This is a genomic window from Microbacterium sp. DWRC1-3 (assembly GCF_049896645.1).
In the GTDB taxonomy this organism is placed as follows: Bacteria; Actinomycetota; Actinomycetes; order Actinomycetales; family Microbacteriaceae; genus Microbacterium; species Microbacterium maritypicum.
The window spans coordinates 1,193,439-1,251,109 of record NZ_JAFCUS010000001.1; the positions used below are offsets into that span (position 1 = coordinate 1,193,439).

At 69.4% G+C, this 57,671-nt stretch carries 49 protein-coding genes and 1 riboswitch (2 of these 50 cut by a window edge); of the genes, 24 read left to right on the plus strand and 25 right to left on the minus strand.

Going from position 1 to position 57,671, the window contains the following annotated elements; translation table 11 throughout:
• The 11 genes from ACP699_RS05715 to ACP699_RS05765 all read right to left on the minus strand — a co-directional run.
• Positions 1-612, minus strand: partial view of a DedA family protein gene (locus tag ACP699_RS05715; protein ID WP_426169883.1) — the 5' portion only. It extends 54 nt beyond the left edge of the window; 612 of the gene's 666 nt are visible here — the first part of the coding sequence; the start codon lies at positions 610-612; its stop codon lies off the left edge, out of view.
• A gap of 6 nt (positions 613-618) precedes the next feature.
• Entirely contained in the window at positions 619-1,545 is a 927-nt protein-coding gene (locus ACP699_RS05720; protein ID WP_426169886.1) for a cation-transporting ATPase, read from the minus strand.
• A 291-nt stretch (positions 1,546-1,836) separates the two neighbouring features.
• Complete coding sequence (locus ACP699_RS05725) at positions 1,837-3,327, minus strand: NAD(P)/FAD-dependent oxidoreductase (RefSeq protein ID WP_036322989.1); 1,491 nt, start codon at positions 3,325-3,327, stop codon at positions 1,837-1,839.
• A gap of 25 nt (positions 3,328-3,352) precedes the next feature.
• Complete coding sequence (locus ACP699_RS05730) at positions 3,353-4,660, minus strand: S8 family peptidase (protein ID WP_055873442.1); 1,308 nt, start codon at positions 4,658-4,660, stop codon at positions 3,353-3,355.
• Positions 4,657-5,199 (minus strand): DUF501 domain-containing protein, encoded by a 543-nt coding sequence (locus tag ACP699_RS05735; protein ID WP_426169891.1) that lies wholly within the window; start codon positions 5,197-5,199, stop codon positions 4,657-4,659. The genes ACP699_RS05730 and ACP699_RS05735 overlap by 4 nt, the downstream gene beginning before the upstream one ends.
• A 46-nt stretch (positions 5,200-5,245) precedes the next feature.
• On the minus strand, positions 5,246-5,824 hold the full coding sequence (locus tag ACP699_RS05740; protein ID WP_200935145.1) for an FtsB family cell division protein: 579 nt from the start codon (positions 5,822-5,824) through the stop codon (positions 5,246-5,248).
• Positions 5,825-5,900: 76 nt separating this feature from the next.
• Complete coding sequence (gene eno, locus ACP699_RS05745; RefSeq protein ID WP_055864618.1) at positions 5,901-7,181, minus strand: phosphopyruvate hydratase; 1,281 nt, start codon at positions 7,179-7,181, stop codon at positions 5,901-5,903.
• 132 nt (positions 7,182-7,313) lie between these two features.
• Complete coding sequence (locus ACP699_RS05750; RefSeq protein WP_426169896.1) at positions 7,314-7,973, minus strand: O-methyltransferase; 660 nt, start codon at positions 7,971-7,973, stop codon at positions 7,314-7,316.
• A 31-nt stretch (positions 7,974-8,004) separates the two neighbouring features.
• A complete protein-coding gene (locus ACP699_RS05755; RefSeq protein ID WP_127482654.1) occupies positions 8,005-8,955 on the minus strand; it encodes a CPBP family intramembrane glutamic endopeptidase in 951 nt (316 codons plus the stop codon).
• Complete coding sequence (locus ACP699_RS05760; protein WP_426169900.1) at positions 8,952-10,022, minus strand: DUF1648 domain-containing protein; 1,071 nt, start codon at positions 10,020-10,022, stop codon at positions 8,952-8,954. The genes ACP699_RS05755 and ACP699_RS05760 overlap by 4 nt, the downstream gene beginning before the upstream one ends.
• Positions 10,019-10,417 carry a GntR family transcriptional regulator gene (locus ACP699_RS05765; RefSeq protein ID WP_055864631.1) on the minus strand — a complete coding sequence of 133 codons (399 nt, stop codon included), beginning with the start codon at positions 10,415-10,417 and terminating at the stop codon, positions 10,019-10,021. The genes ACP699_RS05760 and ACP699_RS05765 overlap by 4 nt, the downstream gene beginning before the upstream one ends.
• A gap of 108 nt (positions 10,418-10,525) precedes the next feature.
• Here ACP699_RS05765 and ACP699_RS05770 point away from each other — a divergent pair, with 108 nt between their 5' ends.
• Positions 10,526-10,996 (plus strand): PaaI family thioesterase, encoded by a 471-nt coding sequence (locus ACP699_RS05770; protein WP_055875935.1) that lies wholly within the window; start codon positions 10,526-10,528, stop codon positions 10,994-10,996.
• Here the strand turns inward: ACP699_RS05770 and ACP699_RS05775 are convergent.
• Positions 10,977-11,975 carry a LacI family DNA-binding transcriptional regulator gene (locus ACP699_RS05775; protein WP_426169905.1) on the minus strand — a complete coding sequence of 333 codons (999 nt, stop codon included), beginning with the start codon at positions 11,973-11,975 and terminating at the stop codon, positions 10,977-10,979. The genes ACP699_RS05770 and ACP699_RS05775 overlap by 20 nt on opposite strands.
• Positions 11,976-12,078: 103 nt before the next feature.
• Between ACP699_RS05775 and ACP699_RS05780 the strand changes: the two genes are divergently transcribed.
• From ACP699_RS05780 to ACP699_RS05800, 5 genes are read left to right on the plus strand one after another with little or no spacing between them, the layout of a single operon-like run.
• The gene (locus tag ACP699_RS05780; RefSeq protein WP_426169908.1) at positions 12,079-13,089 is read left to right on the plus strand and encodes an alpha/beta hydrolase; all 1,011 of its coding nucleotides are present in this window, start codon (positions 12,079-12,081) and stop codon (positions 13,087-13,089) included.
• Entirely contained in the window at positions 13,086-14,102 is a 1,017-nt protein-coding gene (locus ACP699_RS05785; protein WP_426169911.1) for an alpha/beta hydrolase fold domain-containing protein, read from the plus strand. The genes ACP699_RS05780 and ACP699_RS05785 overlap by 4 nt, the downstream gene beginning before the upstream one ends.
• Positions 14,099-15,442: an MFS transporter gene (locus tag ACP699_RS05790; RefSeq protein ID WP_426169914.1), complete on the plus strand. Its 1,344-nt coding sequence runs from the start codon at positions 14,099-14,101 to the stop codon at positions 15,440-15,442. Before ACP699_RS05785 ends, ACP699_RS05790 begins: the two co-directional genes overlap by 4 nt.
• A complete protein-coding gene (locus tag ACP699_RS05795; RefSeq protein WP_426169917.1) occupies positions 15,439-17,124 on the plus strand; it encodes a CocE/NonD family hydrolase in 1,686 nt (561 codons plus the stop codon). The genes ACP699_RS05790 and ACP699_RS05795 overlap by 4 nt, the downstream gene beginning before the upstream one ends.
• A gap of 4 nt (positions 17,125-17,128) precedes the next feature.
• Positions 17,129-18,358 carry an APC family permease gene (locus ACP699_RS05800; protein WP_426169920.1) on the plus strand — a complete coding sequence of 410 codons (1,230 nt, stop codon included), beginning with the start codon at positions 17,129-17,131 and terminating at the stop codon, positions 18,356-18,358.
• 64 nt (positions 18,359-18,422) lie between these two features.
• Here ACP699_RS05800 and ACP699_RS05805 read toward each other — a convergent pair whose 3' ends face one another.
• The gene (locus tag ACP699_RS05805) at positions 18,423-19,217 is read right to left on the minus strand and encodes a helix-turn-helix domain-containing protein (protein WP_426169923.1); all 795 of its coding nucleotides are present in this window, start codon (positions 19,215-19,217) and stop codon (positions 18,423-18,425) included.
• 87 nt (positions 19,218-19,304) lie between these two features.
• Here ACP699_RS05805 and ACP699_RS05810 point away from each other — a divergent pair, with 87 nt between their 5' ends.
• The gene (locus tag ACP699_RS05810) at positions 19,305-19,850 is read left to right on the plus strand and encodes a VOC family protein (protein ID WP_426169926.1); all 546 of its coding nucleotides are present in this window, start codon (positions 19,305-19,307) and stop codon (positions 19,848-19,850) included.
• On the opposite strand, the gene ACP699_RS05815 is transcribed toward ACP699_RS05810, so the two are convergent.
• From ACP699_RS05815 to nhaA, 4 genes are all read right to left on the minus strand, one after another.
• A complete protein-coding gene (locus ACP699_RS05815) occupies positions 19,819-20,640 on the minus strand; it encodes an SGNH/GDSL hydrolase family protein (protein WP_426169929.1) in 822 nt (273 codons plus the stop codon). The genes ACP699_RS05810 and ACP699_RS05815 overlap by 32 nt on opposite strands.
• 186 nt (positions 20,641-20,826) lie before the next feature.
• Positions 20,827-22,077, minus strand: coding sequence for a histidine--tRNA ligase (gene hisS, locus ACP699_RS05820; protein ID WP_426171534.1), 1,251 nt, complete (start codon positions 22,075-22,077; stop codon positions 20,827-20,829).
• A gap of 68 nt (positions 22,078-22,145) precedes the next feature.
• Positions 22,146-22,820 (minus strand): MazG family protein, encoded by a 675-nt coding sequence (locus ACP699_RS05825; RefSeq protein ID WP_426171536.1) that lies wholly within the window; start codon positions 22,818-22,820, stop codon positions 22,146-22,148.
• Positions 22,821-22,856: 36 nt separating this feature from the next.
• Positions 22,857-24,026 carry a Na+/H+ antiporter NhaA gene (gene nhaA, locus ACP699_RS05830; protein ID WP_055864677.1) on the minus strand — a complete coding sequence of 390 codons (1,170 nt, stop codon included), beginning with the start codon at positions 24,024-24,026 and terminating at the stop codon, positions 22,857-22,859.
• Between the two features lie 111 nt (positions 24,027-24,137).
• On the opposite strand from nhaA, the gene ACP699_RS05835 reads away from it, so the two are divergent.
• Together ACP699_RS05835 and gdhA are read left to right on the plus strand one after the other, a co-directional pair.
• Positions 24,138-26,831, plus strand: a complete 2,694-nt coding sequence (locus tag ACP699_RS05835) for a phosphoenolpyruvate carboxylase (RefSeq protein ID WP_426169934.1) — start codon at positions 24,138-24,140, stop codon at positions 26,829-26,831.
• 132 nt (positions 26,832-26,963) lie between these two features.
• Positions 26,964-28,334: an NADP-specific glutamate dehydrogenase gene (gene gdhA, locus ACP699_RS05840; RefSeq protein WP_017828746.1), complete on the plus strand. Its 1,371-nt coding sequence runs from the start codon at positions 26,964-26,966 to the stop codon at positions 28,332-28,334.
• Positions 28,335-28,417: 83 nt separating this feature from the next.
• Here gdhA and ACP699_RS05845 read toward each other — a convergent pair whose 3' ends face one another.
• The 4 genes from ACP699_RS05845 to mfd all read right to left on the minus strand — a co-directional run bounded on the left by ACP699_RS05845 (position 28,418) and on the right by mfd (position 37,207).
• A complete protein-coding gene (locus ACP699_RS05845; protein ID WP_235562436.1) occupies positions 28,418-29,845 on the minus strand; it encodes an APC family permease in 1,428 nt (475 codons plus the stop codon).
• 159 nt (positions 29,846-30,004) lie between these two features.
• Positions 30,005-32,974: an aminotransferase gene (locus tag ACP699_RS05850; RefSeq protein ID WP_426169939.1), complete on the minus strand. Its 2,970-nt coding sequence runs from the start codon at positions 32,972-32,974 to the stop codon at positions 30,005-30,007.
• Positions 32,971-33,597 (minus strand): gamma carbonic anhydrase family protein, encoded by a 627-nt coding sequence (locus ACP699_RS05855; protein WP_017828749.1) that lies wholly within the window; start codon positions 33,595-33,597, stop codon positions 32,971-32,973. Before ACP699_RS05855 ends, ACP699_RS05850 begins: the two co-directional genes overlap by 4 nt.
• 34 nt (positions 33,598-33,631) lie before the next feature.
• Positions 33,632-37,207, minus strand: coding sequence for a transcription-repair coupling factor (gene mfd, locus ACP699_RS05860; protein WP_426169942.1), 3,576 nt, complete (start codon positions 37,205-37,207; stop codon positions 33,632-33,634).
• A 77-nt stretch (positions 37,208-37,284) separates the two neighbouring features.
• Here mfd and ACP699_RS05865 point away from each other — a divergent pair, with 77 nt between their 5' ends.
• The 7 genes from ACP699_RS05865 to ACP699_RS05895 all read left to right on the plus strand — a co-directional run bounded on the left by ACP699_RS05865 (position 37,285) and on the right by ACP699_RS05895 (position 42,893).
• Entirely contained in the window at positions 37,285-37,848 is a 564-nt protein-coding gene (locus ACP699_RS05865) for a GNAT family N-acetyltransferase (protein WP_288968823.1), read from the plus strand.
• Positions 37,849-37,929: 81 nt separating this feature from the next.
• Positions 37,930-38,793 (plus strand): Fpg/Nei family DNA glycosylase, encoded by an 864-nt coding sequence (locus tag ACP699_RS05870; RefSeq protein WP_270410677.1) that lies wholly within the window; start codon positions 37,930-37,932, stop codon positions 38,791-38,793.
• 77 nt (positions 38,794-38,870) lie between these two features.
• Positions 38,871-39,015: riboswitch (FMN riboswitch) on the plus strand.
• A gap of 63 nt (positions 39,016-39,078) precedes the next feature.
• Positions 39,079-40,122 carry a bifunctional diaminohydroxyphosphoribosylaminopyrimidine deaminase/5-amino-6-(5-phosphoribosylamino)uracil reductase RibD gene (gene ribD, locus ACP699_RS05875; protein WP_426169947.1) on the plus strand — a complete coding sequence of 348 codons (1,044 nt, stop codon included), beginning with the start codon at positions 39,079-39,081 and terminating at the stop codon, positions 40,120-40,122.
• Positions 40,122-40,751: a riboflavin synthase gene (locus tag ACP699_RS05880; protein WP_055864704.1), complete on the plus strand. Its 630-nt coding sequence runs from the start codon at positions 40,122-40,124 to the stop codon at positions 40,749-40,751. Before ribD ends, ACP699_RS05880 begins: the two co-directional genes overlap by 1 nt.
• Positions 40,748-42,016, plus strand: coding sequence for a bifunctional 3,4-dihydroxy-2-butanone-4-phosphate synthase/GTP cyclohydrolase II (locus tag ACP699_RS05885; protein WP_055864707.1), 1,269 nt, complete (start codon positions 40,748-40,750; stop codon positions 42,014-42,016). Before ACP699_RS05880 ends, ACP699_RS05885 begins: the two co-directional genes overlap by 4 nt.
• Entirely contained in the window at positions 42,013-42,486 is a 474-nt protein-coding gene (gene ribH / locus ACP699_RS05890) for a 6,7-dimethyl-8-ribityllumazine synthase (RefSeq protein WP_055864713.1), read from the plus strand. Before ACP699_RS05885 ends, ribH begins: the two co-directional genes overlap by 4 nt.
• A 53-nt stretch (positions 42,487-42,539) precedes the next feature.
• Positions 42,540-42,893 carry a hypothetical protein gene (locus ACP699_RS05895; RefSeq protein ID WP_017828757.1) on the plus strand — a complete coding sequence of 118 codons (354 nt, stop codon included), beginning with the start codon at positions 42,540-42,542 and terminating at the stop codon, positions 42,891-42,893.
• Between the two features lie 54 nt (positions 42,894-42,947).
• Here the strand turns inward: ACP699_RS05895 and ACP699_RS05900 are convergent, their stop codons facing one another.
• Complete coding sequence (locus tag ACP699_RS05900; protein WP_082524335.1) at positions 42,948-43,934, minus strand: LacI family DNA-binding transcriptional regulator; 987 nt, start codon at positions 43,932-43,934, stop codon at positions 42,948-42,950.
• Between the two features lie 159 nt (positions 43,935-44,093).
• Here ACP699_RS05900 and ACP699_RS05905 point away from each other — a divergent pair, with 159 nt between their 5' ends.
• The 5 genes from ACP699_RS05905 (at position 44,094) to ACP699_RS05925 (ending at position 50,758) form a co-directional block, all read left to right on the plus strand.
• Positions 44,094-45,011 carry a carbohydrate ABC transporter permease gene (locus ACP699_RS05905; protein ID WP_017828770.1) on the plus strand — a complete coding sequence of 306 codons (918 nt, stop codon included), beginning with the start codon at positions 44,094-44,096 and terminating at the stop codon, positions 45,009-45,011.
• A gap of 46 nt (positions 45,012-45,057) precedes the next feature.
• Positions 45,058-45,903, plus strand: coding sequence for a carbohydrate ABC transporter permease (locus ACP699_RS05910; RefSeq protein ID WP_017828771.1), 846 nt, complete (start codon positions 45,058-45,060; stop codon positions 45,901-45,903).
• A gap of 69 nt (positions 45,904-45,972) precedes the next feature.
• Positions 45,973-47,328: an ABC transporter substrate-binding protein gene (locus ACP699_RS05915; RefSeq protein WP_426169954.1), complete on the plus strand. Its 1,356-nt coding sequence runs from the start codon at positions 45,973-45,975 to the stop codon at positions 47,326-47,328.
• Between the two features lie 84 nt (positions 47,329-47,412).
• On the plus strand, positions 47,413-49,182 hold the full coding sequence (locus ACP699_RS05920; protein WP_426169957.1) for a glycoside hydrolase family 35 protein: 1,770 nt from the start codon (positions 47,413-47,415) through the stop codon (positions 49,180-49,182).
• A gap of 115 nt (positions 49,183-49,297) precedes the next feature.
• Positions 49,298-50,758, plus strand: coding sequence for an MFS transporter (locus ACP699_RS05925; protein WP_055864728.1), 1,461 nt, complete (start codon positions 49,298-49,300; stop codon positions 50,756-50,758).
• 100 nt (positions 50,759-50,858) lie between these two features.
• Here ACP699_RS05925 and ACP699_RS05930 read toward each other — a convergent pair whose 3' ends face one another.
• On the minus strand, positions 50,859-51,482 hold the full coding sequence (locus ACP699_RS05930; RefSeq protein ID WP_426169961.1) for an HAD-IA family hydrolase: 624 nt from the start codon (positions 51,480-51,482) through the stop codon (positions 50,859-50,861).
• Between the two features lie 74 nt (positions 51,483-51,556).
• On the opposite strand from ACP699_RS05930, the gene ACP699_RS05935 reads away from it, so the two are divergent.
• Together ACP699_RS05935 and ACP699_RS05940 are read left to right on the plus strand one after the other, a co-directional pair.
• Positions 51,557-51,763, plus strand: coding sequence for a transcriptional regulator (locus tag ACP699_RS05935; protein WP_082531360.1), 207 nt, complete (start codon positions 51,557-51,559; stop codon positions 51,761-51,763).
• A gap of 77 nt (positions 51,764-51,840) precedes the next feature.
• A complete protein-coding gene (locus tag ACP699_RS05940) occupies positions 51,841-53,727 on the plus strand; it encodes an ABC transporter ATP-binding protein (protein ID WP_055873538.1) in 1,887 nt (628 codons plus the stop codon).
• A gap of 143 nt (positions 53,728-53,870) precedes the next feature.
• Here ACP699_RS05940 and ACP699_RS05945 read toward each other — a convergent pair whose 3' ends face one another.
• Positions 53,871-55,733, minus strand: coding sequence for a phosphoenolpyruvate carboxykinase (GTP) (locus ACP699_RS05945; protein WP_426169966.1), 1,863 nt, complete (start codon positions 55,731-55,733; stop codon positions 53,871-53,873).
• A gap of 112 nt (positions 55,734-55,845) precedes the next feature.
• On the opposite strand from ACP699_RS05945, the gene ACP699_RS05950 reads away from it, so the two are divergent.
• Positions 55,846-57,288, plus strand: coding sequence for a helix-turn-helix transcriptional regulator (locus tag ACP699_RS05950; protein ID WP_017828778.1), 1,443 nt, complete (start codon positions 55,846-55,848; stop codon positions 57,286-57,288).
• A gap of 98 nt (positions 57,289-57,386) precedes the next feature.
• Here ACP699_RS05950 and ACP699_RS05955 read toward each other — a convergent pair whose 3' ends face one another.
• Positions 57,387-57,671, minus strand: the final stretch of a protein-coding gene (locus tag ACP699_RS05955) for a winged helix DNA-binding domain-containing protein (protein WP_055873540.1). It continues 762 nt past the right edge of the window; only the last 285 of its 1,047 coding nucleotides appear in the window; its start codon lies beyond the right edge, outside the window — the gene reads right to left on this strand; its stop codon occupies positions 57,387-57,389.

Sequence of the window (57,671 nt, forward strand, 5' to 3'; positions counted from 1 at the left end):
ACGCACGACCAGGACGACCAGTGCGATCGCGATGGCCGAGTACACGGCGTAGTCGAGGTACCCGAGGTACTGCTCCAGCTTCTCGTGCTGCGTGCCCAGCGCCGCTCCGACTCCGAGGAGAAGAGCATTCCAGAGCCCGCTGCCGATGATGGTGTAGAAGCTGAACGTCACGAGGTTCATGCGGGAGGCCCCGGCCGGAATCGAGATCAGGCTGCGCACGCCGGGTACCATCCGTCCCACCAGCACGGTCCAGCCGCCGCTGCGCACGAACCACTCCGATCCGCGTTCGAGATCGGAGCGGCTCACCAGCTTGGTGGCCGCGAGCATCCGCACCGCGCGATCCATCCCGATGGCCGCGCCGAGCCCGTACAGCAGCAACGCACCCAGCCAGGACGCGAGCGTGCTCCAGAGGATCAGCCACCCCAGGTTCAGAGAGCCGCTCTGGCTCAGGTACCCCGCGAAGGGAAGGATCACCTCGCTCGGGATCGGCGGCACCAGGACCTCGAGGAAGACCAGCACGCCCACGCCGATGTCTCCCAGCGCGGTGAGGACATCGGCCGCGAATCCGGTGAGTCCGGTGAAGCCGTGATCGGCAGCAGCAGTGAGAACCATCCGCGGTCAGCGCCCGAAGATGTCGCCGATACCGGGGATGCCCAGGTTGCCGAGCTGCTCGCCCCAGCCGCTCGCCGTCTCTCCCAGCCCCGACACCGTCTCGCCCGCGGAGCCCATCAGATCGCCCGCACCCCCGGCGAGGGACTCGACGTCGATACCGGCGGCGAGGGACTCGACATCGATGCCCTCTGCCAACGCGCCGAAGTCGACGCCGATGTTCGCGGCCTGCTCCAGAAGAGGACCCGCCACCGTGCTGAGCACCGCACCCCCGGCCACCACGCCGAGCAGTCCGACCGCCGCGCCACCAGCGACGACCGCAGCACCGCCGACACCCGCACCGCGCACGCGCGACAGCAGACCGCGCATCCGCCCCGGGTTCATGGCCTCGGCACGTCCGGCGGCGCGAGCGAGGTCATCCGGCGACGACGACCGCGGACGCTCGCCCGGCTCGAGCTCCTGTCGCATGCGGGCTTCGACGAGCGAGCGCTGCTCAGGGGTCAGGCGCGCGAACGCCTCGCGGTGGATCTGCTCGACGCGCTGCGGATCCGCCGTCTGCAGCAGGTAGTCGTAGCGGGCGATGGCCGCACGGTCCGCATCGGTCATGGCCTGCGGGGCCCGAGAGGCTCCGGGCACCGGCGGTGCGTAGGGGTCGGCGGCAGACGGTGCGGAGCTCGTGGAGCGGGGCCGCTCGCGTGACGCGGCGGGCGGCGTGTACGGGTCGGCCGCCACCGGACGGTTCTGGCTCGGCTGTCGCTCCGGGTCGCCCTGCCCTCGAACGGCGTCGACGGCGCCACGGAGCATGCCGCCCCAATCCGTCGACCGGGACCCGTCCTGCGCGCGTGATCCGTCAGCCGTGTGACCGTTGCGCGCCGAACCGGCGTTCTTCTCGAGCGCCTCGGATGCCATGCCGATCAGTCGGGAGAGCTTTCCCATGGGTGGTCCCTTTCGTGGTGCGGACCGCCCAGGATCCACCACGTCAGGACGACGGCAGGGTCTCTCGGCAGCCCGCGATGCGGGTGCCAAGGTCTCCTCCACCCTCACGGGCCGGCGGGCCGGAGCACGATCTCGTGCTCGTAATGACGACGTCGCCGCATTCGGGAGTACTCCCCTTGCCTGCGCGACGATACCGGCTGTACCTGTGCACCGCCTCGGAGACGCTCCGCAGAAACGACGATCGGCCCCGGCGCAGAGCGCACAGGGCCGATCGTCGTACTCGAGAGTCAGTTACTTGGCTGCAGCCTCGGCCGGCTCGGGAGCCTTCTCGGCGACAGGCTTCTTCGCGGCAGGCTTCTTCACCGCGGGCTTCTTCGCAGCCGGCTTCTTCGCAGCGGGCTTCTCCGATGCCTCGGCCGATGCCGCCGGAGCAGCGTCCGCCACGGGAGCGGCGGGAGCGGCCGGACGCGGGCGCGCGGCGAACTCCTCGAAGACGTAACGCGGGTTCTGCACGGTCTCGAGGTTCACCAGGTCGCGGCCGAGCCACAGGTTGTTCCACCAGCCCCAGATGACGCGGAACTTGCGCTCCCACGTCGGCATCGCGAGACCGTGGTAGCCGCGGTGCGCGACCCAGGCCACGAAGCCCTTGAGGGCGATCTTGCCGGACTGGAAGACACCGTTGTACAGGCCGAGACCTGCGACAGCGCCCAGGTTCTTGTGGAGGTACTCTTTGGGGTTCTCCCCACGCAGCACGGCGACGAGGTTCTTCGCGAGCAGCTTCGCCTGGCGAACCGCGTGCTGGGCGTTCGGCACGCAGAAACCGCCGACGCCACCGCCCGAGAGGTCGGGGACAGCGGACACGTCTCCGGCTGCCCACGCGCCCTCGACGAAGGCCTCGGGGGTTCCGACGCGCAGGTCGGCGCGGGTCTGGATGCGACCGCGCTCCTCGACGGGCAGGTCGCCGCCGCGCACGACGGTCGGGTTGGCCATGACACCGGCGGTCCACACGATGACGTCGGTCGGGATGACCTCGCCGGTGGAGAGCTCGACGTTGCCGTCGACCGCGCTCGTCAGCTGCGTGTCGAGGTGCACGTTGGCGCCGCGCTTGGCGAGGTCCTTGAGCACCCACTCGCTGGTCTGCAGCGAGACCTCGGGCATGATGCGGCCCATCGCCTCGATGAGGTGGAAGTGGGTGTCTTCGAAGCTGATCTGCGGGTACTTGCCCACCAGCGCGGACGCCAGGGAACGCAGCTCGGCGAACACCTCGATACCCGCGAAGCCACCACCGACGACGACGACGGTCAGCAGACGGTCGCGCTCGGGACCGGCGGGAAGCGAGGCGGCCTTGTCGAAGTTCGACATGACCTTGTCGCGGATCGCGACGGCCTCTTCGATCGTCTTCAGCCCGATCGCGTTGTCGGCGATCCCGGGGATCGGGAAGGTGCGCGAGACGGCACCGGCCGTGACGACGATCTGGTCGTACGCGAACTCGTACGGCTCGCCGACGGGCGGCGTGATCGTCGCGACCTTCTGTGCGTGGTTGATGTTCGTCACCTTGGCGGTGAGGACGTTGGTGCGCTTGAGGTGACGGCGGTGCGCGACCACCGAGTGCCTGGCTTCGATCGAGCCGGCGGCGACCTCGGGGAGGAACGGCTGGTACGTCATGTACGGCAGCGGGTCGACCATGGTGACGTCGGCCTCACCCTTGCGCAGGTGCTTCTCGAGCTTCCACGCGGTGTAGAAACCCGCGTACCCTCCGCCGACGATCAGGATCTTGGGCACAGTGCTGTTCTGAGGCACAGAAGAACTACTCCTCGGAGTCGGGGGTGTGGCGTACGGAAATGCGCGCCGATCGGATGCGCCGGGCAGCTGCGGTGACGCCAAGCGCTACCAGGATACCAGGGACCGTGAGCGCAATGAGCGGCAGGGTACCGTAGCGCAATGAATCCGCGCTGGGAAGCAACGGTGAACCGGCTTCGGTGGGCGCATCGGGCGCGGGGAGAGGCGGGACGGCGACGGGTGTCACCGTCGGAACCGGCTGCGGCTCCGTCTCCGCGCGACGGAACACGCGGATCCACTCGGCGAGGTCTCCCATGGGGTTCTCGCTCACCGCAGGGAGGTTCGCGGAGATCGCCGCTGCGGCATCCACCAGCCCGTATCCGTAGAGGGGATCCTGGGGTTTGACCGCATCAGGGACAGGGATCGCGGTCTTGATGATGCGGTTGATGACGTCGATCGCCTTGATGTCGGGGTGCGCCGAGCGGATCAGCGCTGCGACTCCCGCGACGATGGGCGCCGCACCACTGGTTCCGCGCCACGGCACGACCGTGCCGTCTGCGGAGACGCCGATGAGCCCCTCGCTGGGCGCGGAGATCCCGATCGTGATGCCCTGGGTCGACGCCTCGATGCTCGCCATGCCGGTCTGGTCGACGCCACCGACCGTGAGCACACCGGGAATGGTCGCCGGGGCGCCGATGATGTTCGTCCCACTCCCCCGGTTGCCGGCGGCGACGACGACCACCACATCATGCTCGAAGGCATACAGGAACGCGTCGTCCCAGCTCTTGTCCCAATCGAGCGTGTTCGTCGTGAACGAGAGGTTGATGATGTCGGCACCGTTGTCGACGGCCCAGCGCATGCCCTTCGCCACCTGCTCCGTGAACGGAACGGCGGCGGCCGCGCTGAACCCCACCGAGATCGAGAGCAGGTTGGCTTCCGGCGCCACGCCGATCATGCCGGTGCCGTCGGGCGCACCGCGACCGGCAGCCAGCGAAGCCACCCAGGAACCGTGATTGCCATCGACGGCGCCCAGGGGCGTGCGCCCGTCCGGAGTGCCTGACCCCGAGACATCGGTGCCACCCACCACAGCGTCGCCGAAGACCGAGGGCACCTTGCCGATGCCCGTGTCGATCACCGCGATGGTGACGCCCTTGCCACGAGTGGTCTGCCAGGCCTCACGGATCCGCGCCCCGTCGAGCCAGTACTCCGAAGCCCGCACCGGGTCGGCAGGGTCGTCGGGGATCGGGGCCGGAGTCGGCGCGACGCCGAGGAGCAACACCGTCGCCGCCACCACCACGATGGCGGCAGCGCTGCGCAGCGTCCGGCGTGCGGTCATACCGCGGAAGCCGCCTCATCGCGCAGGGCGGCGCCGGGGTCTTCACAACGGCAGACCGAAGGCGACCAGGAGGAGCGAGCGAGTGCGGCGTCGCCGATCGGGTTGACTCCCGGGCCTGCGGCCAGGGCATGCCCGGCCAGAGCATGCAGGCATTTGACGCGCGTGGGCATTCCCCCGGCGGAGATGCCGTCGATCTCGGAGACCTCGCCGAACTGCCTCCGGTCAGCGAGGTAGGCCTCGTGGGCTGCGAGATACGCCGACGCCACTGACTCGTCGTCGACGAGAAGCGCCGCGAGCTCCGGCATCACCTGGGTCGCCTCGAGCGTCGACATCGCCGCCGTCGCCGCGGGGTGAGTCAGGTAGTAGAACGTCGGGAACGGCGTACCGTCCGGCAGACGCGGTGTGGTGGCGACCACCGTCGGGTTGCCGCACGCGCAACGGGCCGCGATGCCCACCACACCTCGGGCGGAACGACCGAGCTGGGCCGATACGACGGCGAGCTCGGCGGGCGTGGGGGCAGGGAACGGCGGCGTGGTCACCTCACCAGCGTAGGGGAGCCGCCGGGGAAGTTGCTCGACGGGACGGTCAGGGAGCGACGGCGGCCGTATCGCTGAGGCCGGTCGAGACGATGGTGCGCAGCAACTGCGGCATCCAGTCCGTCGGCTTCTCGACGATCGTGTCGCTCACGGGCTCCTGCTCCCGCGGAAGGGCCGCGGGATCGAGGTCGTTGTCGATCAGATACACGACCTCTCCGGGCTTGACGTAGTAGAGGCGCTCGCGGGCCTGCGTCGTGATGTACACGGGGTCGTTCCAGCGCTCACGTTCGGCGACGAGGGAGGCGATCTCGTCTTCGCTCACCTTCACCGACGCTTCGAGGGCCGCGATCTTCTGACGTTGATCGATGAAGGTCCCAAGCGTGGGCACGAGCACCCAGGCACCCAGCACCACCAGCGAGAGCATGATGACAGAGAAGGCCGAGAGGCGGATGCCGGACGCCCACTCGCGGACGTCGACGCGAGGCGCCTCACCCCGGCTCCTGCTCGATGAGCGCGGTGCGGACGACGATGCGGCGGGCGTGGCCGTCTTCTTCGACTTCATCGTGCCGGCGGGTCGCGGCGTCTGCGGTCCCGGAGACGCCGAAGGAGGAGCCGGTCGTCGTGCCACGGCTCCTCCTTCGTCGTGCCGCTTCAGCGGCGGTGTTCACCGCCGAGACGGCGGCTTCTTCGGTGTATCGGTGCGCTCAGGCCTGGTAGCGCGGGAACGCGGAACGGCCGGCGAAGACCGCGGCGTCGCCGAGCTCTTCCTCGATGCGCAGCAGCTGGTTGTACTTCGCGACGCGCTCGCTGCGAGCAGGAGCACCTGCCTTGATCTGTCCGGCGTTGGTCGCGACGACCAGGTCGGCGATCGTGGTGTCTTCGGTCTCACCCGAACGGTGCGAGAGCATCGCCGTGTAACCGGAGCGCTGAGCGAGGCTGACCGCGTCGAACGTCTCGGTGAGCGTGCCGATCTGGTTGACCTTGACGAGCAGCGAGTTCGCGACGCCGCGCTTGATGCCGTCGGCGAGACGCTGCGGGTTGGTGACGAACAGGTCGTCGCCGACCAGCTGCACCTTGCTGCCGAGCGCGTCGGTGAGGTGCTTCCAGTTGTCCCAGTCGTCTTCGGCGAGAGCATCTTCGATCGTGACGATCGGGAAGTCGTTGACGAGTCCGACGTAGTACTCGGTGAGCGCCGCGGCGTCCCAGTCCTTGTTGTCGAGGCGGTAGACGCCGTCCTTGAAGAACTCGGTCGCGGCGACGTCGAGGCCGAGCGCGATGTCGGTGCCGGGCGTGAAGCCGGCCTTCTCGATCGCCTTCACCAGGAAGTCCAGTCCCTCGCGGTTGCTGGGCAGGTCGGGAGCGAAGCCGCCCTCGTCGCCGAGGCCGGTCGCGTAGCCGGCGGCCTTCAGCTCTGCACGCAGCACGTGGTAGGTCTCGACTCCCCAGCGGAGCGCCTCGGAGTAGGTCTCCGCACCGATCGGGGCGAGGAAGAACTCCTGCATGTCGATGCCGTTGTCGGCGTGCTCGCCACCGTTGATGACGTTGAACAGCGGAACGGGCAGCACGTGCGCGTTCGGGCCGCCCAGGTAGCGGAAGAGCGGGAGGTCGGCCGAGTCGGCCGCTGCCTTCGCGACGGCGAGGCTGACGCCGAGGATGGCGTTGGCTCCGACGCGCTTCTTGTTCTCGGTGCCGTCGACCTCGATCAGGATCTCGTCGACGATGCGCTGCTCGCTCGCCTCGACACCTTCGATCGCCGGTCCGAGCTCGTCGATGATGGCCTCGACGGCCTTGAGCACGCCCTTGCCGCCGTAACGGCTCTTGTCTCCGTCGCGGAGCTCGTACGCCTCGAACGCGCCCGTGGATGCGCCGGACGGCACGGCCGCCCGCTGCACGATGCCGTCGTCGAGGAGGACCTCCACCTCAACGGTCGGGTTTCCGCGCGAGTCGAGAATCTCGCGTGCGCCTACAGCCTCGATCAGTGCCACTGATGTGCTCCTTGCTCAGGGGGAAAACGTTGTGTGGAGCGTCGTCGATCCGCGCTCAGTCTAGCCCGGCCCTCCGACAGGGTCAGGGACCCGACCGACAGGTTCGCGCGCACGCTCCCGACGCCGTCGATATCAGACGACCACGGCGATGGCGAAGCCGTCCCAGCCCTTCGCGCCGACGGTCTGCAGGGCCGTGGCGTCGAATCGCGGGTCCTCCCCCAGCATCCGCAGTCCCTCACGGGTGCCGACGACCTTGAGGTCGGTGCTGTCATCGCGGACGATCTCGCCCTCACGCCCGATGTTGTCGAGCACGACCACGGTGCCGGGGTGGCCGAGCTTCGCCGCCCAATCGAGGTAGATCGTGTTCGACTCCTTGTCGGCGTCGATGAACACCAGGTCGAACCCGCCGACCAGGGTGGGGAGCACGTCCACTCCCCTACCCACGCGGATGTCGACACGATCACCGACGCCCGCGGCATCGATGCTGGCGCGGGCGATCGCCGCGTTGTCCGACTCCGCCTCGATCGTCACGACGCGCCCTCCGGGGCCGACGGCCCGCGCGAGCCAGATCGTGGAATAGCCGCCGAGCGTGCCGACCTCCAGCACCCGCCGTGCTCCGCTGATGCGGACGAGGAGGTTCAGCAGCTTGCCGGCGACAGGAGCCACCTCGATCTCGGGCAGGCCCGCCTCGCGCTGCGCGCTGAGCGCCGACTCCAGATCCGCATCGGGTCCGACCAGCAGATCGGAGAGGAAGGCGTCGGCTTCGGACCAGGCGGTGGGGGTGGATTCCATGGCCTCAGCCAACCCCCGCCGCTGCCGTCCGTCAAGACCGCGGTGCGGAGAGCAGGCGCCCCGGAGCATCGGCGAGCTCGGGCTGAGCGCGGAACTGCCCGGTCAGCACCAGCACGACCGTGAGGAGGGCGAGGACGATCCAGGTCGCCACACCGAGCGGTCCGGCCAGGGCCATGTCGGGCTGCGTCGCGGCGACGATGAGGACGAGCCCCGCCGCGGCGTTCAGCGAGCCGTGCGCGATGACCGCCGGCCACACCGATGCCGAACGCAGGCGCAGCCAACCGAGCAGAATGCCCCAGGCCACGCATCCGCCGATCATGAGCAGCACGCCGGTGAGGTCGGTGCGCCCGAAGTTGTAGCCGAGAAGGATGACCGGGCTGTGCCATGCACCCCAGATCACCCCGCTGAGGATCAGGGCCGGCCAGGTGCCGAGCGGGCGCAGCGCCGGAAGCAGCCAGCCGCGCCAGCCGAGCTCCTCGCCGAAAGCGAAGAGGCTGTTGAACAGCCCGCCGACGGGGATCATCGCGAGCTGTGCGAACACGATGACCTGGACAGGAGGCAGCGGCGTGCCGGCCGGGACGGCCTTCTCGAGTTCGGCGGCGAACGCCGCGAACGTCAGATCGAGCTGCACGAAGCCGAGCGCGGCGGAAAGCAGGATACCCAGACCCACCAGCAGCGGCGGAACGAGCCAGCCGGCGACCATGAGCCAGATCACCCGCTTCGCCGGCCGCATCGGCCACAGTCCGAGGAACCGTGCACGCTGGCCGCGCGCGGGGACGCGCATCACGAACGTCACGACGAGGGCTGCCACCGCGGGTGTGAACATCATCACCGGCAGCAGGAGGACCGAGATCGGCTCAGCGAGACCGTCGCCCAGCCACAACGGCAACGCCACCAGCCAGGCGAGGGCGAAGGAGACCGCCACGAAGGCGATCACCGCGGTCCACGGCACGCGGCGCGTGTGCAGGGCCTGATGGTTCATGAGGTCGCCTTTCCGGAGTCGGTCGAGGAGGTGCCGGGTGTTCGTGAGCGGTCGACATAGGCCTGCAGCAGCGCCGCGGCTTCTTCCGCGCCGTCGATCGTCACGATGAACGGCCGTCTGTCACGGCGGGCGACCTCGATCGCCGAACCGCGCCGCATGACGATGCCGGACCGTCCGTCGACGCTGATGCGCCACCCCCAGCCGCCGAACTCGGCGAACGGCGAGATCTCGACGGCGCGCACAGACTCGATCTCGTCGAGCGGGATGCGGATGCGCGGCCACCTCAGCAGGGCCCGCGCCGAGAAGCCCTGCGGCGTGACCTTGACGCGGAAGGAGGCTGTCGCCGCCAGCGCGAGGCCCACGACGAGCACCACCACGGCGACGATCCAGCCACCCTCGACACCGGTGCCGAGCATGAACGCACCGAGCGCGACCAGGCCGAGGAGCACGAAGAACAGGAACGCGAGCGCGCCGCGTGGCATGGTCGTCGTGGCGACCCACACGACGCGTTCTCCCTCCGCCACGTTCACGGCATACCGTGGCTCCAGCGTGCGCCCCCGTTCGGGGCGGACGCGGGGCTGCACGGCCCAGGCGATGCCGCCGACAGCCACGAGTCCGGCGAAGGCCAGTGCGAAGGTCTCGCCGATGCCCGGCACGTCGGAGACATCGGTGAGGTCGCGCTGGAGCGCGAGGGATCCGAGACTCAGGATCGCCGCCAGCGCGGCCATGCCCGCGGCGAGCGCGCCCATCAGGCGGGCAGTGCCGCCCCAGTGCGCACCGGCGGAAGCGAGCGTCGCGACCGCCATCAGCACCGGCAGCCCGAGCCCGAGCGCGATGAGGAGCCAGAGGTACGTGTACGGCGCCCCGAATCCGTCGGCACCGCTCGGGCCCCAATGGGTCGCGACCTGAGCCGGCAGCGTGGGCAACCAGGTGAGGAGGATCACGACGGCGACGGCGGTGATCACGGTCGGCACGATCACCGCGACGAGGAAGAAGGCCACTCGTGCGCGTCGCAGCAGTTGCGGCGCGGTACGGGTGAGGTCGTGGGTGGCGTCACGATGGGTCATGGCGAATCCTCCTCGTGGTTCTCGATCGGGTCCATGCCGGTGCGGGCGTCACGGTGCGCATGGACGATGCCGGCGAGCGTGTCGGCGGAGACGCCGAGTGCCGCGGCACGGCGCACCAGATCGTCGATGTCGTTGGCGAGTTCTGCGAGCGGCGCGGCCGAGGCCGCGATCACCGCTCCCCTGCCGCGACGCAGATCGACTAGGCCCTCGTCACGCAGTCGCTGGTAGGCGTGCAGCACGGTGTGCTGGTTGATGTCGAGCGCTTCGGCGACATCGCGTGCCGCGGGGAGGCGATCGCCCGGAGCGAGGACCCCTGTGAGGATGTCGGAGCGGATGGAGGCCGCGACCTGGTCGTACAGCGCGCGGGAGCTGTCGGGATCGACACGGATGAGCATCCGATCCTCCTCTCGTGGAATCGCTACTTATTCTATGCGAACTATAACAACTGTGACAACCCTCCAGACATCTTTGTCGCTCTCTGCTCGTTCCTCCACACTGGCGTGATGCGCATCACTCCCCGCCGTCTCGCGATCGGCATGAGCCTGTGGATCCCCAACCTCTTCAGCGGCATCCGCATCCGCCGCTTCAGTGAGGATTGGACCCATGCCACGGTCGAACTCCACGTGAACGTCTTCACCCGCAACTACGTCAAGACCGCGTTCGGTGGGTCGATGTCGGCGATGACCGACCCGTACTTCTTCATGCTCGTGATGCACCAGCTCGGACGCGATCACGTCGTGTGGGACACCCGCGGCGAGATCGAGTTCCTCAAGCCCGGCCGTGGCGTGCTCACTGCCGAGTTCGAGGTGTCGAAGGAGAAGGCCGAGGAGATCCGTGAGCGCGCACGCGGCGGAGCCAAGGTGCTCGAGTGGTTCGAGACCGTCATCACCGACAGGGAGGGCGACGTCGTCGCGAAGGTACGCCGCGAGGTCTACATCCGGGAGAAGAAGCGGGTCACGGCTTCCCAGGGCTGACCGCGAGCGTCGACGACCTCGCGATCAGAGTGGGGGCGAGCCGGAGGGTGCGGTGAGCGGTCGATGCCCCCGACACCAGACCGAGGACGAGTTCGAGAGCCGCGCGCCCGCTCTCCTCGAACGGCTGCCGCACGGTCGTGAGGTCGAGCGCTGCGGAGACCTCACCGTCGTCGTAGCCGACGACAGCGAGCGGGGCAGTGCCAGGATCCGCGCGTAGCGCCGACATCACCGCGGCGGCGAACTGGTCGTGGTTCGCGACGATCGCCGTCGCACCCGCGGCTCGGGCCGCAGCGATCACCCGGCCATCGACCGAGGAGGGGTCGGCGACGGCGAGATCGGTCATCGCCAGATGCTGGGTCAGCCCCTCGATACGGAGCATCCCCGCCGACACGTAGGCCGGCGAGCGCTGCGGCTCGTGCACGAAGAGGACGCGGCGATGCCCGAGCTCGGCGAGGTGGCGCCCGATCTGCGCACCACCGTCGCGATCGTCGACGAGGACGACCGGACCGTCCACGTCCGACCGCGTCGGCACCACGTCGACGTAGACGACCGGGATGCGCGCCGCCCTGCTCGCCCGACGTGCGGCCCCGCCCAGTGGAACCCCCATCACCACGAGCCCGGTGGCATCCGTGCGCGTGGGCAGGACGTCGAGCAGCGGCTCGTCGGCAGCCGCGGCGGAATCGAGGTCGTACGGGATGATGTCCACCGCCGCGTCCCTCGCCCGGCGGAGCATGCCGGACAGGCGGCGCAGATACGACGGGTAGGTCGTGAACGGGGCGGCGACCGCGATGCGCGCGGCTCCGACACGTCGCCCCTGTGTCATCCGGTAGCCGAGCGCTGTGGCCGCGGCGACGATGCGCTGGCGGGTCTCGGGGCGCACCCGATGCGGGGCGCTCACCGCCAGCGACACGGTGGAGATGCTCACTCCAGCGCGCTCCGCGACGTCGTAGATGGTGACCCGTCCCGGTCGTGCGCGCATGGTCGGACTTCCTTCTTCATCGAAGTTCTTCGATTGCCCAGACTAGGTCGGAACCCGCACGATCGGAACCCGTCGGTGCGGAACTCGTCGAAGGAGATGACCGATGCCGACACCCCGGTCCCGATTCCAGCGTCCGACGCTCGACAGCGCGGTCGCTGCGTGGGAGGAGCGAGTCGCCCCGCTGCTCGAAGACGAACCCGCAGACCCCGCAGGACGACGCCGAGTCGCTGCGCGCAACGACGACACCGTGAGCGCCGCGCTCGGGATCACGCCGCTCCCTACGGCCTCGGAAGAGCACACGGTTCCGGTCGACGGACATCCCGACGTGCGCATCCGCGTGTATTGGCCCGGCGAGGAGCGCGCGCCGGCGGGATCGGGCCTTCCCGTGCTGGTCTACTACTACGGCGGAGGATTCACGATCGCCGGGATCGACTGGGTCTCCTGGGACGCCCGCTTCCGTGTGAGAGCGCGGGATGCGGGGATCGTGATCGTCGCGGCCGACTACGCCCACGCACCAGAGCAGCGATTCCCCGCGCAACCGGAGCAGTGCTGGTCGGCCTTCGAATGGACCCGCGCCCACGCAGAGGAGCTGGGGGCGTCGCCGGAGCGGATGGCCGTGGGCGGAGCATCGTCGGGAGGCGACCTCGCCGCGGCCGTGACGCTCATGAACCGCGATCGCTCAGCGCATCCGATAGTCCTGCAGTTGCTGGAGAACCCTGCGCTGGATCTGACCATGGGGCACGCCGACATGCGCGGCATCGATGCGCGCATGCCGGGAGTGATCGTGCGCGCGGCCGGCCGCACCCTGGTGCGGCAGTACCTCGGAGAAGACTCCGCAGTCGCCCGCCTCCCCTACGCCTCACCGCTGCGGGCCACGTCGCACGAGCGGCTCCCCCCAGCACTCATCCTCACCTCCGAGCTCGATCCCCTGCGCGGTGACGGAGAGGCCTACGCCCGAGCGCTCTCCGCGGCAGGTGTTCCCGTGACCGCGACGCGCTTCATCGGGCAGACGCACGGCTCGCTCGGCTCGACCGGATACGTGCCCGCCGCAGACGTCGCGCACCGTCTCGTCGTCTCCGAGCTGCGCACGCTGCACGCGAGAGGGGCGGCATGAGCGACCACGAGTACCGCCGGCCGCCGTTGAGTGCCGAGATCCTGGAGTGGATCCAGCGCATCCGCGAGCTCTCCGCGACCCTTCCCGACCTCGAGTCCCCCGAGCCGGGAGCACGACGCCGGGCGCAGCGGGAGTTGAGCGACCTCCTGGCGGTGGAGTTCACCGAGGCGGTTCCCGCAGGCGTGCTGATCGACGACCTCGTGGTCGCCGGTGGGACGGGTCCGCTGCGTGCGCGTCGATTCCGACCAGGGTCCTCGACCGGTGCACTGCCGACGATGTTGTGGCTGCACGGCGGCGGCTGGAGCGGTGGCACGATCGACGAGCTTCTCAACGAGCGCCTGTGCGCTGATCGCTCCCTTCGTTCCGCGGTGCAGATCATCGCACTGGAGTACCGGCTGGCGCCCGAGCATCCCTTCCCGGCTCCGGTCGACGACGCCGTCGCCGCACTCGCTGACATCCGGGAGCGCGCAGACGAGCTGGCGGTCGACGCGCACCGACTCGGCGTCGGCGGCAACTCCGCCGGCGCGACGATAGCGGCCACGACGGCCCTGCGCATGCGCGACGCCGGAACGCCCCTGCACCACCAGACGCTCGAAGTTCTCCCCGCGGCGCTGCGAATCGTCGGGGACTCTATGCACCGCTACCTGCGCCCGGCCGACAGGCAAAGCGTCGAACAGCTCGCCGAGGTCTATCGCGCCGGAGCTCCCCTCGCAGAGTCCTCTCCGCTGGACGCGCCGGATCACCGGCGGCTCGCCCCCGCACTGATCCTCGCCGCCGAGTTCGATCCCCTGAGGGACGGGGCCACCGCATATGCCGATGCGCTGCGGAGGGCGGGAGTCCCCGTCAGACTGCGCATCGGACCCGGCCACGATCACGCCTCCCCAGGTCTCACCCGCCGCTGGGAGGGCGCACGGACCTGGCGCGACGTCGTGGTCGCCGAGCTCGCCGACGCCTACCGCACGAGCCCCCTCCCGATCGCCGATCCGGCGCTGACCACCGGTACGCACCCGTGACCACTCCACACCCCGACCCCGACCCCGACCCGGAGACGATGATGTCCACCCACGCAGTCGATCCTGTCTTCCCCGCGGACCCCGCTCCGCCGCTCACCGCCGATGCGATCCCGGGCCAGCGCCAGACGCGCTGGTTCTGGATCTCCTTCGTGCTCGCCTGGCTCGGATCCGGCATCGCCCAGGGCGTCGCCAGCGTCGCGATCCCCCAGCTCCTCAAGGAGTGGGATCCCGATCGGGCGACGGGCGACCTCAGCATCATCCTCACGCTCGGTGGGGCCGCCATCCTCATCACGACGCCGATCTTCGGCCGCCTCAGCGACCGCTCGATGTCGAGGCTCGGCATCCGTCGGCCCTGGATCCTCTCCGGCTCTCTGATCGCGCTGGCCGGCTACGCGGTGCAGGCCACGGCCCCGTCGCTCCTCGTGCTCGCGGTCGGCACGATCCTGGTGCTCGTGGGGTGGGGCGCCGTCTCGATGACCGTGCACACCCTCTTCGCCGACCAGATCCGCCGCAGCATCCGCGCCATCATGTCGGCCGTCACGGGTGCCGCCACCGCGATCGGGATCCTGGGCGGCGTCTCCCTCGCGGGTGCCGTCGCCCCGATCGGTCAGGTCGGCATGTTCCTGATCCCGGGTGGGCTCGCCGTCGTCCTGGCGATCACGCTGTTCTTCACCCTGAAGGACATCCGTCGTCTGGAACCCGCGGAGCCGATGGACTGGAGCGGCGTCCTGGACACCTTCTGGCTGAGCCCGCGCCGCTACCCCGACTTCGCCTGGGCATGGGTGTGTCGCTTCTTCATGACGGCATCGATCGTGTCGGTCACGAGCTACCTCTACCTGACGATCTCCGGACGCTTCGGGATCGACGACCCGACCGAGATCGCCGCCGTGCAGACGCAGGCCACCGCGGCCTTCACCCTGATGAACCTGGTGATGGCGTTCGTCTTCGGCGTGATCTCCGATCGGACAGGGCGCCGCAAGCCGAGCGTGATCATCGGCGCCCTCGCGAGCGCCGGCGGGCTGGTGCTGGCGATCTCGTTCGGCGACATCGCGTTCTTCCTCGTCGGCATCGCGATCGTCGGAGCCGGGCAGGGAGCGTACATCGCGGCAGACGTCGCCCTGATGACGGAGTGCCTCCCCTCCGTCGAGGACGCGGGCAAGGACCTCGGCATCGTGGCGCTCGCCTACCTGCTGCCGGGCATCCTCGTACCCGTTTTCGGATTCTTCGCCACCCGCATAGGCTCGCCGACAGGTGAGAACTTCGCGGCCCTCTACATCGGCGCGGTCGTGATGGCCGTGATCGCCGCGTTCGCGGTCACCCGAGTGAAGGGCGTGCGATGACCGATGCTCCCCGTCTCGGCGGCGCAGCCCGTCGCGAGTACCGGCGCCTGAACCGCGCCTCGGACATGCCTCCGCGGACGCACCACGAGGTCGTTCGGGCAGCCGACATCCCCGTCCCGGCGGACGACGGCGTCACTCTCCTCACCGACCATTGGCATGCAGAGGGGGCCGGCGGGCACACGGTGCTGATCCGCACTCCCTATGGGCGTGACGGCATCGCCGGGGTGGCGCTCTTCCTCGCCGAACGCGGGCACCATGTCGTGGTGCAGAGCTGCCGCGGCACGTTCGGTTCGGGCGGCGCGTTCGACCCGCTGCACGACGAGGTCGCCGACGGGCAGGCGACCATGCGCTGGTTGCGCGCGCAGACGTGGGCGACCGGCCGTGTGCACTCCTGGGGCGGAAGCTACTTCGGCGTGACGCAGTGGGCCTACTGCGACGGCGACGAGCGTCCCGACGCCCTGGGCATCGCGATCTCCGCGCGACGCTTCGACGACGCGATCCTCTACCCGGGCGGCGGATTCTCGATCGACACCCCTCTCACATGGGCCTACGCGCTGGACATCCAGGAGCGGTCGCTGCCGTCGAAGGCCTGGGCGCTGCTGCGCGCCCGCCGCGCTTTCCGTCGTGGGGCGCTCGCGATTCCCCCCTCGGAGGCGGTGCGCGTGGCGCGTGACGCGGACCCGCAGTTCTTCCGCGACTGGGTCGAGCACAGCGACCACGGCGACCCGTGGTGGGAGCCGATGCACTTCGCGCAGGATGTGGAGACCATCCCGCCCGTCACGCTCGTCGCCGGATGGCAGGACCTGTTCCTGGTCGGTCAGCTGGCGGACTACGCCGCCCTCCGCGACGCGGACCGCCCGGTGCGCCTCATCATCGGCGACTGGGTGCACGGCGCTCCGGAGATCACCGTCATCGGGGTCCGCGAGGCGCTGCGCTCCTTCACCGCGGACGCGGTCACGAACGGCGTGCGCCTCGACGTGACCGGAGGCGGTGGCCGGCGGGAGCTTCTGAGCTGGCCTCCGCCGCACATGGCGATGACCGTGACGCTCACCGCCGACGGGCAACTCGACCGGAGCGGTGCCGAGCACCCCGCCGCCGACCTGACGTACCGCTACGACCCTGCGGATCCGACCCCGGACGGCGGCGGACGCACGCTCAATCCGTTCTCCGCAGGACGACGCAGACAGGGCGTCCGCGAACGTCGGGACGATGTGCTCGTGTTCACCGGCGATCCGCTTCCGGAAGACCTGCTGGTCATCGGAGTGCCCGAGATCGCCCTGCCGTTCTCGTCGTCGAATCCCCGAGCCGACCTGTTCGTGCGTCTCTGCGAGGTCGACACCCGGGGCGTCTCGCGGGCGGTCACCGACGGGTACCGACGGCTCTCCCCCGACGATGCGGGGATCGAGGCGGGCACCGTGCGGCTCGAACTCGCGCCCCTCGCCCACCGCTTCGCCGCCGGGTCGCGTCTGCGCGTGCAGGTGTCGTCCGGTGCCCACCCTCTGCATCTGCGCAACCCCGGCACGGACGATCCGGTGCGCGATCACTCGCGCCTGCTCGCCAGCGAACAGACCGTGCGTGTGGGAGGGACCGATCCTGCCACCCTCACCCTGCCCGCCGAGGTGACGGTCCCGACTCACGCGGGAGCCTCGTCACCCGCCGTTCACCGTCGCGTGCCACGATGACGGGATGCCCCTCGCCCGTCGCCTGACTCTCGCGGATGCGGTCGCCATCGGCCTCGGCTCGATGATCGGCGCCGGCGTCTTCGCGGTGTGGGCTCCCGCGATCGGCGTCGCCGGGAGCGGCATCCTCATCGCCCTCGCGGTCGCCGCCGTCGTCGCATACTGCAACGCCACCTCGTCGGCGCAGCTCGCCGCAGCGCACCCCGTCGCCGGTGGCACGTACGCCTACGCCCGCGCGGAGATCGGTCCCTGGTGGGGCTTCATCGCGGGGTGGAGCTTCGTGATCGGCAAGATCGCCAGCTGCGCGGCCATGGCCATGACCTTCGCCGCATATGCGGCCCCGGCCGGATGGCAGGTGCCCGTCGCCGTCGCGGCGGTCGTGCTCCTCGCCGTCGTGAACTGCTTCGGTGTGACACGCACGGCCCTGGTCACCCGCATCCTCGTCGTGTGCTCGCTGCTCGGGCTCGCGGTCGCGGTCGGCTTCGGATTCGCGGCCACCCCGACCGCCTCTCCCACCCCGCTGCCCGATGCCACGGTCTACGGGGTGCTCCAGGGCGCCGGGCTGCTGTTCTTCGCGTTCGCCGGCTACGCCCGCATCGCGACGATGGGCGAAGAGGTCGTCGATCCCGCGCGCACGATCCCCCGCGCCATCGTGTTCGCCCTGGGGGGCGCGGTCGTCGTTTATGCACTGGTCGGTGCGGTCGTCGTGCTCGTTCTCGGCGCCGATGTGATCGGTTCGACGGCGCCGCTGGTCGACCTGCTCACCGCCGCCGGCGCATCGGCGTGGACTCCGGTTCTTCGCGTGGCAGCGGCGGCCGCCTCGCTCGGCGCTCTCCTGGCGCTGCTGACCGGAATCGGCCGCACGACTCTGGCTATGGCTCGCGAGGGCGATGTTCCTCGATTCCTCGCGAAGATCGACCGGCGCCATCAGGTTCCGCAGCGCGCCGAGATCGCCATCGCCCTCATCGTGATCGCCATCGTGCTCGTCGCCGATCTGCGCGGCGCCATCGGTTTCTCGTCCTTCGGCGTGCTCCTCTACTACCTGATCGCGAATGCAGCCGCCTTCCGGCAGACGGGGCGCGCACGACGCTATCCGCGAGCCCTGCAGGTGCTCGGAGCCCTCGGATGCCTGGTCCTGGTGAACACCCTGCCCGTGTTCGCGTCGCTGGTCGGAACCGCCGTCGTGCTCCTCGGTGTGGGATACCGGATGCTGCGGCTGCGGTTCACTCGGGTGTGAGAACCGTGCGGGGCCTAGGCTCACCGCTCGGATGTCAGCCGCTCTGAGGTCAGCCGCTCTGAGGTCAGCCGCTCGCCTCGGAGCGGTACGCCCGTGGGGCGATCCCGAGCACGGTCTGGAAGTCGCGCGTGAGGTGCGCATGATCCGCGTAGCCGAGCTCGGCGGCGATCGAGGCAAGATCGGCTCCCGGCTCCTCGCGCACACGCTGCGCCGCCTCCTGCAACCGCCGACGCCGGATCATCGCTGCGGGTGAGAGGCCGACGTAGCGGTGCGTCATCCGCTGCAGGGTGCGCACCGAGACGGCGAGCCTGGTCGCCGCCTCCTCGGGGGTGAACGCCGGGTCATCGCCCATCAGCACGTCCATCACCGCGTTGGCCTGGCGTGCAGGATCGCCGACCGGTGACGCGCGCTCCTCGAGCCAGCGGGAGAAGGCCTCGACTGCACGCTCTCTGTGCCTTTCGTCCGAGCCCATCGCCGAGACGACGGCATCGCGAAGCGCGGCGACATCGCCGGCCTCGTGGTCGAGCACCCGCTCGCCGTCGACCAGGGATGACGGATCCTCGATCAGCGCAGCGACCGCCGCCGGTCGCAGAAGTGCACCGACGGCCCATCCGCTCCCCCGCAGGTCGCGGTGCGACGCGCGGGTCGTCGCGCCCGACAGCGTCACGGCTTCCGCATCGACGACGAGGTTGAGGGCCGGATAGGCGACGATCTCCTGCTGCGAGGAGCGCCCTGGTGCGATGTCCCACTCCGGGATCCAGAACCATGCGACCAGACCCGTCACTGCCGACGGTGCCGGCAGCCGGTGGAACTGCGGCAGGCGAGCGGGATACAGCACACCACGGGTCGGATTCACCATGCGCCCAGCGTAGGGTCCACCGCCGACGCCCGAAGGCTGTCGCGGATCTTCAAGCCGCCGGCACCTCGCCCGGCCTAGCGTGGCGGCATGAGCAACGACGACACCACGACCCACGACACCTCCACGACCGGCACGAGCGGTACCTACACGACGAACGGCCGCCCGAACAGCGCTACCTCGCTCACTCCCTTCCTGGCGATCCCGGATGCGAAGCAGGCCATCGAGTTCTACCGCGACGTCTTCGGCGCACGCGTCATCGATGTGACCGAGTTCGGCGGAGTCGTCGCCCACGCCGACCTCGACTTCGGTCTCGGCCTGCTCCAGCTCGGAGAGCCGAACGCCGAGTACCGCCTCGTGCGCTCCCCCGGGGGCGACGACGACTGCTACTCGATGGGGCTGTACGTCTCCGACGTCGATGCGGTCGTCGAGAAGGCCGTCGCCGCGGGAGCGACCGTGCGCGAAGCCCCGGCACCCTTCGTCTCGGGCGACCGATTCGCCAGCATCCGCGACCCGTTCGGGGTGCGCTGGTCGGTCATGACCCGCGTGGAGGACATCTCCGACGAGGAGAGCAGCCGCCGGGTGGCGGAATGGGCGGCCTCGTTCAGCGCGGCACCGGCAGACGGCGCGAGCTGAGCGATGCCTCGGCCGCACGGCACACCGCGGGAAGCAGCGCCTCGGCCGTGCGGCGATAGCCCAGCGCGCTCGGGTGGAAGCGGTCGAGGCTGAACATCGCCTCGGGCTCGTCGAAGAACATCGCTCCCACCGCTCGACGCAGATCGACCGGTTCGGCGCCCGCCCGCCGTGCCGTCTCGTCCTGGATCTCGGCGAGACGGCGGGACAGGCTGGAGGCGAGGCGGCGGAGAGGTTGCGGCACCGCACGCAGCGCACCGAGGTCGGGGCAGGTGCCCACGACGACCTCGGCCCCTCTCTCACGCAGCCGGCGGATCGTGTCGTGCAGGTGCTGTGCAGACAGCGCCACGGGCAACCGGTGCGTCACGTCGTTCCCTCCGACGACGATCACGGCCACGTGCGGACGGTAATCCGTGGGCAGGGCATCGAGCTGGCCGGGGAGATCGGGCGACTCCGAGCCGACGACGGCGACCGTGCGCAGCCGCACCGGCCGATGCATCCGGCGTCCCGTCGCCTTCGCGAGCCGCCCGCCGAGGGTCTCCTTGCGATGCTCGGCCCCGAGGCCTGCGGCGACCGAGTCGCCGAGTACGAGCAGTTCGAGGGGCTCTCCGTCGAGACCTCGACGCCAGAGGCGATCCGCATCGAGCGCTTCCTCGCCCAGCGGCTTCCCGATCCGGCGTCGTGCGAGCGCCGCCTGCTGCCGGAGCACGAGACGGAAGCCGACCAGGAGCGCGACGAGTGCCACCCCGACCAGGACAGGCGGCACGACGACGAGGTTCCGAACGCGACTCACGCCCCGATTCCACCCCGACATCGTGAACGCGGCGTGAACGGGAGCAAGGACGCCCCGTCATTCCGGGTGCACCTGTCGGGACTTCGTGCGGATGTCGGGCAGAGCCACGGCGATTCCCCCGACATCCGTGCATCCGCCCGACAGATGTCCCGGCGCGGCGGACCGGACCGGACCGGGCCGGACCGGTCAGGACAGCGGCTTGAGCTCCAGCTCGCCGGTGCCGGCGGAGACGGTCGCGAAGGCGGTGTAGCCGTCGGCCGCCGAACGCTCGAGCAGCGCCTTGACGTTCTTGGTGCGTCGCTCGAGCCGCACCCTCGCGCCCCCTGCGATCAGCGCCGCCTTGTGCCGGACGAGCTCGTGCACCGGAACGTCGGCATCGTGGATGAGCACGACGGCATGTGCGGTCGCATCGGCCTCGTCGGCGATCAGGTCGACGAGGCGTTCGAAGCCGAGCGAGAAGCCCACGGCGGGAACCTGCTGTCCGAGGAAGCGGCCGATCATGCCGTCATAGCGACCGCCACCGCCGAGCGAGTAGCCGACCGAGGGGTGCGCGAGCTCGAAGATCGTGCCGGTGTAGTACCCCATGCCGCGCACGAGGAACGGATCGAAGACCAGGGGGATGTCGGACTGCCCCCGCCCCGCGGCCACCGCCTCGCCGATTCCGACCAGGTGCTCGACCAACTCGGTCGGGGCACCATCGGGGAGCGCCTTGCGGATCTGCCGCTCGCCGAACGGGTTGTACTCCATGGTCTGCGGACGACGCAGGAACGCATCGAACGCGTCGGCGGCTGCGGTGGAGGCGCTGCGCTCACGCAGCTCGGCCGCCACACCCTCGGGCCCGATCTTGTCGAGCTTGTCGATCGTGATGAGCACCCCGGGGCGCTCCTCGGCGGTGAACCCGAAACTGTCCAGCATCCAGTCCAGCACCCGACGGTCGTTGATCCGCACGGTGGCGCCGTCGAGACCCAGCGCGTCGACCGCGTCGAGCGAGGCGACCATCAGCTCGGCCTCGGCGCGCGACGAGTCATCTCCCATGATGTCGATGTCGCACTGCACGAACTGGCGGTAGCGCCCCTTCTGCGGGCGTTCGGCGCGCCAGACCGGACCGATCTGGATCGAGCGGAACACCGTGGGCAGCTGGCCGCGGTTGCTGGCGTAGAAGCGCGCGAGCGGCACGGTCAGGTCGTAGCGCAGGCCGAGGTCCGAGAGGGCGGCCGGGTCGTCGGCGGCAGCGCGGATCGCGTCGGCGTCGAGGCCGCGGCGCAGGATGTTGTACGACAGCTTCTCGTTGTCGCCGCCGATGCCGGCGTGCAGGCGATCGTAGTCCTCGACGACGGGCGTCTCGATCTCGTCGAATCCATGCGCACGGTAGCGCTCGCGGATGACGGAGAGCACGCGCTCACGGCGGGCCTTGTCGGCGGGGAGGATGTCGCGCATGCCGCGCGGCGGGTTCACGGTAGCCACGGTTCCATCTTCCCAGGTCTGTCGACGCCCCCGTGCCGGGATCAGGATGCGGCTTCGGCGGCCCGCACGTCGTCTTCCAGTACGCGCAACCGCTCGCGCAGCGCCCGCTCGGCATCCCAGCCCTGCGCACGCGCCGTCGCCACCAGTGCCAGGAGCGCCTCACCGAGCTCGTCCTCCGATGCCGGGGCGGCGGCGGACTCCACCGCGACGCCCACTCCCGCCGCGCGACCGGCGAGCTTCTGGGCGAGCGCGAGCGCCGGCATCCCCCGCGGCACACCATCGAGCACGCTGCGGCGGGTGCGCTTCTCCGCCGCCTTCGCGGCGTTCCAGTGCACCAGCACCTGCTCCGGCGTCTCGGCCACCTCGCCGGCGAACACATGCGGATGCCGACGCACCATCTTCTCGGTGAGCGTGCGTGCCACGTCGTCGATGTCGAAGGGATCGTCCGGGTCCTGTGCCGCGATCGCCGAATGGAACAGCACCTGCCAGAGCAGATCCCCCAGCTCCTCGCGGAGGTCGTCGCGGCTGCCGCTCTCGACGGCGTCGATCACCTCGTGCGACTCCTCGATCAGGTACGGCACGAGGTCACGGTGTGTGATCCGCTGCGACCACACGCAACGCTCCCGGACGGCGTGCATGGTCTCGGCTGCCTGACGCAGCGGATCGGCAGCGTCCGCCGTGGCCGGGGACTCAGAGCTCACGCTTCCTCCTTGCATCGACCCGGCCGGAAGCGGCGAGGGCCGGAACATTCCTCATGACGATGCGGACGCGACCCGACGGTACCAGCGCGCCCGCAGGGAGACGATGATCCCGGAGAACACCAGAGCGATCAACGACCCCACGAGCACACCGAGGATCGCCTGGTCCCTGATGCCGCCGTCGTCGGCGAAAGCGAGGTTCGCCAGCAGCAGCGAAACGGTGAAGCCGATGCCGCCGAGGGCACCGGCGGCGAGGATGTCGGCGAACGGCAGCGCAGGATCGGCGCCCTTCGGACGGATGCGCATCGCGAGCCAGCCGAACAGCGAGATGCCAATGATCTTGCCCACGGGCAACGCGACCACGATCGCCCAGAACGCCGGCGACAGCTCGGTGATCGAGACGGCGGGGATCACCACGAACGCCGCGACGAAGGCGAACAGCGGCAGGATGGCGCCGTTCACGGTCGGCTCGAGTGCGTGCCTGGTGCGCCCGGCGGGCACGGGCGACATCACGAGACCGAGCAGCACGCCGGCGATCGTGGCGTGGATGCCGGAGGAGGCGACCAGACCCCAGGTGATCACGCCGACCAGGGCCATGGCGACGGCGATCAGCGGGTGGCCCTTGGCGTGCAGCAGTCTGCTCAGCGCCCAGAAGACGGCAACGCCGACGATCGCGAGCCCGAACAGCAGCCACTGCACGTCATCGGCGAACAGCACGGCGATGAAGATGATGCCGATGATGTCGTCGAGGATCGCGAGGGCGAGCAGGAAGACGCGGACGCGCGAGGGCAGTCCCTTGCCGAACATCGCCAGCACGCCGAGGGCGAACGCGATATCGGTCGCCGTGGGGATGGGCCAGCCCGGAGCCGTCGTGCTGTCGCCGCCGGCGATCAGCAGGTACACCGCGATCGGGACCAGCACGCCGCCGGTCGCCGCGATGGCGGGCTGCACGGCCTTGCGCGGGGAGTCGAGCTCGCCGTGGGTCAGCTCGTGGCGCAGCTCGATGGCCACGACGAGGAAGAAGACGGCGAGAAGGCCGTCGGACACCCAGTGCGCGATCGACAGATCCAGGGCCGTGCCGGGGATCGCGATGTGGAGATCGAGGAAGGCGGCGAGCGCGTCGTGCGTCGGCAGGTTCGCGAGCAGGAGTCCGAGGCCGGCCGCGATGAGGAGGAGGACGGCAGGGAACTGCTGCCCGCGGAGGGGGTTCGCTGAGATGCGCATTCCCCCCATCGTAGGTCGCCGACAGGCCTCGGCGCCTCTCGTCATCGCCCGATCGCGAAGCAGATCGTCATGCGTGCAGGACACTCCTCTGACGAGGGATACTCTCGAAGTGTGACCCCCGCACACTCCTTCTCCGAGCCCACGAACACCGAGGCCATCCGCGTGATCGGCCGATTCGAAGCCGGCCGCGGCATCCCCGATGCCATGCGCACCGATGTCAGGATGCTCGGGCAGCTGCTCGGGCAGGTGCTGCGCGAAGCCGGCGGCGACGACCTCTTCGAAGACGTCGAACGGCTGCGTCTGGCGACGATCCAGGCCTATGACGAGGAGACCTCCGACGCCTTCGAGCGCGCGGCGGCGATCGCCGAGTCGTTCACGGTGGCTCGGGCCGACGAGGTCGCCCGCGCGTTCACCTGCTACTTCCACCTCGTGAACCTCGCCGAGGAGCACCAGCGCGTGCGCGTGCTGCGCGAGCGCGCCGGACAGCCGGGCCGGGAGGACGCCGCCGACACCGTCGCGACCGCGTACGCGCGGCTGCGCACCGAGGTCGGCGACGACGAGGCCTGCCGCCGACTGGAGGGGCTCCGCTTCCACCCGGTCTTCACGGCGCACCCCACCGAGGCCCGCCGACGCGCGGTGTCGTCGAGCATCCGCCGCCTGTCCGAGCTGCTCACGCAGCACGATGCCGCGAGCGAGGGCGGCTCGGAGGAGCACCGTGCCCGCCGCCGGATGCTGGAGGAGATCGACACCCTCTGGCGCACGGCCCCGCTGCGGTCGCAGAAGCCCTCCCCGACCGACGAGGTCCGCACCGTGATGGGGGTGTTCGACGAGACGCTCTTCACGACGGTGCCGCACGTGTACCGCCGCATCGACGATGCGCTCCGCGGAGAGGACTCCGGCGCCACCGCCCCGGTCGTTCCCGCCTTCGTGCGGATCGGCTCCTGGGTGGGCGGCGACCGCGACGGGAACCCCTTCGTGACGGCATCCGTGACCCGCGAGGCCTCCCAGATCGCGGCCGACCATGTGCTGCGCGGTCTCGAGCGCGCGCTCGATCGCATCGGCCGCACCCTCACTCTCGCCTCCGACGACACTCCGCCCAGCGTCGAGGTCACGGCGCTGTGGGAGCGGTTCGCCGCGGCGGAGCCGAACCTGGCGGCCGAACTCGCCACCCGCTCGCCCGACGAGCCGCACCGTCGCGTGCTGCTGGTGCTGGCGCGTCGCGTCGCCGCGACCCGTCACGGTGACAGCACTCAGGCGTACTCGCGTCCTGAGGAACTGCTCGCGGATCTGCGCGCGGTGCAGTCCTCGCTCGCGGACGCCGGAGCGAAGCGGCACGCGTTCGGCGGTGTGCAGCACCTGATCTGGCAGGTCGAGACCTACGGCTTCCACCTCACGGAGCTCGAGGTGCGCCAGCACTCCCAGGTGCACGCGAAGGCCCTGGCCGAGCTCGATGCCGGCGAGGCCATCAGCGCGCAGACCGAGGAGGTGCTGGAGGTGTTCCGCGCGATCGCGGACATCCAGAACGACCGTGGCCTGCGCGCCGCCGGGCGCTACGTCGTCTCCTTCACCCAGGCGGCTTCCGACCTCGCGAACGTGCACCGTCTCGCCCGCTACGCGCTGGGTGACGACGCCCCGGTGCTCGACGTGGTGCCCCTGTTCGAGACGTTCGCCGATCTGCAGGCGGCACCGGGCATCCTCGCGGAGGCCGTGACGTTCCCCGAGTTCCGCGAGCGCATGGCCGCCACCGGCAATCGGCTCGAAGTCATGCTCGGCTACTCGGACTCGTCGAAGGACGTCGGCCCCGTCGCCGCTAACCTCGCCCTGTACGAGGCGCAGGAGAAGATCGCACGGTGGGCGCAGGAATCCGACATCGAGCTGACCCTCTTCCACGGTCGCGGCGGTGCGCTCGGCCGCGGCGGCGGGCCCGCCAACTCCGCGATCCTCGCGCAGCCTCCGCACTCGGTCGACGGCCGGTTCAAGCTCACCGAGCAGGGCGAGGTCATCTTCGCCCGCTACGGCGAGCCCGCGATCGCCATGCGGCACATCGACCAGGTCGCGGCGGCGACGCTGCTGGCATCCTCCCCCACTGAGGAGGAGCGCACGAGCCGGGCGGCCGCCCGCTATGCCGAGGTCGCCTCGATCATGGACGCGGCCTCCCGGGAGCGCTTCTTCTCGCTCGTGAAGGCGGAGGGCTTCGCCCCCTGGTTCGCCACCGTGACCCCGATGGAGGAGATCGGGCTGCTGGCTCTCGGCTCCCGCCCCGCCCGCCGGGGGCTCTCGGTCGAATCGCTGGAAGACCTGCGGGCCATCCCGTGGGTGTTCGCCTGGACGCAGGCCCGCATCAACCTCGCCGGATGGTTCGGACTTGGCACCGCCCTGGACGCGGTCGGCGACGAAGAGCTGCTCGTGGAGGCGTACCGGGAGTGGCCGCTGCTTCGCACCATGATCGACAACGTCGCGATGAGTCTCGCCAAGACCGACGAGCGCATCGCCCGTCAGTACCTGGCCCTCGGCGACCGCGACGATCTGGCACAGCTCGTGCTCGACGAGCTCGCGACCACGCGGCGCTGGGTGATCCGTCTCACCGGGGGCGAGAGCCTGCTCGAGAACAAGCCCGTGCTGCAGCGCGCCGTGCAGCTGCGCAGCCCCTACGTCGACGCGCTCTCGCTGCTGCAGCTGCGCGCGCTGCGGGCCCTCCGCTCGGCCGCAGAGGATCCGACCGGCTCCGGCGCCGACCCGGAACAGCAGCGGCTGCTGCTGCTGTCCGTCAGCGGTGTGGCCGCCGGCCTGCAGAACACCGGGTGACCGACGTCGCCACCGACCGAGCGGGAACCCTCGCTTTCGGTGCCCACTAGAGTGAAATCTCTGCCGGATCCGGCACAGCCTCACGCGACACGATCGCCTGCACCACCATCCCCCACCAGAAAGCTCTTCCGCGTGACCGCTACGTCTCCCGTCGACTTCCATCCGCTCGCCGCATCCGTGCAGCCCGTCTTCGACACGGTGCTCTCCCGCAGCCCCTACGAGCCGGAGTTCCACCAGGCCGTCCACGAGGTGCTGCACTCGATCGCACCTGTGCTGGAGCGCCACCCGGAATACGTCGACGGCGGCATCCTCGAGCGACTCGTCGAGCCCGAGCGCCAGATCCTCTTCCGCGTGCCGTGGATCGACGACGCCGGCAGGCTGCAGGTCAACCGCGGCTACCGCATCCAGTTCTCCTCCGTGCTCGGCCCATACAAGGGCGGACTGCGCTTCCACCCCTCGGTGAACCTGTCGATCATCAAGTTCCTCGGTTTCGAGCAGATCTTCAAGAACGCGCTCACCGGCCAGGGCATCGGCGGCGGCAAGGGCGGATCCGACTTCGACCCGCACGGAAAGTCCGACGCCGAGGTCATGCGCTTCTGCCAGTCGTTCATGAACGAGCTCTACCGTCACCTCGGCGAGCACACCGATGTGCCCGCGGGCGACATCGGCGTCGGCGGCCGCGAGATCGGCTACCTCTTCGGCCAGTACCGCAAGGTCACCAACCGCCACGAGTCCGGCATGTTCACCGGCAAGGGGACGGGGTGGGGCGGTGCAGAGGTGCGCACCGAGGCCACCGGGTACGGCGCGGTGTTCTTCGCGCAGGAGATGCTCGCCGTGCACAGCGACTCCCTCACCGGCAAGCGCGTGGGCATCTCGGGATCGGGCAACGTCGCGATCTACGCGATCCAGAAGGCCACCCAGCTCGGCGCCACCGCGGTGACGGCCTCGGACTCCTCCGGCTACGTCGTCGACGACGCCGGGATCGACCTCGACCTGCTGCGTCAGATCAAGGAGGTCGAGCGCGCCCGCATCGTCGAGTACGCCAACCGCCGCCCGAGCGCCCGCTTCGTCGAAGGCGGCAGCGTGTGGGAGGTCCCGGTCGACATCGCCGTCCCCTCCGCCACCCAGAACGAGGTCAGCCTCGCCGATGCCCAGGCCCTGATCGCGAACGGCGTGCGCGCCGTGTCCGAGGGCGCGAACATGCCGTGCGTGCCGGATGCGGTCGAGGCGTTCCAGAAGGCCGGTGTGCTGTTCGCCCCCGGAAAGGCCGCGAACGCCGGTGGCGTCGCCACCTCCGCGCTCGAGATGAGCCAGAACGCCTCGCGTCAGCGCTGGAGCTTCGGCGACAGCGAGAACAAGCTGCGCGAGATCATGGCCGACATCCACGATGCGGCCTTCGACGCCGCGGAGCGCCACGATGTCGCGGGCGACTACGTCGCCGGAGCCAACATCGCCGGCTTCGAGCGCGTCGCCGCGGCGATGCTCGCCCAGGGTGTCATCTGACCCCTTCCTCGACACAGGTTCCTCGAAACAGAAGAGCCGCCTCCCTTCCGGGGAGGCGGCTCTTCTCGTGTCGGGATGTCGGGTCAGCTCTCGTCGACCGGCACCTTGACGACCTTGTTGTATCCGGTCACCGCCTGGTTCTCGTCGAAGGCGACGACCTTCTTGCGGAAGCCCTTCGTGATGATGGCGAGGTAGACGACCCCGATCGCGGTCCACACCAGGCCACCGCGCAGGGCGTCTTCGTGCAGGTTCGCCCAGAGCAGACCCGTGAGCACCATGCCGATACCGGGCATCACGATGAAGCTGAAGATGTCGCCGGGAGTCTTGCGACGGCCCTTGCGGATCGCGAACCACGCGATCACCGAGATGTTCACGAAGGTGAAGGCGATCAGCGCGCCGAAGTTGATCCACGCGGCGATCAGCTCGAGGGTGAACGGGATGGCCAGCAGCGAGATGGCGCCGACCAGCACGATGTTGAAGGTCGGGGTGTGGGTGCGCGGATTGATGTAGCCGAACGCCCGCTGCGGCAGCACGTTGTTGCGGCCCATCACCAGCAGCATCCGCGACACCGAGGCGTGCGAAGCCAGGCCAGAGGCGAGGGTGGCGCAGAAGCCGGCCGCTGTCAGCACCGCCATGAGCACGGGGCCGCCGACCAGGTTGCCGATGACCGGCAGCGTGGAGTCCTCGACGAACTGCATGTCGCCGCCCGGCGCGAACTCGTTCCAGTCGGGGAAGCGCAGCTGCGTGAGGTAGCCGGAGATGAGGAAGATCGCGCCTCCCAGAAGCACCGTCAGCAGGATGGCCTTGGGCATGATCTTCGGGTCCTTGGCTTCTTCCGCGTACATCGTCACGGCGTCGAAGCCGATGAACGAGAAGCACACGATCGTGGCGCCCATCAGCACCGCACTCATCGTGGCGCCGTCGTGGAAGAACGGGGTCATCGAGGCCACGGTCGCGGCACCCTCGCCGCGCATCAGCTGTGCGATCACCATCACCACGAAGACGACCATCACGATGATCGAGAAGATGAGCAGGATCATGTTCAGGTTCGAGGTGCCGCGCATCGTGAGGTAGATGATGCTCGTCACGAGGATGCAGTACAGCACGACCCAGATCCACCCGGGGATCTCGGGGAAGAGCGCCTCGAGATAGCTGCGGATGATGAGGCAGTTCACCATCGGCAGCAGCACGTAGTCGATCAGCGACGTCCAACCGACCATGAAGCCGAGGTTCGGATGGATCGACTCGCGCACGTAGGTGTAGGCGGATCCGGCACTCGGGATCGCGCTGGAGATCTTGCCGTAGCTGATGGCGGTGAAGACCATCACGACCAGCGCGACCAGGTACGCCGCCGGAACGACGTTGTCGGTGTCACGGGCAACCATGCCGAAGGTGTCGAAGACGACCGTCGGTGTCATGTAGCCGAGCCCGAGCCCGACGATGGCCCACAACCCCAGATTTCGTCGGAGCGTCCCTCCGCCTTGCGCCAGCGGCTTCGTCTTCGTTGCCATGGGTACTCCTCGGGGAACAGCGCATGGGTCGGACTTCGGATCGTCCGACGCTGAGGAACAGTATGGACCGGAGGTAATCGCCAGCGCTACGACGAATTCGGTTCGAAATACGCTTTTAACAATCCAATGGACAGCGGGATTCGAAGATGAGGGCCCGAGTCACCACCCTTCGGTCAGCACCCTGTCCAGCATCGCGACGACATGATCGGCACTGTGCGCCGTGAGGCACAGCGGTGGTTTGATCTTCAGGACGTTGGACCGCTCGGATGTCGTCAGCACGATCACACCGAGTTCACGCATCCGCTCGCAGATCGCCGCGGCCTCGGCGGCCGCCGGTTCCATGGTGTCGCGGTCACGGACGAGTTCGACACCGAGATACAGCCCCTCGCCGTGGACGACGCCGATCAGCGGATGCCGGTCGGCGAGGCCCCGAAGGCCCTCGGCGAGGCGCGCGCCGATCACTGCCGCGTTGTGCTGCAGCCCCTCCTCGGCCATCGCATCGAGCACCGCGATGCCGACCCGGCAGCTGAGCGTGCTGCCGCCGGCGGAGGAGAAGAACTGGCCCTGCGTCGACAGCGCGTCCGCGATGCGCTTCGAGGTGATGACCCCGCCGATCGGGAATCCGTTGCCCATCGGCTTCGCGATCGTGATGATGTCGGGCACCACCTCTGCGAGCTCGAACCCCCAGAAGGCGGACCCCATCCGCCCGAAGCCGACCTGCACCTCATCGGCGATGCACACCCCGCCCGCCGCCCTGATCTGCGCGTAGGCCCCGGCGAGATAACCGTCGGGGAGCACCACGCCCCCCGCGTTGCCGAGGATCGACTCGCACAGGAACGCCGCGACCTCCCGTCCCTCCTCCCGCAGCCGATCGAGATCGGTCGCGAGGTCGGCGAGATAGGCGTCGGCGACGTCCGCACCCCGGTACGTGCCGCGGAAGCGGTTGGGCACATCGGCGATGTGCACCCAGTCCGGGCGCGTGGCGAGCGCGAAGGGGTTGTCATAGGCGCTGGTGGTCACCGCATCGCTCGCCATCGTCCAGCCGTGATAGGCCTCTCGCAGCGCGACGACCGTGCGACGACCGGTCGCCGCCTGCGCCAGACGGATGGCGAGATCGACCGCCTCCGAGCCGCTGTTGACCAGCAGCACCGTGTCGAGGTCGCTGCCTTCCGGCATCAGGGCGAGAAGTCGTTCGCTGTACTCCGCGAGGTCGCGGAACAGGAAGCGGGAGTTCGTGGCGAGAGTCCGCAGCTGGCGGTCCGCGGCGTCCGCGACCTTCGGATGGGCGTGGCCGAGACCTGCGACGTTGTTGACCATGTCGACGTACGTGCGCGCGGTGGTGTCGATCAGGTGGTGCTGCCAGCCGCGTTCGATCTGCGGGGGACGCTCGTAGTAGCGCTCCTGCGCCGCAGCGAAGATCCTCTCGCGACGGCCGAGCTCCGCCGCGGCATCGTCATGCTGCGTGAAGGAGGGTAGCCCGAGGACGGGTGCGGGGTCGGCGCTCAGCCGGCTCCACGCCGGGACGCGGTCGGGGGCGACCAGGGCTGCGCCGTCCGCCTGTTGCTCCGGAGCATCGTCTCGCCGGATGCCCACCGTCAGCCGCCGCGGTTCGAAAGCTGCGGCGAGCCACCCCACGGTCTCGCCGGCGCCCACAGGACGCTCACGGCGCTCCTCCGCATCGAGTCCCGTGATCTCGAGCACCCAGTCGTGGCCGCCGCCAGGACCGTCGAGGTCGAGGATGAGCCGAGCGGTCCCGCCCCGTTGCGTCACACGCCCACTCGCGGGCGCCGCCACCCGCGCCCGGGGCCCCGGAGGGAAGTGCAGTTCGCAGGCGGTCGCCCAGGTCTGCCCCGGCTCCGCGTCGTCGACGCGCGCTCGCGTCAGCCGGAACGCGCCGTACGGCATCACCGCCACGGCGACCCCGAGCTCGATCGCCTCGGCGATCAGCTCCTCCTCCGCGTCCTCCCGGAGCCAGCGCCCGCCGTCGAGGGCTGCGGACTCGACTCCGGGATCGATCACGGCGACGCGGCCGGTGAGATCCGGCAGCAGCGAGGCGAGAGGGGCGACCTCCGCCTCCGCCGCCAGATCCGCCGCATCGAAGCCGCCTTCGTCGATTCCGATCGCGACGAGCACGTGCTCGGTCATCTCGACCAGCGGCAGCAGGGTCGCGGCGTCGAAGATCGCCTGCTCGCCCGCGATCCGCTCCCGTGCGTAGTCGTTGTCGCCGTCGATCTCGAGCTGACGCCACCCGCTCGCCACCAGCAGCGCGGCGCGCAGCACCACGAGAGGCCAGACCGCTCTGGCCTCCGCCACGCTCAGCGGGGCATCCCGGTGGAAGGCGGCGATCGTCTCGATCACGCGCAGCGGCCGCTCAGGCTCGTGGTGCAGCATCGACGATGCGCACACCGCAAGCTCGGCCACGCGCCATCCGAGTCCGAGATCGCCCAGATCGAGGACCGTGTGCGGATGCAGGCGGGAATCGTCGCCCCGCGTGCCCATCACGTTGTCGTCGGTGAGGTCGCCGTGGATCGCCTGCACCGGAAGGCCCACGGCGAGCGGGGCGAGAGCGGCATCCGCCTTCGCCGCCGCACGCAGCACGCGCCCTCGCAGTGCGGCGTCGGCGATGGACGGTGCGAGTGCCGTGGTCTGCTCGTGCGCGACGCGCATGTCCCACATCTGCGGGCGATCGAGACCGGGATGACGGAGGGGCGCCAGCGCATTCACGGAAGCGGCGGCGAGCGCCCCGAACTCGGCGAGCACCACCGGGGCGAGATACCCCGCATCCACCAGCGGCTCACCCAGGGCGAACTCGCTGCGCCGCACGGCGAATCCGTTCCAGCGCTGGGTGAGCGCACCGTCGAGACCCGGGAGCACCGCCGGCACCCGGACCCCCGCGTCGCGGTAGGCGTCGAGGGCGGCATGCTGCGCGTCGCGCGCCGCATCGCCGAACACCGCGTTGTCGATACGCAGCACGCTCTTCGCGCCGTCCTCCGCCGTGAGGAGGAAGTTCCGGTCCTGATTGCTGCCGAGCTCCTGCGCGCTCGCCGTGATCCCATAGCAGTCCAGGGCGATGCGCGCGGCATCCGCCGTGCTCACGTCGGGGCGGACCAGGCCCACTCCGCCCGTCATGCGCGGTGCTGCCGGTGGTGCGCGCCGTCGATGCTCACGTCGTGCGCATGCCGTGCGAGCGACGTGCCGTAGCGCTCGGTCAGCTGCACCATCAGGTCGGGGGTGTCGCGGTCGACACCGAACACATGCCCAGGGAAGTCGAGATCGGGCTGCGCCGCCGCGATCTCGGCCTCACGATCCGGCGAGAACAACTGCGCGGGGTCGCCGACGGCCACCCAGCCGATCGGGACGACGGTGCCCTCCGGCAGCACGGCACGACGGAGCACGATCGCATTGACGCGCACCTCACAGCGCGGCCCGATCAGCGCACCGTTGAACAGTCGCGACCCCGAGGCGAGGAACGTCTCCTCTCCGACGGTCGCGCCCGCGATGCTGGACAGCGTGCCGATCAGGGTGTGCGACCCGATGTGCACGGCGTTCGCCGCCGTGGCGCGGATGAGCGCGTTCTCCATCACGATGACGTGCTCACCGAGGGTGATCGCTCCTCCCTCGGCGGTGATCACGGCGCCGTGCAGCACCTGGCAGCCCGGCCCGATCTCGACGTCGCCGGAGATCACGGCGGTGGGGGCGATGACGGCGGTGTCATGGACGCGGGGCCGAGCCCCGAGGTGCTCGTACAACATGCCGCCAGACTAGTCCCGCGGCCGCGGCGGCGCGCTACTCGGACGCAGTCGGCTCAGGGAAGATCGCAGTGAACAGCTGACCGACCCATTCGAGCAGCTGCGCGTCGGGAAGCGGCTCGAGCCCCACGCCGACGGCGGCGGGGACCGTGGGCATCGGCACGACCAGCGCCTCTCCCCCTGCCACGAGCTTCGCCTTCGGGTAGAGCCGCTGCAGCCGTACCTTGATCGAATCCTCGAGCCGGGCGGGCGCGATGCGCAGATTCGACCCCATCACCACGACGTCCGTCAGGCCCGCACGCGCGGCGCGCCGGCGCAGGCGCGATATCGCCAGCAGCCCCTCGACCTCTTCCGGCGGCGTTCCGTACCGGTCGACGAGCTCTTCGATGACCAGGTCGATCGCGTCGTCCTTGGCCGTCGCCGCCGAGGCGGCGGAGAGCTTCTGGTAGGCCTCCAGGCGCAGCCGCTCACTGTCGATGTAGTACTCGGGGATGCGCGCGTCGAGGGGAAGCTCGAGACGCAGTTCCTGCCCCGTCTCGACCTCGTCGCCGCGGAAGGTCGCCACCGCCTCGCCGATCATGCGCAGATACAGGTCGAACCCGACGCCCGCGATATGACCGGCCTGCTCGGCGCCGAGCAGGTTGCCCGCGCCGCGCAGCTCGAGGTCCTTCAGGGCGACCTGCATGCCGGAGCCCAGGTCGTTGTTGACCGCGATGGTCTGCAGCCGGTCGGCGGCGGTCTCGCTCAGCGGCTTCATCTCGTCGTACAGGAAGTACGCGTACGCGCGCTCGCGCCCTCGCCCGACGCGCCCGCGCAGCTGGTGCAGCTGGCTGAGTCCGTACTTGTCGGCGCGGTCGATGATGATCGTGTTCGCGTTCGCGATGTCGAGACCCGTCTCGATGATCGTCGTCGAGACGAGCACGTCGAACTTGCGCTCCCAGAAGTCGTCGACGACCTGTTCGAGCTGGTGCTCGCCCATCTGTCCGTGCGCGACGGCGATCCTGGCTTCGGGCACGAGTTCGGCGAGCTCGCTCGCGACGCGCTGAATCGACTGCACGCGGTTGTGCACGAAGAAGATCTGCCCCTCGCGGAGGATCTCGCGACGGATCGCCGCGGCCATCTGCTTGTCGCTGCGCGGACCGACGAAGGACAGGATCGGATGCCGGTCCTCGGGCGGAGTCGCCAGCGTCGACATCTCACGGATGCCGGTCACCGCCATCTCGAGCGTGCGCGGGATCGGGGTGGCGCTCATGGCGAGGATGTCGACGTTGGTCTTCATCTTCTTGAGCGCGTCCTTGTGCTCGACGCCGAAACGCTGCTCCTCGTCGATGATCATCAGACCGAGGTCTTTGAACATCACCTGGTCGGTGAGGATGCGGTGGGTGCCGATCACCATGTCGACGGACCCCTCCAGCAGACCCTGCAGAGTGAGCCGCGCCTCCTTGTCGGTCTGGAAGCGCGACAGCGGCCGCACCTTGACCGGGAAACCGGCGAAGCGCTCGGTGAACGTCTCGAGGTGCTGCTTCACGAGCAGCGTCGTCGGCACCAGCATCGCCACCTGTTTGCCGTCCTGGATCGCCTTGAAGGCGGCCCGGACGGCGACCTCGGTCTTGCCGAAGCCGACATCTCCCGAGAGCAGGCGGTCCATCGGGATGGGCCGTTCCATGTCGGCCTTGATCTCGTCGATCGTCTGCAACTGGTCCAGGGTCTCCGCGAACGGGAACGCCTCCTCCAGCTCGCGCTGCCATGGCGTGTCAGGGCCGAAGGCATGGCCCTTGGCGCTCATCCGCGCGGAATAGAGCTTCACGAGCTCGACCGCGATGTCGCGGACGGCCTTGCGGGCCTTGCCCTTGGCCTGCGACCAGTCGCTGCCGCCCATCTTCGACAGGGTCGGGGCCTCGCCGCCGACGTACTTCGAGAGCAGGTCGAGCTGATCCGTGGGCACGAACAGCTTGTCGCCCGGGTACCCGCGCTTGGACGGCGCGTATTCGAGCACGAGGTAGTCGCGGATCGACTTGGTGGCGTTGCGCCCGCCGGTAGACACCTCGCGCTGGGTCATCTCCACGAAGCGGCCGATGCCGTGGGTCGCGTGCACCACGAAGTCGCCCTGCTTGAGCTGCAGCGGGTCGACGACGTTCTTGCGCCGCGATGCGAGCTTCTTGACGACGCGCTGGTCGCCACCGATCGTGCGACCGTAGAACTCGTTGTCGGTGAGCACGGCGAGCTTCGCCTCGGCCACCTGGAAGCCGGCCTCGACGGATCCGGTGACCAGCGTGGCGACACCACCCTCCGGCGCCTCGGTGAGCGTCTCGACCACACGGGCCGCCAGTCCCCGGTCGGCGAGCACGTCGCGTGCGCGGTCGACCAGGCCGTGACCGGCGGCGATCACGACCACGCGCCAGCCGTCGGTGACCTTCGCCTCGACGAAGGAGATCGCGCCGTCGACGTTGCCGTGGAAGGAGGGGATGACGGCGGCGCCGAGGTTGGTGGCCTCCGCATCGCCTTCGCCGAGTCCGGCGCCGAACGGGCTGAGCCGCCACCACACGCCGCCCCGGTCGCGCACCACCTCGCGGAGGTCGGCGATCGTCAGGAAGTCGCCGGCGCCCAGATCGATGGGCGCGGAGGCGCCGGAGGTGGCCGCGCTCCAGGCAGCATCCAGGAACTCGCGGTTCGTGTCGCCCAGGGTGATCGCACGTGCGGTCGCGCGCTCGGGGTCGATGACCGCCGTGGCGCTTCCGGAGGGCAGATACTCGGCGAGCGACTTCAACGGGCCGGCGACGGCGGGCAGCAGCGACTCCATGCCCTCGACCGGGATGCCCTCGGCCATCTTCTCGAGCATTCCGGAGATCGCCGGGAAGCCGCCGACGAGCGCGCGGGCGCGCTCGCGGACCTCTGCCGTGAGCAGCAGTTCGCGGGTCGGAGGAAGGTCGACGCTCGCGACATCGCCCGGGAGCGAGCGCTGGTCGGCGACCGAGAACGCACGGATCTGGTCGATCTCGTCGCCGAAGAACTCGATGCGGTACGGGTGCTCGGAGGTGGGAGGGAAGACGTCGAGGATGCCGCCGCGCACCGCGAACTCGCCGCGCCGCGACACCATGTCTACGCGCGAGTAGGCGCGCTCGACCAGCTGCTCGACCACGCGGTCGAGTTCGTGTCCTCGGCTGCCGGCGGCGAGCTCGAGCGGGGCGATCTCGCCCAGGTTGCCCGCGATCGGCTGGAGAGCAGCCCGCACCGATGCCACGACGACGAGCGGGTGATCCCCCGACCACTCCGCGATCCGTCGCAGCGTCTGCAGGCGCTGCCCGACGGTGTCGGGGCTCGGGCTGAGGCGCTCGTGCGGCAGCGTCTCCCAGGCGGGGAAGGTGAGGATGTCGGCGTCGGGCAGATAGGCGTGCATCGCCAGCGCGAGGCTCTCGGCCCGCCTGCCCGTCGGCACGACGGCGAGGAGGGCGGCCGGGTGTCCTGCCGCCGTCCGCTTCTCGAGCAGGCCGGCGAGCGCCGGGGCGTCGAGCCCGTCGACCAGGCCGAGGTCGGCATCGGTGCGCGCCCAGCTGAGGGCGTCACGGTACAGAGACGCCTCTTCCAAGGCGCGCAGAATCCCCGGAACAGTCACCGGATAAGACTAGTCGCGCCCACGGACACTCCGGCCGCTGCCCCTGCCACGGGTGCGCACCTCAATAGGCTGTCGGGATGGATTCCGTCGCCCTCACCACCGAACGCCTCGTCCTGCGCCCCCCGACGGAGGGCGACATCGATGCGATCACCGCCGCCTGCCAGGACCCGGAGATCGGGCGCTGGACCACGGTGCCGAGCCCGTATGCACGCGAGGACGCCGAGGAGTTCGTGCGCCTCATCGCGGGGTGGTGGGCCGACGGCTCGGAGGTCGTCTGGGCGATGTACGCCGACGACCTGCTCGTGGGCATGATCGGTCTGCACAACATCGCCGACCACTTCACGGGCGCTGCCGCCGAGCTCGGCTATTGGGTGACGGCCGACGCCCGGGGCCGGGGGTATCTCACGGAGGCCGCCCGCGCGGTGCTCGACTGGGGCTTCGGCGAGCTCGGGCTCGTCCGCATCCGCTGGCAGGCCGTCGTCGGGAACATCCCCTCGGCCCGCGCCGCCCGCGCTCTCGGCTTCCGCTACGAGGGCCTCCAGCGGCAGGCGCTCACGAGCCCCCGCGGTCGCGACGACGGATGGATGGCCGCTCTGCTGCCGGACGACGACCGCACGCCGGTGGACTGGCCGGTGCTCTGAGGCGCGAGCGCACCGGGTACGAGCCCGAGGAGCGACAGGTCACCAGGTGACAGTGTCGGCGGCCGATGACAGGATGAACGCATGCCGGAGATGCCGGAGGTCCAGGGCCTGACCGCCTTTCTCGCCGAACGTGCCGTCGGGCGCACGATCACCCGCGCGACCGTCTCGGCGATCGCCGCGCTGAAGACCTACGATCCGCCGATCACCGCGCTGCAGCAGGCCACGATCACGGCGTCCGCTCGCCTCGGGAAGTTCGTGGTGCTCTCCTGCGGCGACGACCTGCACCTGGTGTTCCACCTCGCCAAGGCCGGGTGGCTGCGCTGGTACGAGACGCTCCCTGCGACGCTCATCAAACCCGGCAAGTCGCCCATCGCCCTGCGCATCGCGCTCGACGACGGCAGCGGCTTCGACCTCACCGAGGCGGGAACGAAGAAGTCGCTCGCGGTCTACGTGGTGCGCGATCCGCACGACGTGCCCGGCATCGCGCGACTCGGCCCCGACCCCCTCGACTCCTCCTTCACCCGCGACGCGTTCGCGGCCCTGCTCGAGGATCGGCGCATGCAGATCAAGGGGCTGCTGCGCGATCAGGCGGTGATCGCCGGCATCGGCAACGCCTACTCCGATGAGATCCTGCATGCCGCACGCATGTCGCCGTATGCGATCGCCGGAAAGCTCGACGATGCCGAGATCGACCGTCTGTTCACCGCCATGCGCGAGACGCTCGGCGAGGCGGTGGCCGCAGCCTCCGGCAAGCCCCCCGCCGACCTGAAAGACGCCAAGCGCCGAGGGATGCAGGTGCATGCACGCCGCGGCGAGGCCTGCCCGGTGTGCGCAGACACGGTGCGCAGCGTGTTCTTCGCCGACCGCTCTCTCGAGTACTGCCCCACGTGCCAGACCGGCGGCAAGGTGCTCGCCGACCGGCGTCTGTCCCGACTGCTCAAGTGACGGCGGGCGATCGGAGGGCGCCGATCCATGTCTTGGAATGAAATGCGCGCAGACACGTTGAGTACACTCAGAGCAACAACGTGCTCCGGGGTCGGTGGGAATCCGAACCGGCGGTGACAGTCCGCGAGCGTCTCGAGAGATCGGGATGCCGATCCGGTGGAATTCCGGGACCGACGGTGATGCGAGGGAGACCTCGCTAGTCCGGAAGGGAGGCAGCACGAGACGCATCCGTGCGTCCGTTCCGCCATCCCTGTCTGACCCCGGAGCCTCAGAGGAGGACGACGGATGGCAGTGAACGCGGCAGAGCGCAACGCGATGGATCGCGCGCTCCACCTCGCCGCCCGAGGACCGCGCGGGGCGAACCCGCAGGTCGGCGCGGTCATCCTCTCCCCCGACGGCACGGTCCTCGCCGAGGGCTGGCACCATGGCGCCGGCACCCCGCACGCCGAGGTCGACGCGCTCTCGAAGCTCGCCCCTGGCGAAGCCCGCGGCACCACCGCCGTCGTGACCCTGGAGCCGTGCAACCACACCGGCCGCACGGGGCCCTGTGCCGTGGCACTCATCGAAGCGGGGATCGCCCGGGTGGTCTACGCACTCGATGACCCCGGCGCCGTCTCGGGCGGCGGTGCGGAGCGTCTGCGGTCCGCGGGTGTCGACGTCGAAGCGGGCGAGCAGGCCGATGCCGCGCACGCCCTGATCGCCGGATGGCTCACGGCCCAGCGCCTCGGACGCCCGCAGATCACCGTCAAGTGGGCGCAGAGCCTCGACGGGCGCGCCGCCGCCGACGACGGCTCCAGCCAGTGGATCACGGGTCCCGCAGCCCGCGCCGACGTGCATCGCCGCCGCGCGGAAGCCGATGCCATCGCGGTCGGCACCGGAACCGTGCTCGCCGACGATCCGGCCCTCACCGCCCGCGACGGCGACGCCCTGCTGCCGCACCAGCCGATCCCGGTGGTCATCGGGTCGCGGCCCACCCCTGCCGACGCCGCGGTGCACCGGCATCCGCACTCCCCCCTGTTCTTCGACACGCACGATCTGCACACGGTCGTCGCCGACCTGCATGCCCGCGGGGTGCAGAACCTGTTCGTGGAGGGCGGTCCGACGCTCGCCAGCGCCTTCCTCCAGGCCGGGCTCGCCGACCGCCTGCTCGTCTACATCGCGCCGGTGCTGCTCGGCGGCGGCCGCCTGGCCCTCACCGACATCGGTGTCGCATCCATCGGCGAGGCACGCCGCCTGACCATCGACGAATGGGTCCCCCTCGGGAGCGACCTGCTCGCGATCGCGCACCCTGCGCACGACGCACACCCGCGGAACGAAGGAGCAGCCTGATGTTCACCGGAATCATCGAGGAGATGGGCGAGATCACCGCGATCGCGCCTGCGGGCGACGGCTGGCGCCTGACCGTGCGCGCACCCCGCGCGGCAGCGGACGCCGTACACGGCGAGTCGATCGCGGTCTCCGGCGTGTGCCTGACCGTCGTCGGCTCGACCGCGGACACCTTCGACACCGACGTGATGAAGCAGACGCTCGACGTCGCCGCGATCGGGTCGGCGACGGTGGGCACCCGCGTCAACATCGAGAAGGCCATGCCGGTGGGGGCGCGACTGGGCGGGCACATCGTGCAGGGCCACGTCGATGGGGTCGGCGACGTGCTCGAGGTTCGACCGGGCGCCCAGTGGAGTGTGCTGCGCATCAGCCTGCCCGCCGACCTCGCCCCGCTCGTCGTCGACAAGGGTTCGATCTCGGTCGACGGCACGTCGCTGACCGTGAGCGCGGTGAGCGCACCCGCAGACCCCTCCCCCTGGTTCGAGATCTCGCTGATCCCGGAGACCCTGGCCGCGACCACCCTCGGCATCCGCGCCGTCGGCGACCGCGTGAACCTGGAGACCGACATCCTCGCCCGGCACGTCGAGCGCCTGCTCGCGTTCCGCGCCGCACCGGAAGGAGGCTCGCGATGAGCCTTTCCACGATCGCCGAGGCCCTGGAGGCGCTGCGCGCCGGGCGCCCCGTTCTCGTCGCCGACGACGAGAACCGCGAGAACGAGGGCGACGTCATCCTGTCGGCAGAGCTCGCGACGCCGGAGTGGGTGGCCTGGACGGTGCGCTGGTCGTCGGGATTCATCTGCGCTCCGATGCCGGCCGACCTCGCCGACCATCTGAACCTTCCGCCGATGGTGGCCGCCAGCGAAGACGCCCGCTCGACCGCGTACACCGTGAGCGTCGATGCCGCCCAGGGCGTCACCACCGGCATCAGCGCCCACGATCGCGCGCACACGCTGAACGTGCTGTCGAACCCGGAGTCGACGTCGACGAGCATCATCCGCCCGGGGCACGTGCTGCCGCTGAGGGCTGTCGACGGCGGCGTGCGCGAACGCAGCGGCCACACCGAGGCCGCCGTCGAGCTCATGAAGCTCGCCGGACTCCGACCGGTCGGCGCGATCGCCGAGGTCGTCGCGGAGGACGGCAGCATGATGCGCCTTCCCGGGCTGATCGAACTCGGTGCCCGTGACGGCGTGCCGGTGATCACCATCGAGCAGCTCATCGCCCACCTCAACGAGATCGACCCGGACGGAGCGACCCCGAGCGCGCACCGGGGCCGCCGGGTGAGTCTGCGTGCCGACGCGACGGTTCCCACCACGCACGGCACCTTCCGCTTCCTGGCCTACAAGGACCGCGTCACCGGCACCGACCACATCGCGGTCGTCTCGGGCGAGCTCAGTGAGACCGCGCTGGTGCGCGTGCACTCGGAGTGCCTGACCGGCGAGGCGTTCGGCTCGCTGAAATGCGAGTGCGGCCCCCAGCTCGACTCCGCGCTCGACGCGATCGAGAAAGAGGGCGGGATCGTGATCTACATGCGCGGGCACGAGGGGCGCGGGATCGGCCTCATCAACAAGCTGCGCGCGTACAGCCTGCAGGAGGAGGGCCTCGACACGGTCGATGCCAACCTCGCGCTGGGGCTGCCCGCCGACGCCCGCGACTACGCCGCGGCCGCCGGCATCCTCTCCGACCTGGGCGTGTCGAAGGTGCGTCTGCTGACGAACAACACCGACAAGGTCGCGCAGCTGCGTGAGCTCGGCCTCGACGTGATCGAGCAGGTGCCGCTGATCGTCGGAGTGGGACCCAACAACCATCAGTACCTGGAGACCAAGCGTGACCGCATGGGTCACATCATCGGCGAAGCGGAACTCGCAGAGGCGCTCGCCCACGGAGAGGACGACGAATGAGCGGCGCAGGAGCACCCGAGACCGGCAACATCGACGGACGGGGACTGAACGTCGTCATCGTCGCCGGCACCTGGCACGAGACGATCTCCAACGGCCTGATCGCCGGCGCGGAGCGTGTGCTGGATGAGGCGAAGGCCACGCACCGACTGGTGCGCGTGCCCGGCTCGTTCGAGCTCGCGATCGCCGCGCAGGCCGCGTTCGCCGGCGGAGCGGATGCGGTCGTCGCGCTCGGCGTGATCATCCGCGGAGGCACTCCGCACTTCGAGTACGTCTCGGCGGCGACCACCGACGGCCTCACCCGCGTCGCCCTCGATGCCGGCAAGCCTGTCGGATTCGGTGTGCTCACCCTCGACGACGAGCAGCAGGGTCTCGACCGCGCCGGTCTCGAAGGCTCCAAGGAGGACAAGGGCGCCGAAGCCGCCGATGCCGCGTTGCGGACGGCCCTGGTCACCCGGGAGCTGCGCGGCTGAGGTCAGCCTGCCCTTGCTAGCGCGGAAGGGCGCCGCACTCGTACGGTGAGGGTATGGAGACCCTCCGCCACATCGTGCTGTTCGTCCACCTCATCGGATTCGCCGTGCTCTTCGGCGCCTGGGCCGCCCAGGCATTCGGAGGCAAGCGGGAGTTCACCCGGCTGATGAACATCGGCATGGCGATCGCCGCGGTCGCCGGCCTCGCTCTCGCCGCACCGTGGGGGCTCTCCTACGAGCTCAACTACGTCAAGGTCGGCGTCAAGCTCGTGATCCTGCTCGTCATCGGCGCCTTGCTCGGTATCGGCCTGGCTCGTCAGCGCCGCGGAGCAGCCATCCCGTCCGCGGTGTTCTGGCTGGTCGGCATCCTCACCGCGGCCAATGCCGCGATCGCCGCGATCTGGCGCTGACCGCAGGATCCCGCGGCCTGAGCGCTTCCGCGACAGCGCGCGGAGTGAGTCGACTCAGCGCTTCCGCGGTGCCGCCGTGCTCTCGCGCACGATGAGCTCGGTGGCCACCAGCGGGGTCTGCTGCCGTTCGACGCCGTCGAGTTCCGCGAGGAGCGCGTCCACCGCGAGCGCTCCCACACGCTCCGGATGCTGCTGCACCGTCGTCAGCGGCGGCCACAGCTGCGCGGCATCGGGCAGGCCGTCGAACCCGACGATGCTGACGTCTTCCGGAACGTCGCGCCCGACCTCACGGAAGGCGCGCAGCACTCCGATCGCCATCTGGTCGTTCGCCGCGAACACGGCGGTGACCCCGTCGATCTCGCGCAGTTCCACACCGGCCGCGTAGCCGGATGCAGCGGTCCAATCGCCCGACAGAGGAGCCGGGACATCACGTCCGTGCCCTTCGAGGGTCTGCTGCCATGCTTCACGCCGACGCTCCGCGGAGTACGAGCGCGCGGGGCCGGTGACATGCCACACCGTGTCGTGCCCGAGCCCGAGCAGGTGCTCGGTCGCCAGACGCGCACCCTGCGCCTGGTCGGTGTCCACGAACGGGTGGGTGTCTCCGCGGTTCGAGTCGACGAACACGACCGGAAGCGCGTCGGGGATCTCGATGTCGGCCTCGTCGAGCTGATGAGCCTCGATCACGATGATGATGCCGTCGACCGCGTGTTCCTCCAGCCGTCGGAATGCTCCGGCCACCGTCTCACCGGCACTGGATTCGACGGGGATGAGGGTGAGGGCGTAGCCGAGCTGGGCGGCGCGCACGGCGATCGCATCGAGCGTGCGCTGGTTGCCGTACGAGCTGAACGAGAACATCACGACACCGATGGTGCGGAATCGCCCTGATCGTAGCGCTCGAGCGGCACTGTTGGGTCGATAGCCGAGGCTGTTCATGGCCGCTTCGACGCGCTCGCGCGTGGCGGCGCCGACGTATCCCCTGGCATTCACGACGCGGGACACCGTCTGACCGGAGACACCGGCCTCCCTGGCGACGTCTTCCATCGAGGGCTCGCGTCTGCGCGTCGACGTCTCTGTCGGATGCTCTGGGGTCACGATCACCCATCCCCTCATATGTTGACGTTGACACACTACCAGTCCATCCAATATGTTGACGTTGACACACGGCGCACGGTGCGCCCGAAACGTAAGAAGGACTCGTCGATGACGACTGAAATCCCCGCAGCCCTGGGTGCCCCCGGCATCCGGCGCCGCGACAAGCGCGACTGGAAGGGATGGGCCTTCGTCGGCCCGTTCATGGTCGTGTTCGCCCTGGTGTTCCTGACACCCCTCGCCTATGCGCTCTACCTGAGCTTCTTCCAGGAGAAGCTCATCGGCGGCACCGCTTTCGTCGGGCTGGACAACTACGCACGCGCACTCTCCGATCCGCAATTCTGGGAGGCGTTCGGCCGCGTGCTGGTCTTCCTCGTCGTGCAGGTGCCGATCATGCTGATCCTCGCGCTCGGAGCCGCTCTCGCCCTCGACAGCGCCCGCCTGCGCGGAGCATCCTTCTTCCGCATCCTGATCTTCCTGCCCTACGCCGTCCCCGCGGTGGTGGCGGTACTGATGTGGGGCTACATCTACGGAGACCAGTTCGGTCTCACGAGCAACATCAACGACTTCCTCGGGGTCGACGCGATCACCCCGTTCGCGAAGGAATGGATGCTGCTCTCGATCGGCAACATCGTCACGTGGGAGTTCGTCGGCTACAACATGCTGATCTTCTACTCCTCGCTCAAGACGATCCCGACCGACATGTACGAGGCCGCTTCCCTCGACGGCGCCGGGGCCTGGCGCACGATCTTCTCGATCAAGATCCCCTCCGTGCGCGGGGCGCTCGTGATCGCGACGATCTTCTCGATCATCGGGAGCTTCCAGCTCTTCAACGAGCCCAACATCCTGCGTCCGCTGGCACCGAACGTGATCACCACGTTCTTCACCCCGAACATGTACGCGTACAACCTGTCGTTCGCCGGGCAGCAGTTCAACTACGCCGCGACGATCGCCATCATCATGGGCGTCATCACCGCGGTCATCGCCTACGTCGTGCAGCTGCGCGGCTCGAAGTCGGAGGTGCGCTGACATGGCACTCCCCCTCGCCCGTCCCTCTCGCAGACGCCATGACCCGATGAATCCGCGTAAGTCCAACACGCTGCTCATCGTCATGATCCTGTACGCGCTGTACACCCTCGTCCCGCTGGTCTGGCTGCTGTTCAGCTCGACCAAGACGCAGGCCGGACTCTTCAGCTCGTTCGGGCTGTGGTTCGCCGACGACTTCGCCTTCATCGACAACCTCGTCGCCACGTTCTCCTACCGCGACGGCATCTTCCTGCGCTGGTTGGGCAACACCCTGCTGTACGTGGTGGTGGGTGCGGGAGGAGCGACGCTGCTGGCCACCATGGCGGGTTACGGACTCGCGAAGTTCCGCTTCCCCGGGCGCCGTGCGGTGTTCGCCGTGGTCCTGGGCGCCGTGGCCGTGCCCGGCACCGCCCTCGCGGTCCCGACCTTCCTGCTGTTCAGCGAGCTCGGACTGACCAACACCCCGTGGGCGGTGATCATCCCGTCGCTGATCAGCCCGTTCGGTCTGTACCTGATCTGGGTGTTCGCGTCCGAGTCGGTGCCCACCGAGCTGCTCGAAGCGGCCCGTATCGACGGTGCCGGCGAGTTCCGCACGTTCTTCACGATCTCGATGCGACTGCTCGCACCCGGCATCGTGACGGTCGCGCTGTTCACGGTGGTCGCCACCTGGAACAACTACTTCCTGCCCCTGATCATGCTGTCCGACCCCGCGTGGTATCCGCTCACCGTCGGGTTGAACCAGTGGAGCGCCCAGGCCATCGGGGCCGGATCCCAGCCCATCTACAACCTCGTGATCATGGGCTCGCTGCTCACGATCATCCCGATCGTCATCGCCTTCCTGCTGCTGCAGCGTTTCTGGCAGTCAGGTCTCACCGCGGGAAGCGTCAAGCAGTAGCTCCCCGCACCTCCCCTGCATCACCTCGGCGATCCGACGCTGGATCGCCCCTCCCGAAAGGACACAGCAATGAAGCACCTTCCCTCCCCGACGCGGCGCACCCTCGCGGTGCTGGCCGCGGGAACCGTGGCAGCGCTGGCGCTGGCCGGTTGCAGCACCGGCGGCGACACCGGTGCCGGCGGCAACGCGGGCTCCGGCTCCTTCGACTCCATCGAGGCTGCACTCGAGAAGGGCGGCGAGATCACGTACTGGTCGTGGACGCCGTCTGCCGAGGCGCAGGTCGAGGCTTTCCAGAAGGAATACCCCAACGTCAAGGTCAAGCTGGTGAACGCCGGGACCAACAACGAGGAGTACACCAAGCTGCAGAACGCGATCAAGGCGGGCTCCGGCGCCCCGGATGTCGTGCAGATCGAGTACTACGCCTTCCCGCAGTTCGGCCTGACCGACGCCTTCACCGACCTGTCCCAGTACGGTTTCGCGGACTTCGAGGACGACTACACCGCCTCGACCTGGAACTCGGTGACCGACGGCGACGCGATCTACGGTCTGCCGCAGGACTCCGGCCCCATGGCGCTGTTCTACAACAAGACGGTGTTCGACGCCGCCGGCGTCGCCGTGCCCACCACCTGGGACGAGTACTACGAGGCCGCCAAGGCGATCCACGCGGCGAACCCCGACGCGTACATCACCAACGACACGGGAGATGCAGGCTTCGCGACCTCGATGATCTGGCAGGCCGGCGGAAAGCCGTTCGAGACCTCGGGCACCGACGTCACGATCGACCTGCAGGACGCCGGGTCCGTGAAGTGGACCGAGAACTGGAACCGCCTCGTCGAGGAGGACCTGCTCGCACCGTACGGCAGCTGGAGCGACGAGTGGTTCCGCGCCCTGGGCGACGGCAGCCTCGCCAGCCTCGTGATCGGCGCATGGATGCCCGCGAACCTCATCTCTGGTGCCCCCGACGGTGCCGGAGACTGGCGCGTCGCGCCGATGCCGACGTACGACGGCGCCCCGGCGAGCGCGGAGAACGGCGGTGGCGGCCAGGCCGTCACGAAGCAGAGCAAGAACCCGGAGCTGGCTGCCGGATTCCTGTGGTGGCTGAACAACTCGGAGGAGAGCATCTCGATCTTCCTCGAGACCGGCGGCTTCCCCTCGACCACCGCTGAGCTGTCGAGCAAGGAGTTCCTCGCCGAGGCCCCGGAGTACTTCGGCGGTCAGAAGATCAACGAGGTCCTCGCCGCTGCGGCCGATGACGTGGTCGAGGGCTGGAGCTACCTGCCCTACCAGGTCTACGCGAACAGCATCTTCGGCGACACCGTCGGCCAGTCGTACCAGGACGGCACCGACCTGAACAAGGGCCTCACCGCCTGGCAGGACGCGCTGGTCGAGTACGGCAACGCGCAGGGCTTCAGCGTCAACAAGTGATACCCGCGGGCTGAACCGGTTCCGGCCCCCATCCCCCACCCCACGGGACCGGTTCAGCCCGCCTCATCGAAAGCACCACGACACGTGACATCCTTCTCCCTCGGCGACACCGACTTCCTCCGCGACGGACAGCCGCATCAGGTGATCTCCGGCGCCATCCATTACTTCCGCGTACACCCCGACCAGTGGCAGGACCGCATCCGCAAGGCCCGGTTGATGGGGCTGAACACGATCGAGACCTACGTCGCCTGGAACGCGCACGAACCGCGACGCGGTGAGTGGGACGCGAGCGGATGGAACGACCTCGGACGCTTCCTCGACCTGGTCCACGCCGAGGGTCTCGATGCGATCGTGCGACCCGGCCCCTACATCTGTGCCGAGTGGCACAACGGGGGCCTTCCGGTGTGGCTGACGGGGAGCGTCGAGGGGCTGCGCTCCTCCGCTGCCGACTTCCTCGTCGAGGTGAGCGCCTACCTGCGCCGCGTGTACGACATCGTCGCTCCGCGGCAGATCGATCGGGGCGGCCCCGTCGTGCTGGTGCAGATCGAGAACGAGTACGGCGCCTACGGATCCGACCGGGCCTATCTCGAGGCTCTGGTCGCCGTCACCCGCGATGCCGGGATCACCGTTCCGCTGACGACCGTCGATCAGCCCGTCGATCAGATGCTGAGCGACGGCAGCCTCCCCGAGCTGCACAAGACCGGGTCGTTCGGCTCCCGCAGCGCGGAACGGCTGGCGACCCTGCGCCGGCACCAGAGCACCGGTCCGCTGATGTGCTCGGAGTTCTGGGACGGCTGGTTCGACTGGTGGGGCGGCGTGCATCACACCACCGATGTCGCCACGGCCGCCGCCGACCTCGACGAGCTGCTGGCGGCCGGTGCTTCGGTCAACATCTACATGTTCCACGGCGGCACCAACTTCGCGCTGACCAACGGCGCGAACCACAAGGGTCGCTATCTGCCGCTGGTGACCTCCTACGACTACGACGCCCCGCTCGACGAGGCCGGCAACCCCACGGAGAAGTTCTTCGCCTTCCGCGAGGTCATCGCCCGGTATGCGCCGGTGCCGGATGAGCTTCCGGCTGCGGCCGAGGCAGCGCCCGCGTTCGAAGTTCCGCTCACGCGCGCGGGCGCCTGGACGGACCTCGCGGGTCCTGCGTCGACGACCGCGCAGCCCGAGACCTTCGACGCGCTCGGCCACCTCAGCGCCCTCGTGCGCTACGACACCGAGCTGAGGGATGCACGCGGCGGATTGCTCGTCGTCGACGAGGTGCGCGATCTGGCGTGGGTGAGCGTCGACGACCGCGTGGTCGGCACGCTCTCGCGCACCCGGCACGACCGGGCGATCCGGATCCCGGACGGCCGGACCCTCAGCATCCTGGTCGAGGATCAGGGTCGGGTGAACTACGACCACCGCCTCGGCGAGGAGAAGGGTCTGATCGGCGAGATCACCCTCGACGGCGCGCCGGTGACGGGCTGGCGCTCGACGCCGTTGGATGTCGCAGCGATCGCCGCGGAGGTCGACGCCGAGATCGATACCGAGTTCGATGCCCCTGCCGGTGCCGACGCCGCCGATGTCCTCAAAACGGGCCCGGCCGCGTGGACCAGCTCGTTCACCCTGGATGCACCGACGGACCTCGTCCTCGACACCATGGCCTGGAGCAAGGGCTACGCGTTCGTGAACGGTTTCTTCCTCGGCCGCTATTGGCGCAACGGTCCGCAGCGCACGCTCTCCGTGCCCGCACCCGCCACGAGAGAGGGGGCGAACCGTCTGGTCGTGCTGGAACTCGAGAACGTCGTGGAGCCGCGCGCCGTCTTCGTCGGTGCCCCTTCGCTCGGCGACACGGAGGAATAGCACCGCGGAGGTGCCCGCCCGGATGACACGCGAAAAGCGCGCACAGCAAACACTCAGGAAGGCGTAAACTCGCCCGAGTCCCTTGGTATACCGGGGACTCGATCGGAGGAGTTCCATGAGTACTGCCACTGCGCCCGCGAATCCTCGCTCGCGCGTCATCACCGCGAGCCTGGTCGGCACCACGATCGAGTTCTACGACTTCTACGCGTATGCCACGGCTGCCGTACTCGTGTTCCCGGTGCTGTTCTTCCCCACCGGGAACGACACCACCTCGCTCCTGTCGTCGTTCGCGGTGTTCGGCGCCGCGATGGTCGCCCGCCCCATCGGCGCCGTGGTGTTCGGCCACTTCGGCGACAAGTTCGGGCGCAAAGCCACGCTGGTGGCCTCGCTGCTGACGATGGGCATCGCGACCTTCGTCATCGGCCTGCTGCCGACGTACCAGGACATCGGATGGTGGGCGGCACTCCTGCTGCTGATCCTCCGGCTCGCGCAGGGCTTCGCGCTCGGCGGCGAATGGTCGGGTGCGGCGCTGGTCGCCACCGAGAACGCCCCGAAGGGCAAGCGCGCCTGGTACGGCACCTTCCCGCAGCTGGGTGCACCGCTGGGCTTCATCATCGCGAACTTCCTCTTCCTCGCCATCAACTGGCTGCTGCCGCATGCCGAGAACCCGGTGCTGAAGTCCGAGGCGTTCCTCTCCTGGGGCTGGCGCATCCCGTTCCTGTTCTCGGCCGTGATGGTCATCATCGGGCTGTGGGTGCGACTGAAGCTCGTCGAGTCCGACACCTTCAAGAAGGCCGAGACGAAGGGCGTGATCCGCAAGCTCCCGCTCGCGACCGTCTTCCGTCACCACTGGAAGCAGCTCATCCTCGGCACGTTCATCATGCTGGCGACCTACGTGCTGTTCTATCTGATGACGAACTTCACCCTCGCCTACGGCACCAAGCCCGCATCGCTGGAGACGGCATCGGCCGCAGCGAAGGCCGCGGCAGAGGCGACGGGCGCCCCGTTCGACCCGACCAAGTTCGCGGCCCAGTTCTATCCCGGCCTCGGCTTCGGCTACACCGACTTCGTGCTGATGCAGATCATCGGCGTCGTGTTCTTCGGCATCTTCACGCTGCTCTCCGGCCCCATCGCCGACGCGATCGGACGACGCAAGCTCCTGCTGTGGGTCACAGGTGTGATCATCGTGTTCGGCTTCACGTTCAACACGTTCCTGCTCCCTGCCGCCGACCCGAAGTTCACCGGTGCGCTCGCACAGGCCTTCCTGGTGTTCGGCTTCATGCTGATGGGAGCAACGTTCGGCCCGATGGGCGCTCTGCTGCCCGAGCTGTTCCCGACCAACGTCAGGTACACCGGCTCGGCGATCGCGTACAACGTGTCGTCGATCCTGGGCGCGGCCGTGGCGCCGCTGATCGCGCTCTGGCTGTGGTCGCTCGGTGACGGCGCTCCGTGGCTGGTGGGCCTGTATCTGTCGGCGATGGGTGTGCTGACCTTCATCGCGCTCCTCCTCAGCCCGGAGACCAAGGACCACGACTACGACGACGACCTCGGCGTCGCGGCGGCCGTCGAACTGTAGCCCGCGACTCCTCCGCAGCGCGAGGGCACCCCGTCTCCCGATGGGGTGCCCTCGCGTCGTCGGCAGGGATCGCGCGGGCAGGGATCGCTCGCGATCGCGTTCAGTCGGCGAGGAACTTCTCGATAGCCGCGATCGTGGTGGCGTTGTCGAGGTGCCGCACGGCGCGGATGCCGACCGCCTCGGCCCCGTCGACCGACGACGGGCGATCGTCGATGAAGAGCACCTGCGCGGGTTGCGCGTCCATCAGACGCAGCGCCTGCAGGTAGGCGTCACGGTGCGGCTTGTTCACGCCCTGTTCGTGGCTGTAGCAGATCGGATCGAACACCTCGGAGAACCCGAAGCGCCGCTCCTCCTCCTCGCGCGCGCCATCGGCGGAGTTGGAGAGGATCGCGGTCCCCGCGCGTGACGAGAGCGTTCGCGCGTAGTCGATCAGCTCGACATTCCCGGTGCCGCAGTACGCATCCCAGAAGTCCGCGCGCATGGCCGCGCACTGCTCATCGTCGAGTTCGAGGGCGGCGCCAACCGCAGCCCAGAACGCGGGCTCCGTGCCGACGATGACATCGATCGCGGGAAGTTCGGCGCCCGCGATCCGCGCATCGAACGCCGCCGTGTCGAGGCCGCTCACCGCGCGCCAACGCTCCCACCACTCCTGCTGCCACGCGTCGTCGTCGACGGCCTCCAGAACTCCACCGATATCGAACAGGATCCACTTCTTCGTCGACATGACCCCAGACTGCCACGTCAACATGTATTGACATCTCCGAGTCCGTCAACGAGTATTGACGAAGGAGGTGCATCATGACAATGCCGACCGCGATCGCACAAGAGGACGGGGGCGAGCCCCTGGCCGCGCTGCACCGCCTCGCCGAAGTGCGCAAGGAGGTCGCCCGCGCCGAAGAGGCGAACGTGCGCCGCGCACGCAACCTCGGCTATTCGTGGCAGGCGATCGCCAGCGCTCTCGGCGTGAGCAAGCAGGCGGCGCACCGTCGCTTCGGCCACTCCTGAGCCGCGTTCAGCTCCTCCATAGGATTCGACCGCAAACGAAGTACGGTCGAAGTACCATCTCCAGATAGAGGTCCCGCATGTCCGGTTCGGCGACAGCACGCCGCCGCGGACGTGGCGCACAGCCCGAAGGCCCCCGCGCCACCTTCCGCCAGCTCCTCCCCTTCCTCTTCGAGCACAAGCGCACCCTGATCGTGGTCGCCGTGCTCAGCGTCATCGGCGCGGCGACGTCGCTCGTGCAGCCGTTGCTCGTGGGTCAGGTCATCGAGGCGGTGCAGTCCGACACCGGCATCGGGATCCTCGTGTGGCTGCTCGTGGGCTTCGTGGTCGTGTCGTCTGTCATCTCCGGCTTCCAGCACTACCTCCTCCAGCGCACGGGCACCGCGGTCGTGTACTCGAGCCGCCGCAAGCTGATCGCCCGCATCCTGCATCTGCCCACGTCGGAGTTCGATGCCCGCCGCACCGGCGACCTCGTCTCGCGCGTGGGCACCGACACGACCCTGCTCTACGCTGTGCTCACCCAGGGCCTCGCAGACGCGGTCGGCAGCGCCGTGCTCTTCCTCGGCGCGCTCATCGCGATGCTCGTGATCGATCCCATCCTGCTGCTGCTCATCGTCGTGGTGATCGGCATCTCGGTCGCGGTGGTCGTGCTGCTCAGCGGGCGCATCCGCACCGCATCGACCGCGCAGCAGGAGAAGGTGGGCGAGCTGGCCTCCGGTGTCGAACGCGCCGTGGGCTCGATCCGCACCATTCGCGCGTCTGGTGCGACCGAGCGCGAGACCACCGCGGTGTCCGAGCTCGCCTCCGACGCCTACGGCATCGGCGTGCGCATCGCCAAGATCTCCTCGATGGTCGTGCCCGTCTCCGGCATCGCCCTGCAGCTGTCGCTGCTCGTCGTCCTCGGCGTGGGCGGATTCCGCGTGGCCGCAGGAGCCATCACGATCGCCTCGCTGATCTCGTTCATCATGTTCCTGTTCCTGCTCGTGATGCCGCTGGCCACGACGTTCGGAGCGATCACCTCGGTGAACCAGGCCCTCGGGGCGCTCGGACGCATCCAGGAGGTGCTCGACCTGCCCACCGAGTCGCAGGACGATGAGAAGATCGCCGCGTCGCTGCCCCGTGAGACGGCAGCACCGGATGCGCCGGCGATCGAATTCCGCGACGTGCGCTTCCACTACCCCGCGAACGTCGTGGCCGCGCGTCAGGCCGCCGCCAAGGAAGCACGGAATCTGCTCGCCGACGCGCACCTGGAATCGGCAGAGGATGCCGCGCCGGCCGCCCAGGACCACGAAGTGCTGCGCGGGGTCTCCTTCGCCGTGCCGCACGGCTCCCGCGTCGCGCTGGTCGGCCCCAGCGGTGCGGGCAAGAGCACGATCCTGTCGCTGATCGAGCGCTTCTACGACCCCACGGGCGGATCGATCCGCCTGCACGGTCACGACGCGCGCACCTACCCGCGCGACGAGCTCCGCGCCCACTTCGGCTACGTCGAACAGGATGCGCCGACGCTGGCCGGCACACTCGCCGAGAACCTGCGGCTCGCCTCCCCCGAAGCGACGGACGCCGACTGCGAACGAGTGCTGCGCGCCGTGAACCTGGGCGACGTGCTGGAGCGCAACCCGCTCGGCATCGAGGCACCGGTGGGCGAGGACGGCGTGATGCTCTCCGGTGGTGAGCGTCAGCGTCTCGCGATCGCCCGCGCCCTGCTCACCGACGCCCCGATCCTGCTGCTCGACGAGTCCACGTCATCACTCGACGGCGTGAACGAGCAACGCATGCGCGAGGCCATCGACGCGGTATCCACCGACCGCACGCTCATCGTGATCGCGCACCGCCTCTCGACCGTCGTCGACAGCGACCTGATCGTGGTGCTGCAGGACGGCGTCGTGGTCGGCCAGGGTACGCACACCGAGCTCGTGGAATCGACGCCGCTGTACCGCGACCTCGCACGTCACCAGCTGCTCGCCTGACGCCACCCGTTCCCGGGCAACACGAAGGCGGGACGTCGGAGACCACTCAGCCATGGGTTCGTCTCTGATGTCCCGCCTTCGCGGGTCTGCAGGGCACGGAGCCCTGAGGGTGCCGGCTCCCCCGAACCGGCACCGGTCTGGGGTTACGCCTTGTCGAGGCGGTAGCGCAGCGAGGCCAGCTCGGCGCGCAGGGCCGCGGGAACCTTGTCACCGAAGGTGTCGTAGAACGCCTCGGTCAGGTCGGCCTCGGTCTTCCACGCCTCGGCATCGACGGAGAACAGCTCGTCGAGGTCGGCGGCGGGGATGTCGAGTCCGTCGAGGTTGAGGTCCTCCACGCGCGGCAGGCGTCCGATCGGGCTGTCGACCGCGGAGACATCGCCCGCGATGCGGCGGATGATCCAGTCGACGACACGCGAGTTGTCGCCGAAGCCCGGCCACAGGAACCGGCCGTCGGCACCGCGGCGGAACCAGTTCACCTGGAAGATGCGCGGCGCCCGGTCGAAGCGAAGACCGCGACCGACCTTGAGCCAGTGACCGAAGTAGTCCGCCATGTTGTAGCCGCAGAAGGGCAGCATCGCGAACGGGTCGCGGCGCAGCTCCCCCACGGTTCCCTCAGCGGCAGCGGTGCGCTCGGACGAGATGTTCGAGCCGAGGAAGACGCCGTGCGTCCAGTCGGTGGCCTCGACCACGAGCGGGACGTTGCTGGCGCGGCGCCCGCCGAACAGGATGACGTCGAGCGGCACGGCCTCTTCCCAGTCCTCGGAGATCTGCGGGCACTGCGCCGCCGACACCGTGAAGCGGGAGTTGGGGTGCGCGGCCGGTCGGCCGGACTCGGGGGTCCAGTCGTTGCCCTCCCAGTCGATCAGGTGCGCGGGCGCCTCGTCGGTCAGACCCTCCCACCACACGTCGCCGTCGGGGCGGAGCGCGACGTTGGTGAAGATCGTGTTGCCCCACAGCGTCTCGACCGCGGTGACGTTGGTCGACTCGCCGGTGCCGGGTGCGACGCCGAAGAAGCCGGCCTCAGGGTTGATGGCCCACATGCGGCCGTCTTCGCCCGGACGGATCCAGGCGATGTCGTCACCGAGGGTCTCGACGCGCCAGCCGGGGATGGTCGGGCGGAGCATCGCGAGGTTCGTCTTCCCGCAGGCCGACGGGAAGGCCGCAGCCACGTGGTACGCCTTGCCCTGGGGGTCGATCACGCGGATGAGCAGCATGTGCTCGGCGAGCCAGCCCTCGTCGCGGGCGATCACCGAGGCGATGCGCAGCGCGAAGCACTTCTTGGCCAGGATCGCGTTGCCGCCGTAGCCCGAGCCGTAGGAGTAGACCTCGAGCGTCTCGGGGAAGTGCACGATGTACTTGTCGTTGTTGCAGGGCCACTCGGCATCCTGCTCGCCCGGTGCGAGCGGAGCACCGACCGAGTGCACGGTCTTGACCCACGGCGCACCCTCGGCGATCTGACGCGTGACGGCATCGCCGACGCGGGTCATGATGCCGATCGAGGCGACCGCGTAGGCGCTGTCGGTGATCTGGACACCGATGTGCGAGAGCGGGCCGCCGACGCGTCCCATCGAGAACGGCACGACGTACATCGTGCGGCCGCGCATCGATCCCTCGAAGATCTCGTCCATCTTGGCGTGCATCTCGGCGGGGGCCGCCCAGTTGTTCGTGGGGCCCGCGTCCTCTTCGCGCTCGGAGGAGATGAAGGTGCGTCCCTCGGTGCGGGCGACGTCGCTGGGGTGCGAACGGGCGAGGTAGGAACCGGGGCGCCATTCGGGGTTGAGCTTGATCAGCTTGCCCTCGTCGACGAGTCCGCGCAGGAGCCAGTCGTTCTCGGCGGGCGAGCCGTCGACCCAGTGCACCGCGTCGGGCTGGGTGAGTGCGCGGATCTCCTCGACCCAGGCGGCCAGCTCGGCCATCGCGGGGGTGTCATACGTCGGAGCCGCGCCGAACGTACGCGTCTGTGCGACGGGAGACGTGCGGGGGGTGAAGACTTCGGCGATAGCCATGACGTGTGCTCCTTTGAAGTGTGGGGCGTTGCACCTATCTTCTTCCGGTTCGAGCGCGACTTTCGGCCATTTCGAGCGATAAGAACTTCAATTCTTTCGCTAGACTCAAGGAATGGCGTCCTCCGGCATCCACCTCACGACTCTCGGCCACCGCATCCGTCACCACCGGTTGGAGAACGGGTTCACGCTCGACGAGCTCGGTGCTCTCGTCGGCGTCGCCGGTTCGCAGCTGAGCCTGATCGAGAACGGCAAGCGCGAGCCCAAGCTCTCGCTGCTGCAGGCGATCGCCCAGGCGACCAAGACGGAGGTGACCGATCTCATCTCCGGGGAGCCGCCGAACCGCCGTGCCGCTCTCGAGATCGCCCTGGAACGCGCGCAGGAGAGCCCGGTCTTCCGCCAGCTCGGCGTCGCGCCCGTGCGCGTGACCAAGGGCATGAGCGACGAGACCATCGAATCGGTCCTCGGCCTGCACCGGGAGCTGGAGCGTCGCGAACGCGAGGCCATCGCCACACCGGAGGAGGCGCGGCGCGCGAACACCGAGCTGCGGCTGCGGATGCGCGCGCAGAACAACTACCTCCCCGAGATCGAGAAGCTCGCCGAGAAGCACCTCAAGGCCGCGGGACACGTGCAGGGCGCTCTCACGCACCGCACCGTGAGCATCATGGCCGAGAAGCTCGGATTCGAGCTGATCTACGTCAACGACCTCCCCCATTCGACCCGATCGGTCACCGACCTCGAGAACGGACGCATCTACCTGCCGCCGGCCTCGATCCCCGGCGGTCACGGTCTGCGGTCGATGGCGCTGCAGGCCATGGCGCACCGCCTGCTCGGGCACGCCCCGCCCACCGACTACGCCGACTTCCTGCAGCAGCGCCTCGAGATCAACTACTTCGCCGCGTGCTGCCTGATGCCGGAGACCGCATCGGTCGCGTTCCTGCAGCAGGCGAAGAAGGATCGCAACCTCGCGGTCGAGGACTTCCGGGACGGCTTCGGCGTGACGCACGAGGCGGCGGGCATGCGCATGACCAACCTGCTGACGCAGCACCTCGGCATGGCGCTGCATTTCCTGCGCGTCGACTCCACCGGCGCCATCACCCGCGTGTACGAGAACGACGACCTGCCGCTGCCGATGGATGTGACGGGCGCGGTCGAGGGACAGCGGGTGTGCCGGAAGTTCCAGGCGCGCGCGGCGTTCACGCAGCAGAACCGCACGGTCGAGCACCATCAGTACACCGACACCCCCTCCGGCACGTTCTGGTGCTCCACCCAGACCGGCTCGTCGAGCGACGGCGAGTTCTCGGTGACCGTCGGCGTGCCCTTCGACGACGCACGATGGTGGCGTGGACGCGAGACCGGCGACAGGGCCGTGTCGACCTGCCCCGACGAGTCGTGCTGCCGACGCCCCTCGGCCGAGCTGAGCGACCGTTGGAGCGGACGGGCCTGGCCGAGCGCACGCGTGCACACCCACATGTTCTCCCCGCTCCCCCGCGGCGCGTTCCCCGGTGTCGACGACAACGAGGTCTACAACTTCCTCGCACGCCACGCGAGCGAGTAGTCGCGGCGGCCGGTCGAGGCAGGAGCGCGCGCCGAGGCGGGAGCGGGCGCCGCGGCGGAGCAGGAGCGGGCGCCGAGGCGCGAGGATGCCGCGCCGGCTCAGTCGTCGGCGAACGCGGCGAACCGGGCGAGGGCGGCGGCCACCGCGGCGGGATCCTCCGGCCGCTCGAACAGCGCGGGCGGAGCGTCGCGTGTCGCGCCCGCGTGCGACCAGGTGCCGATCACGCGCCCCTGCTCGACGAGGGTCGGACGCACCATCCCGTTCTTGCCGGGGCCGACGGCTGCGAGATGCTCCTGCGCGCAGACGGTCGTGCGGTCGGCGTAGGAGATGTAGTACTCGTCGAACGCGCCGAGGGCGTGGACGGACGGCGCCCCGGTCGTGCG

Coding starts and splice junctions, on each gene's coding strand:
- ACP699_RS05720 (WP_426169886.1), bottom strand. CDS start 1,545: ATGGGAAAGCTCTCCCGACTGATCGGCATGGCATCCGAGGCGCTCGAG.
- ACP699_RS05730 (WP_055873442.1), bottom strand. CDS start 4,660: ATGACCGCACGCCGGACGCTGCGCAGCGCTGCCGCCATCGTGGTGGTG.
- ACP699_RS05750 (WP_426169896.1), bottom strand. CDS start 7,973: ATGGAATCCACCCCCACCGCCTGGTCCGAAGCCGACGCCTTCCTCTCC.
- ACP699_RS05755 (WP_127482654.1), bottom strand. CDS start 8,955: ATGAACCATCAGGCCCTGCACACGCGCCGCGTGCCGTGGACCGCGGTG.
- ACP699_RS05760 (WP_426169900.1), bottom strand. CDS start 10,022: ATGACCCATCGTGACGCCACCCACGACCTCACCCGTACCGCGCCGCAA.
- ACP699_RS05765 (WP_055864631.1), bottom strand. CDS start 10,417: ATGCTCATCCGTGTCGATCCCGACAGCTCCCGCGCGCTGTACGACCAG.
- ACP699_RS05770 (WP_055875935.1), top strand. CDS start 10,526: ATGCGCATCACTCCCCGCCGTCTCGCGATCGGCATGAGCCTGTGGATC.
- ACP699_RS05775 (WP_426169905.1), bottom strand. CDS start 11,975: ATGCGCGCACGACCGGGACGGGTCACCATCTACGACGTCGCGGAGCGC.
- ACP699_RS05780 (WP_426169908.1), top strand. CDS start 12,079: ATGCCGACACCCCGGTCCCGATTCCAGCGTCCGACGCTCGACAGCGCG.
- ACP699_RS05785 (WP_426169911.1), top strand. CDS start 13,086: ATGAGCGACCACGAGTACCGCCGGCCGCCGTTGAGTGCCGAGATCCTG.
- ACP699_RS05795 (WP_426169917.1), top strand. CDS start 15,439: ATGACCGATGCTCCCCGTCTCGGCGGCGCAGCCCGTCGCGAGTACCGG.
- ACP699_RS05800 (WP_426169920.1), top strand. CDS start 17,129: ATGCCCCTCGCCCGTCGCCTGACTCTCGCGGATGCGGTCGCCATCGGC.
- ACP699_RS05805 (WP_426169923.1), bottom strand. CDS start 19,217: ATGGTGAATCCGACCCGTGGTGTGCTGTATCCCGCTCGCCTGCCGCAG.
- ACP699_RS05810 (WP_426169926.1), top strand. CDS start 19,305: ATGAGCAACGACGACACCACGACCCACGACACCTCCACGACCGGCACG.
- hisS (WP_426171534.1), bottom strand. CDS start 22,077: ATGCGCGACATCCTCCCCGCCGACAAGGCCCGCCGTGAGCGCGTGCTC.
- ACP699_RS05825 (WP_426171536.1), bottom strand. CDS start 22,820: ATGCAAGGAGGAAGCGTGAGCTCTGAGTCCCCGGCCACGGCGGACGCT.
- nhaA (WP_055864677.1), bottom strand. CDS start 24,026: ATGCGCATCTCAGCGAACCCCCTCCGCGGGCAGCAGTTCCCTGCCGTC.
- ACP699_RS05845 (WP_235562436.1), bottom strand. CDS start 29,845: ATGGCAACGAAGACGAAGCCGCTGGCGCAAGGCGGAGGGACGCTCCGA.
- ACP699_RS05850 (WP_426169939.1), bottom strand. CDS start 32,974: ATGACGGGCGGAGTGGGCCTGGTCCGCCCCGACGTGAGCACGGCGGAT.
- ACP699_RS05855 (WP_017828749.1), bottom strand. CDS start 33,597: ATGTTGTACGAGCACCTCGGGGCTCGGCCCCGCGTCCATGACACCGCC.
- ACP699_RS05865 (WP_288968823.1), top strand. CDS start 37,285: ATGGATTCCGTCGCCCTCACCACCGAACGCCTCGTCCTGCGCCCCCCG.
- ACP699_RS05870 (WP_270410677.1), top strand. CDS start 37,930: ATGCCGGAGATGCCGGAGGTCCAGGGCCTGACCGCCTTTCTCGCCGAA.
- ribD (WP_426169947.1), top strand. CDS start 39,079: ATGGCAGTGAACGCGGCAGAGCGCAACGCGATGGATCGCGCGCTCCAC.
- ACP699_RS05880 (WP_055864704.1), top strand. CDS start 40,122: ATGTTCACCGGAATCATCGAGGAGATGGGCGAGATCACCGCGATCGCG.
- ACP699_RS05885 (WP_055864707.1), top strand. CDS start 40,748: ATGAGCCTTTCCACGATCGCCGAGGCCCTGGAGGCGCTGCGCGCCGGG.
- ribH (WP_055864713.1), top strand. CDS start 42,013: ATGAGCGGCGCAGGAGCACCCGAGACCGGCAACATCGACGGACGGGGA.
- ACP699_RS05895 (WP_017828757.1), top strand. CDS start 42,540: ATGGAGACCCTCCGCCACATCGTGCTGTTCGTCCACCTCATCGGATTC.
- ACP699_RS05900 (WP_082524335.1), bottom strand. CDS start 43,934: ATGGAAGACGTCGCCAGGGAGGCCGGTGTCTCCGGTCAGACGGTGTCC.
- ACP699_RS05905 (WP_017828770.1), top strand. CDS start 44,094: ATGACGACTGAAATCCCCGCAGCCCTGGGTGCCCCCGGCATCCGGCGC.
- ACP699_RS05910 (WP_017828771.1), top strand. CDS start 45,058: ATGAATCCGCGTAAGTCCAACACGCTGCTCATCGTCATGATCCTGTAC.
- ACP699_RS05915 (WP_426169954.1), top strand. CDS start 45,973: ATGAAGCACCTTCCCTCCCCGACGCGGCGCACCCTCGCGGTGCTGGCC.
- ACP699_RS05925 (WP_055864728.1), top strand. CDS start 49,298: ATGAGTACTGCCACTGCGCCCGCGAATCCTCGCTCGCGCGTCATCACC.
- ACP699_RS05930 (WP_426169961.1), bottom strand. CDS start 51,482: ATGTCGACGAAGAAGTGGATCCTGTTCGATATCGGTGGAGTTCTGGAG.
- ACP699_RS05935 (WP_082531360.1), top strand. CDS start 51,557: ATGACAATGCCGACCGCGATCGCACAAGAGGACGGGGGCGAGCCCCTG.
- ACP699_RS05940 (WP_055873538.1), top strand. CDS start 51,841: ATGTCCGGTTCGGCGACAGCACGCCGCCGCGGACGTGGCGCACAGCCC.
- ACP699_RS05945 (WP_426169966.1), bottom strand. CDS start 55,733: ATGGCTATCGCCGAAGTCTTCACCCCCCGCACGTCTCCCGTCGCACAG.
- ACP699_RS05950 (WP_017828778.1), top strand. CDS start 55,846: ATGGCGTCCTCCGGCATCCACCTCACGACTCTCGGCCACCGCATCCGT.